Genomic DNA, 56,844 nt, shown 5'->3' on the forward strand with positions numbered 1-56,844 from the left:
GGAGGCGGGCCCGGCCGGGCCGGCGGCTGCCCGCCGCGTTGGCCGCGCTCGCCGCGCTGCTCGCCGTCGGCGCCGGCGTCCTGGTCGACCTGGCCACCCCGGCGCCCCGCCCCGCCGACGCGCCCGCGGACGCGTTCAGCGCCGAGCGGGCGTACCAGCAGGTCAAGGTCATCGCGGCGCGGCCGCACGTGGCCGGCAGCCCCGCCAACGACCAGGTCCGGGAGCACGTCGTGGGCGTGCTGCGCGGGCTCGGTCTGGAAACCGAGGTGCAGGACACCGTCGCCCCGGAGGCCGGGCAGCTCAGCGGAGCGGCCGGCGGCGCCACCCTGGCCCGGGTCCGCAACGTGGTGGCCCGGCTGCCCGGCACCGACCCGACCGGGCGGGTCTTCCTGGTGGCCCACTACGACTCGGTGCAGTCCGGGCCGGGCGGCAACGACGACGCCGCCGGCACCTCGACCGTCCTGGAGGTGGCCCGGGCGCTGGCCGCCGGCCCGCGCCCCCGCAACGACGTGGTCCTGGTGCTCACCGACGCGGAGGAGGCGTGCCTGTGCGGGGCCGCCGGCTTCGCCGCCGACCACCCGCTGGCCGCCGACGGCGGCGTGGTGCTCAACCTGGAGGCCCGCGGCTCCACCGGCCCGGTGATCATGTTCGAGACGTCCCGGAACAACGCGAAGCTCGTGGAGGCCTTCGGCCGGGCCGCCCCGCACCCGGTGGGCACCTCGTTCGCCGTGGAGATCTACCGGGCGCTGCCCAACGACACCGACTTCACCGCCTTCCTCGACCACCGGTTCGTCGGGCTGAACTCGGCGTACATCGACGGGGGCGCGGTCTACCACACCCCGCTCGACGTGCCCGAGGCGATGAACCGGGGCAGCCTCCAGATGCACGGCGACAACGCCCTCGGCCTGGCCCGCGAGTTCGGCCGGACCGACCTGCGCGACCTGCGCTCCGGCCACGACGACACCTACTTCCCGGTGCCCGGCGGGCTGGTCCGCTACCCCGGCTGGCTGACCCTGCCGCTGGCGGTGGCCGCCCTGCTCGCGGTCGGCGCGCTGGGCGTTCTGCTGCGCCGGCGCGGCCGCGCCACCACCGGGCGGCTCGCGGCCGGCGCCGGGCTGGCCCTCGTGCCGGTCGTCGCCGCCCCGCTGGGCGCTTGGCTGCTCTGGACCGCGGTCACCACCGTCCGCCCCGGCTACGCCGAGCTGCTCGACCCGTACCGCCCGGTCTGGTACCGGCTCGCCGTCGTGGCGCTCGCCGCCGCGATCCTGTTCACCTGGTACGCGCTGACCCGCCGCTGGGCCGGCCCGGCCGCCCTGGCCTTCGGCGGCCTGGTCTGGCTGGCCCTGTTCGGGGTGCTCCTCGCCGTGCTGGTGCCCGGTGGCGCGTACCTGACCACCGTTCCCGCCCTGGCCGGCGCGCTCGCCGGCCTCGCGGCGCTGGCCACCCGCCGGGACGGCCCCTGGCCGGTGGTCGCCGTGACCCTGGCCGGCGCGGTGGCCGTGGTGATCCTGCTGCCCACCATCGTGCTGCTCTTCCCGGCGCTGGGCATGGGCATGGGCGGCGTGGCGGCGCTCGTCGCGGTGCTGCTCGGCCTGGCCGCGCTGCCGGTCGTGGACCTGCTGCACCCGCAGGCCGGCGGCCAGCGCGGCCTGCTCGCGCTCCGGGCCCGCCGGCTCGGCGCGCTGCCCGCGGGCGCCGCCGCGCTCGCCGCCGTGGTGCTCGCCGGGGTCGGCCTGGCGGTGGACCGCTTCGACGCCGCGCACCCCGTGCCGACCCACCTCATGTACGCCCTCGACGCCGGCACCGGCAAGGCGCAGTGGCTCAGTCACGAGGATGACCCCCAGCCGTGGACCGACGGGTACGTGGACCGCGCCGTTTCCGTGGCCGACGACTTCCCGGGGCTCGGTGACGCGGAGCTGCGGAGCGGAGCGGCCCAGGCGGCGAACCTGCCCGCCCCGAAGCTGGAGACGCTCTCCGACACCCGCTCCGGCGACCAGCGGGTGCTGCGCGTCCGGGTGCTGCCGCAGCGGCCGGTCCGGCTGCTCTCCCTGCACGTGGACACGTCCACGGCCGAGGTGCGGTCGGCGACCGTGGCCGGGCGGGACGTGCCGGTCAAGGCGCGCGACGGCCGGTGGGGCTTCGGCGTCGTCTTCCACGCCCCGCCGCCGGAGGGTGTCGAGGTCACCCTGACTCTGGTGCCGAAGGCGGGACAGGTGAACCTGCGCGCCATGGACGCCAGCGACGGGCTGGGCGGGCTGCCCGGGTTCCGGGCCCGGCCCGCGGACGTCGGCGTGGTCGGCTCGCACAGCTCGGAGATGCTGGCGGTGGCCCGGACCTATCCGCTGTAGCCGGCGCCCGTCAGCCGGGGCGCCCCCGCAGCAGGGGACGGGCGAAACGGCCACCCATCGTGTCCCCGGCCACCACGCCGGCCAGCACCAGCACGACGAAGGTGGTGACCAGCACCGGCGGCCAGCCACCCACCAACGGCATGGCGACCACCAGGATCACTAGCCAGAACACCCGGTGCAACGGGAACGTGCCGACGATCCGGTAGGTGAACAGCGTGCGCCCCACGAGGAAGAGCGCGGGCCCGCCGAGGATCAGCGCGATCCACCGCGCCGGGGTGTCACCGGTGGGCCGCTCGACGACCAGGTCGAACGCGGCGGCGGTGCAGACCACGCCGGCCAGCATGACCAGGTGGGTGTACGGCGCCAGCCGGGTCGCCCGCCGGAGCAGCCCCGGCGCGGTGGTCCGCACGATGGATCCGGCCCTCAGGACGTAGATCTGCCAGAGCAGCAGCATCGAGGCGAAGGCGGTCAGGAAGGCGGCCGAACGGGCCAGGGTGAACTCGGACCTGCTGATCTCCAGGGTCGGCACCAGGATGACGTCACCGAGAGCCAGGATGATGAACTGCTGGTAGCGCTCACCCAGGTGGTCGGTCGTCTTCTCGTACTGGGCGAACGGCACCCGGCCGAGACCGGGCGTCGGGTAGCGCGCCGCGGCCGAGACGTAGTCGATCGTCACGGCGACGGCCCAGAGCGCCCACGACCACCCGTGCGGCAGCAGCGCCCCACCGATCCAGAAGAAGCTGGAGACCACGAACCAGAAGAGGAAGCGGGCCGCCCGCTGCTCGGCCATGTGCCGGTGCTGGTGCAGCACGGTCACCAGCACCACCCCACGCACCAGGTGCGGGGTCACGTAGCCGATCGCGAAGACCAGCGCGTGCGAGTCGGTGGCCAGCGCCGCCGCCGTCACCACGGCGCCGAGCATGGTCACCATCAGGATGGCCTGGATCGGTCGCTGGTCCGGATCGTAGAAGTCGGTGGTGGTCGACGTGATCGACCAGGTCCACCAGATCGCCATCAGCATGATCACGACCGGCGCGACGCCGTTCCACGAGGCGCGGTCCGCGATCAGCATCGAGACCAGCGCGAGCGCCGCCACGAAGACGACGTCGAAGAGCAGTTCCAGCAGGGTGGCGCGGGTCGACCCGTTCGGCGGGCGTACCAGCTCGCTGCGGCCCCCGGTCGTCATGCCCGGCCTCCCGCCGTCCGTCGACCTGGCTCTAGCTCAGGAACTCCAGGAGCTGCTGTGTGGTCTGCCCGGGGGCCTCTTCCGGAATGAAGTGCCCGACCGGGACGGGCCCGCCCCGCACGTCGTCCGACCATTCCCTCCAGATCCCGAGCGGGTCGTCGTAGAGCTTCGCGACCTGACCCCGTTGACTCCAGAGAAACAGCACCGGGCACTTGATCTTCCGGATTCCGCGGTCCGCCTCGTCCTGCTCGTAGTCCACCGTCGCGGCCGCGCGGAACTCCTCGCAGATCGCGTGGACCGTGGCGGGGTCGGTGAACTGCTTGACGTACGCGGCCCGCACCTCGGCGGGGAACGCATCCTTCACCTCTGGCCAGGTGTCGAGCATGAAATCGACGAGCACGGCGGGCGCCGCGTCGATGAACCGCTCGGGCACCGGCGCCGGCGCGGCCAGGAAGGACCAGACCCAGTAGGAGAGGCTGAACGTCTTGTCGGCACGGTTGTAGACATCGCCGATGGGAACGACGTCCATGACGGCCAGCCGAGTGACGACGTCGGGTGCATCGAGCGCAAGACGGTAGGCGCACCGGGCACCGCGATCGTGGCCGACGAGGCGGAACTGCTCATGGCCCAGACTCCGCATGACCTCGATCTGGTCGCGGGCGACGGCTCGCATGCTGTACGGCTCGTGATCGGCGCTGCTCGGCGGTTTGCCGCTGTCGCCCCAGCCCCGCATGTCGGTGACGACCACCGTGTAGTTCTCGGCAAGCTGCGGCGCTACGCGATGCCACATGAGGTGCGTCTCGGGAATGCCGTGCAGGAGCAGAACGGGAGGCCCGTTTCCGCCACGGCGTCCGTGGATCGTCGCACCGGACGTGCGGATGTCGAATTCTTCGAACCCGTCGAACACGGCCGGAACCCCCGCAACTCGTCAGGACCGCCGGCCGCGCCGTCACGCTGGACGATCTCCTCCGCGCAGCTTCCCTGGCCGCGGTACGACGGTATCAGCGGGAAAGGGCGGAATCGTACAGAATTGCGCTCGGGATCTTGACCGATACGTCGATCATCTGCTTATGTCGACGGCATGACTAGGTCCTCCGCGTCGATGCGCGAACCCACCTACTTCATCCTGGCCGCGTTGCAGGACGAGCCCTTGCACGGCTACGCGATCGTCAAGCGGGCGCTGGAGTTGTCCGACGGGCGGGTACGCCTCACGACGGGCACCCTCTACGCCGCTCTGGACCGGCTCACCGGTGAAGAGATGGTGCGGGTGGCCGAGGAAGCGGTGGTCAACGGCCGTGCCCGCCGTACCTACGAGCTGACTCAGCGAGGTATGTCCGCGTTGACTGCGGAGGCGGAGCGGATGGCTGCGGCGGCGAGCGTCGTTCGTAACCGTTCCGTCCGCCCGATGACTGCGGGTTGGGTGGTGCCGGCATGACCGAGCTGGAGCGCCGCTACAGGTGGCTGTTGCGGGCCTACCCCCGCGCCTACCGGCAGTATCGCGCCGACGAGATGCTCGAAACCCTGCTCGCCGCGGCTGACAACCCGCGGCGGCCGAGCCTTCGAGAAGCGGTGGCGCTCGTGGTCGGAGGGCTACGCGCCCGCACCGGTGTCGACCGTCTCGGCTCTCGATCGGCGCTGGGACACTCCGCGCTGCGGCTGTCCGCGCTGTCCCTGCTCGTGTACGGCCTGACGCAGCGGGCCGGAGGCCCGATCGGGCTCTTGGTGACGATGCTGTCGGAGCGCCCGTACAACCCCGGCGCATGGTGGTTCATCGTCATTCCGGCGCTGCTGACCATCGCGCTCTTCGCTGCGGCGTGGGGTAGCTACCGGCTGGCATTCGCTACGGCGATCTTGACCGTGGCCGCGCAACATTTGTCGGCAAATGGGTGGGACCTATCGTTCTGGTTCTCGTCGGTTTATGACCTCCAGGACGCGATGCTTCCCGAGTTCTGGCCAGCGCCGCTGGCTTCGCTGGCGTTGCTGCGACTGCTCCGCGCACCCCGGACGCCCGTGGCCCGACCGTGGGCCTGGCCCGGCCTCGGGGCACTGGCAGTCGTCGCTTTGGCGCCGAGCCCGATCAACGGCTGGTTGCACGTACCACTGATGTCCCTGTGCGCGTTCGCCGCACTGGCCGTCATCACCGCGCCGGTCGATGCACGGATGCCCATCGTCGCCTCGGTGCTTCTCCTGGCGCCGGCCTTGGCGCAAGCCACCTATCTGCTCGGTTCCAAACAATCGGGGTGGGAAATAGAAGTCTCCATCACCGCGATCCTTATTCTCGCGGCGGTCATGGTGATCACGCTTGCCGCCGGCACAATCGCAGGCCGCCGCCAAGCCCGCATGTAGACCCGGAACTCACTTCCAACGGAAGTGGACGAAGAGACGGCCGAAGTTCTTCGAGTCCTTCTCGACGCGGTGGTAGAGCTGCTTGACGTCCTTCTGGTCGAGGAAGCGCAGCACCTTCTTCTTGAGCTGGCCGGAGCCCTTCCCAGGGATGATCTCCACGAGGGTGGCCTTCTTGGCCACCGCCTCGTCCATGATCCCGCGCAGGGCCCGGTCGATGTCGTGACCCCTGTTGTAGATGTCGTGGAGGTCGAGCTTCAGCTTCACCAGCCCATCGTAGGTACGCCGAAGGGCAGCCCCGTAGGGCTGCCCTTCGAGGTCAACCGTCAGCGGCCGCCGACCTTGCCCTCCACCCGGCGCAGGGCCGTGGTGTAGTCGGCGTTGGTCGAGTACATGGCCGCCGCGATGCGCAGGTGCCGCAGCGCGTCGACGGGGCGGTTCATCCGCTCCAGCGTCCGGCCCAGCACGTGGTGCGCGTAGTGGTCGCTCGGATCCCGGTCGACCAGCTCGCGCAGCTGCTCCTCGGCCCGGTTGAGCTGGGCCGACTGGAAGTACGCGCGGGCCAGCAGCTGCCGGACCGAGGAGTTGCCGGGCTCGGCCTCGACGATCGGTTCGAGCAGCCGGGCCGCTCCGGTCGGGTCACCCGCTTCGAAGAACATGGTCGCCCGCCGGTACTCCGCCAGAAGATCCACTCGATCCACCTCCTCGTGTCGCGCCAGCCCTTTCTCCGACGCTGGCACAACACCAGCCGTACCGCGAGTGTTCCTTCGGGGCGGATCGTGCTCAGGAGGTCGGGTCGTACCGGTCCCCGACCAGCTCCCAGGCCCGGACACCGCCGACGATTCCGGCCGTGTTCGGGACGACCACGACGTCGTCGCCCATCCGGGCCAGTTGGTCCGGCCGGATGAGCCGGGAGTTGCCGCCGCCCAGGTAGAGCCGGTCCCAGCGGAAGACCGGCCGCAGGCCGTCCACCACCTGGCGGATCCGCCGGGACCAGAACGCGTCGCCGAGGCGCCGCCGTTCCGGCTCCCCGACGTACGTGTCGTAGGTGGTGTTCCAGCGCACCGGCGCGTGCGACAGCTCCAGGTGCGGGGCGAGCACCCCGCCGTCGAAGAGCGCGCTGCCCAGCCCGGTGCCGAGGGTCAGCACCAGCTCGCAGCCGGCCCCGGCGACGACGCCCGCGCCGTGTACCTCGGCGTCGTTGAGCACCAGCGCCGGCACGCCGAACGCCTCGGCCAGGGTGCTGCGGGCGTCGTACCCGGACCATTCGGCGACCAGGTCGGGGTCGATGCGGCTGCGCGGGCCGGAGCGGGTCACGTAGTGCGGGGTGGCCACGACCACGCCGTGCCGGATCATGCCGGGCATCCCGACGGTGAGCCGGTCGGCCGGGGGCAGCCGGCCGCCGAGGTCCAGCAGCGTCTTGACGAACAGGGCGGGCGGCAGCGGGTACGGCGTGGGGACGCGCAGCGGCCGGGCGCGCATGGTCCCCGCCGCGTCCAGCACGGAGGCCTTGATCCCACCGCCCCCGCAGTCGATCGCCAGAGTGGTCACCACGGCTGTGAGTCTCCCTCACCCCGGTCGGGCCCCGAGCCCGGGTCATCCGATTCGGCGCGCCGGTAGGCTCGATCTCCTCATGAGCGCCACGTTGATCGCCAAGGACCTCACCGCCGGGCACGGCGACCGTCTCCTCTTCACCGACCTGGACCTGGTAGTCGCCCCCGGCGACGTGGTCGGGCTGGTCGGGGTGAACGGCGCCGGCAAGTCCACGCTGCTGCGTACCCTCGCCGGGCTCCAGCCGCTCGAGCAGGGGTCGGTGGTGTCGAGCCCGCCCACCGCCACGGTGGGCTACCTGCCGCAGGAGCCGGAGCGCCGGCCGGGTGAGACGGTCCGCGGCTTCCTGGCCCGGCGCACCGGGGTGGCCGCGGCGCAGGCGGCGCTGGACGCGGCCACCGAGGCGCTGACCGCCGGAGCGCCGGGCGCGGACGACGAGTACGCCACCGCGTTGGAGCGCTGGCTCGACCTGGGCGGGGCCGACCTCGACGAGCGGGCCGAGCAGGTCGCCGCCGAGCTGGGGCTCCGCGTCGACCTGGACCACCCGATGACCGGGCTCTCCGGCGGCCAGGCGGCCCGAGCGGGACTGGCCTCGCTGCTGCTCAGCCGCTACGACGTCTTCCTGCTCGACGAGCCCACCAACGACCTCGACCTGGCCGGACTGGACCGGTTGGAACGCTTCGTCACCGGGCTGCGCGCCGGCACCGTGGTCGTCAGCCACGACCGGGAATTCCTCACCCGGACGGTCACCAGGGTGATGGAACTGGACCTGCACCAGGGCCAGGTCAACCACTTCGGCGGCGGCTACGCGGCCTACCTGGAGGAGCGCGAGGTGGCCCGCCGGCACGCCCGCGAGGAGTACGAGGAGTACGCCGGCACCCGGGCGCAGCTGGAGGCGCGGGCCCGGACACAGCGGTCCTGGATGGAGAAGGGCGTGAAGAACGCCCGCCGCAAGGCCACCGACAACGACAAGATCGGCCGCAAGTTCCGCTCCGAGTCCAGTGAGAAGCAGGCCGCCAAGGCCCGGCAGACCGAGCGGCTGATCGAGCGCCTGGACGTGGTCGACGAGCCGCGCAAGGAGTGGGAGCTGCGGATGGAGATCGCCGCCGCGCCCCGCGCCGGCGCCGTCGTGGCCGCGCTCCGGGGCGCCCGGGTACGCCGGGGCGACTTCACCCTCGGCCCGGTGGACCTCCAGATCGACTGGGCCGACCGGGTGGCGATCACCGGGGCGAACGGCTCCGGCAAGAGCACTCTGCTGGCCGCGCTGCTCGGGCGGCTGCCGCTGGACGAGGGGCACGCCGCGCTCGGCCCGGGCGTGGTGGTGGGCGAGGTGGACCAGGCCCGGGGGCTCTTCCTCGGCGACCAGCCCCTGCTGGACGCGTTCGGCGCCGCCGTACCCGAGCTGAGCCCGGCGGACGTGCGGACGCTGCTGGCCAAGTTCGGCCTGCGGGCCGACCACGTGCTGCGGCCGGCGGCCACCCTCTCCCCCGGTGAGCGCACCCGGGCCGCGCTGGCCCTGCTCCAGGGGCGCGGGGTGAACCTGCTGGTGCTCGACGAGCCGACCAACCACTTGGACCTGGCGGCGATCGAGCAGCTCGAATCGGCCCTGGCCGGCTATCCGGGAACGCTGCTGCTGGTGACCCACGACCGGCGGATGCTGGACGCGGTGAGCGTCAACCGGCGGCTGCGGGTGGCGGACGGGCGGATCGCCGAAGATTGATCCGTGCCGACCCGGTCGCGCGGGGTGAGAATGACTCCATGCTCAAGTGGGAGTACGCGCTGCTGGTCCGCCGGCGGCAGGCCGCCACCACCGACATCGGGTGGGAGGTCGTCTTCATCTGGTACGGCCCGGACGGCTCCATGATCGACGTCACGCCGTACGGCGACACCGCGCTGGCCCACCTGAACCGGGCCGGTGACCAGGGCTGGGAACTGGTCGCGATGAGCGAGGACCCATCGCTGCCCGGCAACAACGAGTTGCACCGCTACCACCTGAAACGGCCGAAGGCGCCCGCGCCGCAGCCGCGCCAGCGGATGCGCGGCTCCCGCACCGCCCGCCGCACCATCGCCGGCTGACCGGCCCCTGCCCCTGCCCTTGATCAACTCCAGCTCGCCGAGGTGGCGCCGTCGCTGGGTGCCGGATGCCGCCAGCTCGGCGGGCTGGAGCCGATCGACTCCCACGGCGACGCGGTCCTCCGGCTGGCGGGGGCGAGATCCGGGCAGGTGAGGCATATCGGGCGGGGATGCGGGTATCGCGCCGCCCGGAGGTGGACGCATGGTGGCGATGGCGCAATCCGCGCTCTCGGGCGAGCGGCTGCGGGAGGTCGACGGTTTCCTCGCCGAGGCGTGGGCCGATCAGGCCCGGCACGACGAGCGGCTGCGCGGGCTGACCGTGGAGGTGCGCTTCGACCGGGGAGTGGCCCACCTGGACGGCGCGGTCGCCGACCCGGCCCAGCTGCGCCTGGTCCGGGACCTGGTGGGCCGGCTCGACGGCGTGCTGGGCGTCTGGTGCCGGGTGAGCGTCGCCGGCCGGGCGCCGGTCGTGGTGGACCTGGGCTGCGGGGCGACCAAGCAGTGGCCGGGCAACCTGGGGCTCGACATCTATCCGGCGCCCGGGGTGAACGCGGTGGCCGACCTGTCCGGCTCGCTACCGCTGGCCGACGACTCGGTGGACGTGCTCTTCGCGGTGCACATCCTGGAGCACCTGATCGACTTCCTGCCGCTGCTCGACGAGTGCCACCGGGCGCTGCGCCCGGGCGGGGTGCTGCACGTGATGAGCCCCTGGTGGCGGCACGTCAACGCGGTGGCCGACCCGACCCACGTGCGCCTGCTCGACGTGCAGACCTTCAAGGGCATCTGCGGTCAGCGCCCACCCGGCACCCCGCGCTGGTACCCGCTGCACGTGGGCTGCGACGGGGCCTCCATCTTCGCCGACCTCACCCCGTTGCCCCCCGACGCGCCACCCCCGCCCCGCTCCCACCTGGCCCGCTTCTTCGACTGACCCGGTCAGGGGGCGGATTCGCGTAGGGCCAGGCGGTGGGGGGCCACCAGTTCGCGGGGTGGGGCCTCCGGGTCGCCGGTCAGGCGGCCGGCCAGGAGTTCGACCGCCAGGCGGGCGATGCGCTCCTTGTCGGGGGCCACGGTGCTCAACGTCGGGATGGAGAAGCGCCCGTCCTCGATGTCGTCGAAGCCGGCCACCGCGACGTCGTCGGGCACCCGCAGGCCGGACTCGTGCAGGGCGCGCAGCGCACCGAGGGCCAGGGTGTCGTTGAAGCAGAAGACGGCGTCGGGGCGTACCCCGCTGGAGAGCAGGTGCCGCATGGCGGCCGCGCCGTCCGCGCGGTGCCAGGCCGGCGCGGGCGCCACAAGGCGCTCGTCGTACGCGATGCCGGCCTCGGCCAGCGCGGCGGTGTAGCCGGTGAGGCGGAGCCGCGCGCTGGCGCCCTCGGGGGTGCGCTGCGAGCCGATGGCGGCGATCCGGCGGCGGCCGAGCCCGACCAGGTGGGCGGTGATCTCCCGGGCGGCGGCCACGTTGTCGACCACGACGTGGTCGGCGGGGCCGTGGTCGACCCGCTCGCCGAGCAGCACCATGGGCATGCCGTCGAGGCCGGCGAGGTCGTCGGCGGTGAGCGCGAGCGGGCTGAAGATCAGGCCGTCGATCATGTGGTCGCCGATGCCGCTGGCCGCCTTGCGTTCCTGCTCCGGGCCGCCGCCGGTCTGGTCGATCAGCACCGTCCAGCCGTGCTCGGCGGCGGCGGTGACGACGTGCCGGGCCAGCTCGGCGAAGTAGGGGATGTCCAGCTCGGGCACGGCCAGGGCGATCACGCCGGTGCGGCCCTTGCGCAGGTTGCGGGCCGAGAGGTTGGGGCGGTAGTTGAGTTCGACGATGGCCGCCTCGACCCGGGCCCGGGTGTCGGCGCGGACGTGCTGGTAGCCGTTGACGACGTTGGAGACGGTCTTCACCGACACGCCGGCCCGTTCCGCGACGTCCTTGAGCCTGTGCCGCACTGCGCTTCCTCCCGGGTGACTGCTGGGGCGCACTCTACCGCGTCACGACGACGTAACGATCGCTTTACAGCGTTGCTTACAACGTTGTACAAACCAGGGACACCGGTGACCGAGGTCACCGGGTGGAGCACCGAGGAAAGGGTGGCACCCGTGCCGAACGCGCAGCTCACGATCGACCCGACCTTCACCATCGGCGCGGCCGACCGTCGCCTCTTCGGTTCGTTCGTCGAGCACATGGGGCGCTGCGTCTACGGCGGTGTCTACGAACCCGGCCACCCGGAGGCCGACCCGCGCGGCTTCCGGCGCGACGTGCTGGACCTGACCCGCGAGCTGGGTGTGTCGGTGGTCCGCTACCCGGGCGGCAACTTCGTCTCCGGCTACCGCTGGGAGGACGGGGTGGGCCCGGTCGGCGACCGCCCGCGCCGGCTCGACCTGGCCTGGAAGACCATCGAGACCAACGCGTTCGGCCTGGACGAGTTCATGACCTGGGCGGCCGAGGCCGGCGTCGAGCCGATGATGGCGGTCAACCTCGGCACCCGCGGCGTCCAGGAGGCCTGCGACCTGCTGGATTACGCCAACCACCCGGGCGGCACCCAGCTGTCCGACCTGCGGCGCAAGCACGGCGCCGAGGACCCGTACGGGGTCCGGCTCTGGTGCCTCGGCAACGAGATGGACGGGCCGTGGCAGGTCGGCCACAAGACGGCCGACGAGTACGGCCGGCTCGCCGCCGAGACGGCCCGCGCCATGAAGATGATCGACCCCTCGATCAGCCTGGTCGCCTGCGGCAGCTCCAACCGCAGGATGCCGACCTTCGCCGCGTGGGAGGCGACGGTCCTGGAGCACACCTACGAGCACGTCGACTACATCTCGGCCCACACCTACTACGACCCGTCCGACGGTGACCGGGCCAGCATCCTGGCCTCCGCCGTCGACATGGACAACTTCATCCGCGAGGTGGTCGCCACCGCCGACCACGTGGCCGCCAGGCAGCGGCACAAGCGCAAGCTGAAGATCTCCTTCGACGAGTGGAACGTCTGGTACGAGTCGCGCCTCCAGGCCGACCTGGACCGGCGCGGCTGGGTCGAGGCGCCGGCCCTCATCGAGGACGACTTCACCGCGGTCGATGCCGTGGTGGTCGGCGACCTGCTGATCACCCTGCTCCGGCACGCCGACCGGGTCGGGGTCGCCTGCCAGGCGCAGCTCGCCAACGTGATCGCCCCGATCCGCACCCGCAACGGCGGGCCGGCCTGGCGGCAGAGCATCTTCCACCCGTTCGCCCTGACCGCCCGGCACGCCCGGGGCACGGTGCTGCGCACCGAGCCGGTCGGCCCCACGTACGAGACGAGCCGGTACGGCGAGGTGCCGGTGCTGGACACCGTCGCCGTGCACGACGAGGAGACCGGCGAGCTGGCCGTCTTCGCCGTCAACCGGGGTCCGAACGACCTCCCCCTCGATCTGGACCTGCGCGGGCTGCCCGGCCTGCGCGCCGTGGAACACATCACCCTCGCGGCCGGCGCCGACCCGGCCGCCACGAACACCGAGGCGGAGCCCGACCGGGTGACGCCTCGGGAGGTCACCACCCCCACCCTCGACGGCGGCCGGTGCTCCGTGGCGCTGCCCGCCTGCTCCTGGAACCTGCTGCGCTTCGCGCCTCAGGCGTGACCAGGCAATACTTCAACCCGTCCCCCAAGGAGTAAGCATGATCCAGAACGAGATGAGCCGGCGCCGGCTGCTCGGCCTCGGTGTCGGGCTCGGCGCGGCGGCCACGCTGACGCTGGCCGGCTGCGGCGGCGGCAGCAGCACGAAGGGGTCCACGGCGGCCGGCAACGGCGGCAAGGACTACACCGGCCCGAAGGTCGACCTGAAGCTCTGGAACGGCTTCACCGGCGGTGACGGCGACATCTTCAAGAAGCTGGTCGAGCAGTTCAACAGCGAGCACCAGAACATCGCCGTGAGCGTCATCACCTACGAGTGGCAGGACTACTACAGCAAGCTGCCCGGCGCGGTCACCAGCGGCAACGGCCCGGACATCGCGGTCATGCACATGGACCAGCTCGCCACCTTCGCCGCCCGTGGCGTGATCACCGAGCTGGACGACGTGGCCAAGGCCCTGGAGCTGAGCGAGGGCGACTTCGCCCCGACGGTGTGGAAGGGCGGCATCTACCACGACAAGCGGTACGGCATCCCGCTGGACATGCACCCGATGGGCTTCTACTACAACAAGGCCGTCATGCAGAAGGGCGGCCTGGACCCGAACAAGCCGCCGACGACCAAGGACGAGTTCACGGCGGCGCTGACCGAGCTGAAGAAGGCCGGCGTGCAGGGCTTCTGGGTCAGCCCGTTCCAGTTCACCGGCGGCATGACCTTCTACAGCCTGCTGCACCAGTGGGGCGGGACGCTCTTCGACGCCGAGGTGGCGAAGGCGACCTTCAACGCGGACCCGGCCGTGGAGGCGTGCACCTGGCTGGTCGACATGATCAAGCAGGGCTTCTCCCCCGCCAACGTCGGCCAGGACGCCGACTACCTGGCGCTCAAGAGCGGCAAGAACGCCTTCAACTTCAACGGAATCTGGCAGATCAACGACCTGAAGAAGAGCGCACAGGTGCAGTGGGGCGTCGCCCCGTTGCCGCAGATCGGCAGCCAGAAGGCCACCTGGGCGAACTCGCACAACTTCACGATCGTCAAGCAGCGCAGCGCCGACAACAACAAGGTCTCCGGCGCGAAGGTCTTCATCAACTGGCTCAGCCAGCACTCGCTCGACTGGGCCAAGGGTGGCCAGATCCCGGCCCGCAAGGAGGTCCGGGAGGGTGCCGAGTTCAAGGCCCTGCCGGAGATCAGCGCGCTCGCGCCGGAGCTGGAGTACGCCGCCTTCCCGCCGGCCTCGCCGGGCCTCGGTGAGGTCATGACCACCTTCTACAACGCGTTCAACGAGGCGGCGCTCGGCAAGAAGTCGCCGAAGCAGGCGCTGGACGACGGTGTGGCCAAGGCGAACAAGCAGCTCGAGGACAACCGCAAGAAGTACGGGAGCTGATCCGCCGTGGCGGACGTGATCGAGGTCGGGGCGGCGCGTGGTGACGCGCCGCCCCCGGCGGGCCGCAACCGCCGTCGGGGCGCGACGGAACGGGGGCACCGGGCGACGCCTTACCTCTTCCTCGCGCCGTATCTGGTTCTCTTCCTGGTCTTCGGGCTGGCGCCGATCCTGTTCGGGATCTGGATCAGCCTGCACCAGTGGGACCTCCAGCTGCCGAACCGGCCGTTCATCGGGCTGGAGAACTACCGCGACCTGTTCTCCAGCGACTCGGCCGACTACGCGGACTGGTGGTCCAGCGTCCGGGCGACCGCGATCTTCACCGTGCTGTCGGTGCCGCTGCTCGTGGTCGTCCCGCTGGGCCTGGCCCTCCTGCTGAACGAGAAGTTCCCCGGCCGGACGTTCTTCCGGGCCGCGTTCTTCGCCCCGTACGTGCTCGGCGTCGCGGTGATCGGCCTGCTCTGGCGCTTCCTGCTGGACGCGAACCTCGGCCTGATCAACCGGCTGCTCGGCGCGGTCGGGCTGCCCGCGGACACCCCGTGGGTGACGGACGTGCCGTGGGCCTGGGTCTCCCTGGTCGGCGTGACGGTCTGGTGGACCTGCGGCTTCAACGCGGTGATCTACCTGGCCGGGCTCCAGGACATCCCGGCCGAGCTGTACGAGGCGGCGCGGGTCGACGGCGCGACGGCCTGGGACCGGTTCCGCCACGTCACTCTTCCCGGGCTGCGCCCGGTGCTGCTCTTCGTGCTCACCACGACGATCCTCGCGTCGGCGAACGTCTTCGGGCAGTCCTTCCTGATCACCCAGGGGGCGCCCGGCGAGCAGACCCGGACCGTGGTCTGGCGGATCGTCGACGAGGGGCTGCGCAACTACGACGTCGGCCAGGCGTCCGCGATGAGCGTGCTCTTCGCGCTGCTGCTGGCGGTGGTCAGCATCGTCAACTTCCGGCTGTTCCGCTACCGGGAAGACTGAGGGGACGACCATGACGAACGTGCGTCGGGTGGCCCGCTACGGCGCGCTGCTCCTGATCACCGCGGTGTTCGTGACCCCGCTGGTCTGGATGCTCCTCACCTCGCTGAAGACGTACGAGGACGCGCAGCAGGACCCGCCGAGCTGGCTGCCGCACCCGTTCTCCACGTACGGCTTCGACCAGATCCTCGGCAACACCGCCAACCCGGTGCTGCGCTGGTTCCTCAACAGCATGCTCGCGGCCAGCCTGCACACGCTGCTGGTGCTGGTCACCGCGTCGATGGCCGCGTACGCCCTGGCCCGGCTGCGGTTCCGGGGGCGGAAGGTGAGCTTCGCGCTGATCGTCGGGACGCTGTTCCTGCCGCCCACCTCGTTGATCATTCCGAACTTCGTGATCGCCGACCGGCTGGGCTGGATCGACACCCTGACGGTGATCGTCGTGCCGGGCGCGGCGAGCGCGTTCGGGGTCTTCTTCCTGCGCCAGTTCTTCCTCTCCATCCCGGCCGAGCTGGAGGAGGCGGCGGTGCTGGACGGGGCGAACCACTGGCAGGTCTTCTCCCAGGTGCTCCTGCCGCTGTCGAAGCCGGCGCTGGCCACCCTGGCGGTGTTGTCGTTCCTGACCAACTGGAACGACTTCCTGTGGCCGGTCTACGTGCTGTTCAGCCCGGAGCGGCTGACCCTGCCGGCCGGCCTGGGCCTGCTCCAGGGCGCCTACGTGACCGACTACCCGGTGATCATGGCGGGGGCGGTGCTGGCCAGCGTGCCGGTGCTGATCCTCTTCGTGCTCGCCCAGCGGCACATCATCCAGGGCGTGTCGCGCAGCGGTCTGAAGGGATGACCGACCGGCGGATTCGGCGACGCGGCGCGGCGGCCCTGGCCGCCGCGCTGCTCGTCGCCGGTTGCGGCAGCGGAGAAACCCCGTCGAGTACGCCGGAGGACGCGCACGTGTACACCAACCCGGTCATCCGGAGCGACGCCCCCGACCCGCAGGCGATCCGGGTCAGCGACACCTGGTACCTGTTCCACACCAACTCCGGTGGCCGGAACGTCCCGGTGCTCACCTCGCCCGACCTGGTCGCGTGGACCGAGGCCGGTGACGCCCTGCCGGACCTGCCGGCCTGGGCCGACGCCGGGAAGACCTGGGCGCCGGAGGTCATCCAGCTCGCCCCGGACCGGTTCGCCCTCTATTACACGGTGGCCGACCGGGCCTCCGGCCGGCAGTGCCTCGGCCGGGCGGTGGCGGCCACCCCGCTCGGGCCGTACCGGGACGACGCGGACGGGCCGCTGGTCTGCCAGGCCGAGCTGGGCGGCTCGATCGACGCCAGCCCGTACCGGGACACGGACGGGAGCCTCTGGCTGCTCTGGAAGAACGACGGCAACGCCGTCGGGGTGGACACCTGGCTCTGGTCGCAGCGCCTCTCGCCGGACGGGCTGCGGCTGGTGGGCACGCCGACGAAGCTGCTCAAGCAGACCGAGCCCTGGGAGGGCACGCTGATCGAGGGGCCGTTCTTCCACCGGCACGACGGGAAGCTGCTGCTCTTCTTCGCCGCGAACGCCTACGACAAGGACACCTACGCCGAGGGCTACGCGGTCTGCGAGAGCCCCACCGGGCCGTGCGTGAAGGCCGCGGAGAACCCGATCCTGACGTCGAACGCGGTCGCCTCCGGCCCGGGGCACGCGTCGATGATCGAGAAGGACGGCCGCACCTGGCTGCTGTACCACGCCTGGCCGCCCGGCCAGGAGGGCAGCACCGACCCGGGCCGCCAGGTCTGGCTCGACGAGGTGGTCTGGACCGACGGCCGGCCCGTGGTGAAGGGCCCGACGGCGGAACCCCAGCCCCGCCCCTGAGCTGAAGGAGGGGCCCCTTCTTAACAGACGTCTGTTAAAGGGGCCCCTCCTTGCGCGGGGTCAGCGGGTGGCGGGCGCCGGTTCGTCCGTGGCCGCCTCGCGGCGGGCCAGGCGGTTCTTCCGGTGGCCGTAGCCGAAGTAGATGAGCCCGCCGAGCAGCATCCAGGCGAGGAACCGGAGCCAGGTCTCCACCGACAGGTTCAACATCAGGTAGAGGCAGGCCAGCGCGGACACGATCGGCAGCACCGGCGAGAACGGCACCTTGAACGGCCGCTCCAGCTCCGGGCGCCGCCGGCGCAGGATCGGCACCGCGATCGAGACCAGCACGAACGCGCAGAGCGCGCCGATGCTGACCAGGTCGGCCAGCGCGGAGAGCGGCAGGAAGCCGGCGAGCAGGGCCACGCCGACCGTCATGATCGCCGAGATCCGGTACGGGGTGCCCCAGCGCGGGTGGATCTTGGCGATGGACGGCGGGATGAGCCCGTCCCGACCGATGGCGAAGCCGATCCGGCCCATGGCCACCAGGTCGACCAGGATCACGCTGGTCAGGCCGGCGACGGCGGCGATGGAGACCAGGATGGCGGCCCAGCCGGCGCCGACCGCCTCGAAGGCCGAGGCGATCGGGGCGCCCTCGTCGATGTCGGTGTAGCGCACCATGCCGACCAGCACGAGCGAGACGCCGATGTACAGCACGGTGGAGATGCCCAGCGTGCCGAGCAGGCCCAGCGGCAGGTCGCGGCGCGGCTTGCGGGTCTCCTCGCCGAGATTCGCCACGGCCTCGAAACCGGTGTACGCGAAGAACACCACGGCGGCGGCGGTCAGCACCCCGGCGAAGCCGAAGATCGACGGTTCCAGCCCGAAGACGGCCTGGGTGACCGGCTGCCGGATGCCGTCCTCGCCGCCCCCGGCCGGCTCGGTGGTCGGGACGAACGGGCTGAGGTTGGCGGCCTTCACGAAGAACGCCCCGGCGACCACGATGAACACGCAGATGGCGACCTTGACCAGGACCAGCAGGTTGGTCACCCGGGCGGACTCGCGGATGCCGACGATGCCGATCGCGCCGAGGATCAGCACGATGGCGATCGCGCCGAGGTTGACCACGCTGCCCTCCTCGGCGAACCAGGCGCTGGGCAGGTTCAGGAGTTCGGCGAGGTAGCCGGACCAGCCGCGGGCCACCACCGCCGAGCCGAGCGCGAACTCCAGCAGCAGGTCCCAGCCGATGATCCAGGCGACGATCTCGCCCATGGTCGCGTACGCGTAGGTGTAGGCGCTGCCGGCGGTCGGCACGCTGGACGCCAGCTCGGCGTAACAGAGGGCGGCGAGCAGCGCGACCACGCCGGCGATCGCGAACGAGATCACCACGCCGGGGCCGGCGTGGTTCTTCGCCTCGATTCCGGTCAGCGTGAAGATGCCGGTGCCGATGACGATGCCGATCCCGAAGCCCATGAGGTCGATCGCGCCGAGACGACGGCGCAGTCCAGGGCGGCCGTCCTCGCCGTCGGCCTCGCCCTGGGCGAGCACGTCCCGGATCGGTTTGGTCCGCAGGACGGACATTGATCACCTCCCACCGTGCGACCACCACGGTGGCGGTCCGTGACCGGGCAAGCTACCCAGGCCCTCCGCCCGCTAATCCGGGTGCGGGAGGTGTCGGACAGGTCACGGATCGCGCTGTGGCCGGGCTCACCCTCGGACGTTCGGCCCCACCTGCGCATCGATCCGTCCGGAGGTCTTGCGCCGCATCCGGATTGATGAAAGTTTTCTACCGGGGACAGATACAGTGCGGCGAATCTTGCCGGATGCGCCGCCCGTCCGCCGCCACCCGACACGCCCCCGTGAGCCCCAACGAAGGGACCGCACCGCATGAAGGCAACTCGGCTCGGAGCCGCCGGGCTGGCCCTGGCGCTGCTCGGCGCGCTCGTCGCCGGCACCCCCGCGAGCGCCGCGGAGAGCAACACGGCGACCGAATCCACCGCCACCACCTGCGTCACCGACCCGGCCGTCCCGAAGCGGCAGTTCCGGGCCATGTGGATCGCCTCGGTGACGAACATCGACTGGCCCAGTAAGGCCTCCTGGACCGCGCCGGACCAGGTCGCCAAGCAGAAGGCCGAATACCTGGCCTGGCTCGACCTGGCCCAGAAGCTGCACCACAACGCCGTCGTGGTCCAGGTCCGCCCGACCGCCGACGCGTTCTGGCCCTCGCCGGTCGAGCCCTGGTCCGAGTACCTGACCGGAGTCCGCGGCCAGGACCCGGGCTGGGACCCGCTGGCCTTCCTCGTCGAGGAGTCGCACAAGCGGAACCTGGAGTTCCACGCCTGGATGAACCCGTACCGGGTCTCCATGCCGGCCCCCGGCGGCGCGGGCGCCGACATCTCGAAGCTCGCCCCCAACCACCCGGTGCGCCAGCACCCGGACTGGGTGTTCGCCTACCCGCCGGCCGGGGTCGCCGGCAGCCGGCTCTACTACAACCCCGGCATTCCTGAGGTCCGCGAGTTCGTGCAGACCGCGATGATGGACGCCGTCAAGCGGTACGACATCGACGGCGTGCACTTCGACGACTACTTCTACCCGTACCCGAGTGGCACGTACCAGTACCCGGACGACGCCACCTTCGCCCAGTACAACCGGGGCTTCACCGACAAGGCCGACTGGCGGCGGGACAACATCAACCTGCTGATCCAGGAGATGAACGCCAAGATCAAGTCGGCCAAGTCCTGGGTGAAGTTCGGCGTGAGCCCCTTCGGCATCTGGCGCAACAAGTCGGCCGACCCGAACGGCTCGGACACCACCGGCTCGCAGTCGTACGACATCATCTCCGCCGACACGCGCAAGTGGGTCAAGGAGGAGTGGATCGACTACATCGTGCCGCAGCTCTACTGGTACATCGGCCAGTACCCGGCGGCCGACTACGCCCGGCTCGTGCCGTGGTGGGCCGAGACCGTGCGGGGCACCAACGTCCAGCTCTACATCGGACAGGCCGACTACAAGAGCGGTGAGCCGGCGTACGGCTCGTTCTGGATGAACCCGCAGGAGCTGTCGAACCACCTGACGCTCAACCGGTCGTACCCGGAGGTGCTCGGCAACGTGCACTTCTCCGCCGTCCAGGTGCGGGCGAACCGGCTCGGCGCCACCGACATCTACGCGGCCGAGCACTACTCCCGGCCCGCGCTGGTGCCGACCATGTCGCAGCTCCCGTCCAAGCCGCTGCTCTTCCCGGTCGTGACCGGCGCCGAGCGGCGGGCCGACGGGGTGCGCCTGAGCTGGCGGCAGCCGGCCGACGGCAAGGGCCCGTTCGGTAAGGCCACCGGTTATGCCATCTACCGGTTCGACGGTGTCGGCCTGGCCGGCCGCTGCGACTTCGCCGACGCGTCCCACCTGGTCGCCACCGTCCGCGCGGACGGCGAGGTGCAGTCCTGGGTGGACACCACGGCGGCGTCCGGCGCGCGCTACACCTACTACGTGACCGCGCTGGACCGGGTCTGGAACGAGAGCCCGGCGAGCCCGCCGCGCTTCGTGCGCTGACCCGCCACGACAAGGGACGCCCGGGGCTCGCTCCCCGGGCGTCCCGGCGTCTTCAGGCGGCCTTGCGCAGCCGCACCTCCAACCCGATCAGCCCGTCCCGGTCCACCTCAGCGCCGCCGAAGGCGCTCTCGGCGGCAAGCCGGGCGAAGGCGCCGGCCGTGACCGCCCGCCGCCGCAGCATCCGCAGGGCCGAGCGGGTCCAGAAGGCGTCCAGCCCGCCCAGCCCCATCCGGGCCACCTCCCGCTCGATGTCCGCCGGTGTGGCGTCGGCGCGCAGGTCGTGGATCACCGCCCGGCCACCCGGCCGGAGCACCCGGTGCAGCTCGTCCAGCGCCCGCACCGGGCGGACGAAGTTCTTGAACGCGGCCTGGCAGACCACCAGGTCGAACGAGTCCGCCGGGAACGGCAGCTCGTGCACGTCGCCCTGGCGGAAGGCCACCTCGACCCCAGCGCGCCGGGCCGACTCCCCCGCCAGCTCCACGAACGTGTGGCTGACGTCCAGCCCGGTGATCCGGTACGGCCCCAGCCGGGCCAGCTCGATCGCCAGGTAGCCGGGGCCGGGCGCCACCTCCAGCACCGCCGCCCCGGCGGGCAGCCCCTCGGCCAGCCGGGCGGCCTGCCGCCGGTACTCGGCCAGTTGCGCGGCGGAGCCGCGGTTTCGCGCGTACCAGCGGGCGGTCCTGCCCTCCATCTCGGGCAGCAGCTTGCGCTTGGGCGCGCGCAGGTCCTTCGTACTCATCTCTTCCTCCGGTCTCGGGTCGTGCGGGCACGAACCGACCCGGGGACGGAAGCCCGGTTATCGTTGCGGTTGCCACCTTGCGGCCGGGTTGCCGTTCCCGCGGTCTCGGTTCGCAGTCAGGGCCCCGGCGGTGGTGTTACCGCACCCCCGCCGGGGTCCGCTCTCAGTGCGGCTCGGTCCCCCTCTCCGCCAGGTCTCTGTGCGGCTCGGTCCCTCTCTCTGCCAGGTCCGCCAGGTCTCTGTGCGGCTCGGTCCCTCTCTCCGCCAGGTCGGCCCACTCGGGCGGCACCGCGCCGGTCTCGTGCCAGGCCCGCCACTCGGCCAGACCCGGCAGCGCGCCGGTGGTCAGCTCGTCGAGCAGGCCGCGCACCCAGGTCGCCTCGGCCTCCCGGACGGCCAGGTCGTACTCGGCCTCGATGAGGAAGATCCGGGGCACCTCGCGGGCGTGCCCGGCCAGCGCCGCCCGCTGCGCGGCGAGCTGGCCCTCCAGCCGGTCGAGGCGCTCCCGCAGCAGCTCCAGGGCCTCGTCGGGCCCGAGGACGCCGAGCACCGACAGGCCGGCCTCGAACCGGGGCTGCTCCCGCTCCGGGACGGCGACCAGCTCGCGGGTCCAGTCGACGAGTTCGGCGCGCCCGGCCTCGGTGATCCGGTAGACGGTGCGCTCCGGGCGCCGCCCCTGCCGGCCGCTCTCCACCGCCGCGATGAGGCCGTGCCGCTCCAGGTTCGCCACCACCGTGTAGAGCGAGCCCCACTTGATCGGCATGTCCTGGTCCTTGCCGCGGGCGCGCAGCACGGCGGCGATCTCGTAGGGGTGGCGGGCGCGCTCGACCAGCGCCGCGAGCACGGCGAGGGCCATCAGGTTCCCGACCGGGCGTCGCTTCGGCACCGCCGCCTCCTCGCCACCGATTACTCGTAGACGAGTATACGACCGGCGACCCCCGACGCGAGGCATTCGTCTGTTTCGACGCATGTCACCAACACGTCGCCCGCGGCATCGCGCGCGGTTCCGCCATCGATCGACAATCGTCGACATCTGGCCCCACATCCCCGGGGAGGTAACCGTGTCCCGACGTCTCACCACCCTGCTCGCCGCCGGCACGATCGCCCTGCTCACCGCCGTCGGCGTGGCCACCCCCGCCGCCGCCGCGGTGAGCCGCGAGCAGAAGCTCGCCGTGCTCTCCAGCTGGACGCAGACCAGCGCCAGCAGCTACGCCGCCTGGAACTCTGCCCGAGTGAACCGGGCGCCCTGGACCGAGTACGCCTTCGACTGGTCGACCGACTACTGCTCATCGAGCCCGGACAACCCGCTCGGCTTCAGCTTCAGCCTCTCCTGCTACCGGCACGACTTCGGCTACCGCAACCACAAGGCGATGGGGGTGTTCCCGGCCAACAAGTCCCGGCTCGACAGCGCCTTCTACGCCGACCTGAAGCGGGTCTGCGCCACCTACAACACCGTGGTGCGACCGGCCTGCTACAGCCTGGCCTGGACCTACTACCAGGCGGTGAGCGTCTTCGGCTCGGTCGCCGCCGTCCAACAGGCCGACCTCGACCGCGCCGCGCGGATGAAGGCCGACGCCGAACGCGCGGCCGCCCGGCACTGACCCCTCGTCGATCCGGAGGTTCGCGTCGCCGGAGGCCCGGATCGCGACGCGAACCTCCTGGTCAACTCGCCGTGGAGCGGCGCGGCGCGGGGGCCGTGAAGCGAGGCGAGTCGGGGGTGGTCAGGTCGGGATGTTCCAGGTCGAGGGCCAGGGTGGCCGCCTCCTCCAGGCGGAGGGCGGCGCCGCTGGCCCAGGCGGCGTCGAACGCGGCGTCACCGAGCACCCGCCGCAGGTCCACCTGCCGGGCCAGCCAGTAGGGGCCGTAGATCCCCGGGGTGGCACGCAGGCTCGCCCGGGTGGCCTGGGCCGCACCGAACAGCCGGGCCGCCGTCACCGGCTCACCGCCCAACGCGCAGCGCACCGCGACCGCGTTCAAGGTGTCGCAGGCCCGGCCCAGGTAGCCGTGGTTCATCCGCGAGCGGAGCGCCACGAGCAGGTGCTCGTGCGCGGCGACCAGGTCACCCCGGGCCAGCGCGACCAGGCCGAGCAGCATGTCCACCGAGCGGCGGCCCCGCTCGACCGGGCGGGCCGCCTCCACCGGGCGGGCCGCGCCGAGCACCTCGGCCGCCTCCTCCAGCGCCCCCCGGCGCCACAGCAGCTCGGCGAGGTTGTAGACGGCGAGCAGCGCGTCGGAGACCACGTCCTGGGCGTACGCCCAGTCGATGACCTCCCGGCAGATCCGTTCCGCCTCGACGAACTGTCCCATGTCGACCAGCGGCGCGGCCCGTCCCGCCAGCACCCGGGCGAGCAACCCCAGATCACCGGCCTGCCGGGCGGCCGCCTCGGCCCGCTGCGAGTAACGCAGCTCCTCGGCGAACTCGCCGTCCGCCCCGGCGTGCAACGAGTGCATGTGGTACGCCGCCGCCAGCTCCGCCTCCGGGATCGACTCCCCCGTCTCGGCGATCCGGCCGTAGAGCCGGAACAGCCAGAGCCGCCCCTCCCGGGCCAGCCCCCGCTCCCGCCACCACTGGTCCAGCCCGCCGGCCAGCCGCAGGCCCGAACGGGCGCTGCCACCGGTGGCGCACCAGCGCAGCGCGGCCCGCAGCTCACCGGCGAGCGGGTCGAGCGCGTACAGGGAGAGGGTGACCGGGCGGCCGTCCGGGCCGAGGTGGGCGCGTTCCAGGGCGTGCCGGGACCAGGCGACGTGCCGGTCCCGGGCGGCCTGCTCCTCGCCGGCCTCGAACAGCCGCCGGGCCGCGTACGCCCGGATCGGGTCCAGCATCCGGTAGGTGCTGCCCGAGGCGCGCGGCTCGGCCAGCACCATCGACTTGTCCACGAGCACCGACAGCGGGTCCAGCGGGTCGTCGTCGAGCAGCCACTGCACGGTCGGCAGGTCCACCGGGCCGGCGAAGACGGCCAGCCACCGCAGCAGCCGGGCCGAGCGCGCCCCCAACGTCCGGTACGACCAGGTGACCGTGGCCTGCATGGTCAGGTGCCGCTCGTTCGCCGAGCGCTGCACCGCGCGGCTGGCCGGGGTGGCCGGGGTGGCCCCCTTCGCGGCGGCCACCAGGTCGACGGTGTCCTGCTGGTTGCCGGTCCAGCCGGGCTCCACCACGGGCGGCTCCGGCTCGTCCCGCCCGGCGTCCAGCGTGCCCAGCATGTCGTCGAGGCGCTCGGCGAGCTGCCCGGCCGACAGCACCCGCAGCCGCGCGGCGGCCAGCTCGATGGCGAGCGGCAGCCCGTCCAGGCGCCGGACCACCCGGCGCAGGTCGGCCTGCTCGGCGGGCTCCGGCGCCCGGCCGCCCCGGGCCGCCGCCGTGCGGTCCAGCAGCAGGGCCACGGCGTCGCTCGCCCCGCCGTCCGGGCCCGGGTCCACCGACAGCGGCGGGATCCGCCACACCACCTCACCGGGTACGCCGAACGACTCCCGGCTGGTGGCCAGCACCCGCACGCCCCGGCCACCGGCCAGCAGCCGGGAGATCGCCTCGGCCGAGGCGGCCGGCTGGGCGTCGCAGGTGTCCAGCACGACCAGCATCCGCCGGGCCGCCGCGTACTCGACCAGGGTGTCCACCATGGGGCGGCCGGGCTCCGGGCGGAGCCCGAGCACGGCCGCGATCTCGAACGCGACCAGCCCCGGGTCGGTCACCGCGGCCACGTCGACGAACCACACCCCGTCCGGGTACGCCTCGACCACCCCGGAGGCCAGCTCCACGGCCAGCCGGGTCTTGCCGGCCCCGCCCGCCCCCAGCACGGTCACCAGCCGGTACGCCTCGACCAGCCGCCGCAGCTCGGCCCGCTCGGCCTGCCGGCCCACGAACGAGGTGACCTGGGTGGGCAGGTTGTGCGCCACCGCGTCGGCGGTACGCGGCCGCGGGAAGCTCCGCTCCAGGCCGGGCGCGACGAGCTGGAACAGCCGCTCCCGGTCGTCGAAGCCGCGCAGCCGGTGCAGCCCGAGGTCCAACAGGGACGCCCCGTCGGGCAGCGGGTCGGCGTGCCGGGCCGTCGCCGCCGAGCAGAGCACCTGTCCACCGTGGGCGGCGGCAGCCACCCGGGCGGCCCGGTGCACCTCGGGGCTGGCGTACTCGCCGTCGCGGGGTTCGGCGTAGCCGGTGTGCAGCCCCATCCGGACCCGGGGCGCGGCCTCCGGAGTGGGCCAGTCGTGGTCGCCCAGCGCGCGTTGCCCGGTGAGGCAGGCGTGCACCGCCGCCCCCGCGTCCGGGAAGGCGAGGAAGAACGAGTCGCCCTCGGTCAGCAGCTCGGCGCCGTCGGTGCCGGCCAGCGTGTGGCGCAGCAACCGGCGGTGTTCCCGCAGAACCGGGCGGTAGCCCGGACCGAGCAGCTGGGCCAGTCGCGTGGAGCCCTCGATGTCGGTGAAGACGAAGGTCACCCAGCCGCTCGGGAGGTGGATCCGTGGCGACATGCGTGGAACCTCCGCCCCGTGACGTCGGCTTCATGCTGCCCTATGGTCACGCGGTCACGCATCGTGAGAACGGCCGGGGCGATTCCGACCCAAGGTGCCAAAGGATCACACGGGCGGCAGGCCGGATCGACCGGCGGGCCGAGGGCGGACGGTCGGTCAGCAGCCGCAGGCGCCGCCGCAGCAGCCACCGCCGGCCGGGGCGGAGGCCCCGCCGACCGGTCCGGATCCACCCCGGCCGGTGACCGCCACCGCGGAAAGCAGCTTCACCGTGTCGGCGTGTCCCTGCGGGCAGGAGGCCGGCTGACCGGCGTCGGCCATCGGGCGGTTGACCTCGAAGGTGTCGCCGCAGGCGCGGCAGCGGAACTCGTAGCGGGGCATGCCACCAGGGTACGGCCGGACCTGACGCCTCGGCAGTCATGGGTGATACTCGACGGGTGGTGGACGGCGAGCAGCGATCGACGGTTCGGCCCCTGCGACCGGCCGCGCCGCCCGACGGCGGCGGCGGCCCCGTCCCCCGCCCCCGCCGCGACGCCGCACCCGGCCCGGCGGTCGCCCCCGGGACCGAGCCGACCGACCCGAAGCCGGGTCCGGTCGACTCGACGGTGGTCGACAAGGCAGAGCCTGGCGACCCGGAGGCGAAGCCGGTCGGCAAGGCGGCGGGCGACCCGAAGCCGGGACCGGACGGCCCGAAGGCGAAGCCGGTCGACGCGGAGACGAAGCCGGACGGCGCGAAGGCGAAGCCGGACGACCCGGAGGCCGGTCCGGCGGGTGAGCCGGCGGCTGGCCGGCGGCGGCGGGTGCCGTTCGCGCACGCCGTCCGGATGCCGCCGCCCCGGCAGCTCGCCGCCGGCGCGGCCCGGGCCACCCGCGCCTGGTCGCGCCGTCCCAGCGGGCGCACGACTCTGCCCGGCCTCTTCCTGCTCGCCCTGGTCGCGGCGACCGCCACGGCCGGCGCGGTGCTGGTGCCCACGGCGGTCCGCAAGCCGCAGCCGGTGGCCGTCGACGCCACCACGAACGCGCCGGTCCAGGGCGTGCCCCAGGCCGGCGTGGTGCCCGGGGCGACGGGCGTGCCGGTCGGTCCCGGCGCGACCGGGCTGCCGGGCACCGTCGGCCCGACCGGCACGGCCGTCCCCGGCGGCACACCGACCGGTCCGGTGGGCCCGCCGCTCCCCGGCCGCCCGGCCGACGCGCTGGCCGGCTGGGCGCAGCAGGTCAGCGCGACCACCCGCATCCCACCGGTCGCCGTGCAGGCGTACGGCTACGCCGAGCTGGTGCTCGCCCAGACCAACCGCAGCTGCCAGTTGAGCTGGACCACGCTGGCCGCGATCGGCTACGTCGAGTCCCGCCACGGGGCGGCCAACAAGGCCACCCTCCGGCCGGACGGGGTCGCCGCACCGGAGATCGTCGGCGCCCCGCTCGACGGGCAGGGCGGCCGCTCCCGGATCCTCGACACCGACCGGGGGCAGCTCGACCACGACCCGGTCTACGACAAGGCGCTCGGCCCCATGCAGTTCATCCCCAGCACCTGGCAGGAGATCGGCGCGGACGCCGACAACGACGGCGTCAAGAACCCGCACGACATCGACGACGCGGCCCTGGCCGCCGGCCGTTACCTGTGCAAGGGCGGCCGGAACATGACCATCCCGGGCGACTGGTGGGGCGCGATCCTCTCCTACAACGATGTGCGCCGCTACGCCCAGGATGTCTTCAACAAGGCCGACGAGTACGGACGGCTGAGCGGTACGTGACGTGACCGGTTGCATACATTCGCGGACCAGACCCTTCCCCCGGGCTGCTGTTGACGGCAAGCTAGACGGGTGATGGTGCGCGAGTGGGACCCTCGGACCGCGTCGTCCGCCGAGATCGCGTCGCTCCTGGACACGCTGAACGCGGTGCTGGCGACCGACCTGCCGCAGGATCCGCCCTGGCGGGAGAGTTCCATGCGGGAATACCTCTCCGAGGTGATGCCCGGTGAGCGACGGATCTCCTGGGTCTACCAGGCCGATCCGGCGCCCGACGGCACGCCCGGGGCGATCCTGGGCCACGTGCATGTGCTGCTGCTCGGCGGCATCGGCGTGCTGGAGGTGCTGGTGCACCCGGCGCTGCGGCGCAGCGGGCTCGGCCGTGAGCTGGTGCGGGTGGCCGCCCGCCGGGTCTGGGACGAGGGCTTCCAGTCGATCGGCGTGGAGGTGGTCGGCGACACCCCGGCGGTGGCCTTCTACGAGGCGCTCGGCTTCACCAGGGAATACGTCGAGACCCGCAGCGTGCTCGACCTGGGCGCGGTGGAGTGGCCGGTGCTGGCCGAGATGGCCACCGAGGTGGGCGCCGGCTACCACGTCGAGTTCTGCCCGGGCGGGCCGCCGGACGACCTCATCGAGGCGTACGCGCGGGCCAAGGCCGAGGTGCGCGACGTGGACGACGGCGAGCTGCGGCCCAGCTCCTACGACCCCCAGCGGCTGCGGGACAGCCTCGACACGCTGCACCGGCGGGGCATGAAGCCCTACATCGTGCTGGCCCTGCACGAGCAGACCGGCGAGGTGGCCGGGCTCACCGAGGTGGTGGTGCCGGCGCAGCACCCCACCCGGGCCGACCAGTACGACACGATCGTGGTCCGCGACCACCGGGGCTACGGCATCGACCGCGCCATCAAGGCCCGGATGCTGCTGGAGCTGCGTTCCGCCGAGCCGGAGCTGGCCGAGGTGCAGACCTGGAACGCGCAGGCCAACGAGGCGATGCTGAAGGTCAACGCGGAGCTGGGCTACCGCCCCGACCGGGACTGGTGCGAATACAGCGTGGACGTGGCCGAGCTGGTGCACCGGCTCGACAGCCAGCGCTGACGGATATTCATCAAACGGCTGCCCGGGGGATGGACGGCGGACCGGAACGGCCCTTAACGTGCGTTAGTTCCTGTCCACCCATCGTGGAGGCTCCATGCGCCCGCGCCGCACCTTAGCCGCGCTCGCGACCACCGCCGCCGTCTCCGTCACGGCCATCGGGATCGCACCCCCCGCGGCCAGCGCCGCGCCCACCGACCTGTTCATCTCCGAGTACGTCGAGGGCTCGTCCAACAACAAGGCCGTCGAGCTCTACAACGGCACCGGCGCGCCGATCGACCTGGCCGCCGCCGGCTACCAGCTCCAGCTCTTCTTCAACGGCGCCCCCACGTCGACCAACGTGCCGCTGACCGGCACGGTCGCCACCGGCGACGTCTTCGTCTTCGCCGCCTCGACGGCCGCACCGGCGATCCTCGCCCAGGCCGACCAGACCTACGGCGGCTCGCTCTACAACGGCGACGACGCGATCGTGCTGCGCAAGGGCACCACGGTGGTCGACTCGATCGGCCAGGTCGGCGTCGACCCGGGCAGCGAGTGGGGCACCGGGCTCACCAGCACCGCCGACAACACGCTGCGCCGGCTCCCCACGGTGAGCACCGGCGACATCGACCCGTCCAACGCGTTCGACCCGGCCGTGCAGTGGGAGGGCTTCGCCACCGACACCGTCGACGGGCTGGGCAGCCACCGCATCGACGACGGCGGCCCGGTCGACCGGGCGCCCACGCTGACCTGCGGCGGCACGCTGACCGTGGAGGCGGGCGCCACGGCGACCCGCCAGGTCACCGCCACCGACGCCGACGACACCGTCACCGACCTCGCGGTCACCGCGGTCGACCCGGCGCCGGCGAGCGGCTCGATCAGCCGTACCGCGTTCACGCCGGCCGCCGCGGCCGGCGGCACGGCCACGGCCACGCTGACCGCCACCGGCCTCCCGGCCGGCGCCTACTCGGTCACCGTGACCTCGACGGACGCCGAGGGCGGCACCGCGACCTGCACGCTGACCGTGCAGGCCACCGCCGTGCTGTCGGTGGGCGAGGTGCAGGGCCGCACCGGTGACGACGAGGACGGCCGCGCCGACCGGTCGCCGCTCGCTCCGGCCAGCGGCAACGGCACCAGCTCCCTGCTCTACGACGTCCGCGGCGTCATCACCCAGAAGTCGCTGACCCGCACCTCCGCCGGGGCCGACCAGTGGGGCTTCTACCTGCAGAGCCGCACCGGCACCGAGGACGGCGACGCGCTCACCTCGGACGGCATCTTTGTCTTCATGGGCTCGTTCACCACGCTGATCGGCGGCTACGCCCCGACCGTCGGCGACGAGGTGGTGCTGCGCGGGCGGGTCTCCGAGTATTTCAACCAGACCCAGCTCTCCAGCGCCTCCCTCGTGCGCAAGCTCGACTCGGGGCTGGACGTGGACACCGCCGTACGGGTCACGGACGCCCGGCCGCCGGCCGGCGCGGCCGCCGCCGGCCTGTTCTGGGAGCGGCACGAGGGCGAGCGGATGCGGGTCCGTTCCGGCAGCGGGGTCTCCGCCCCGCGGCACATCTTCGCGTCCACCCTGGACTCGGAGATCTACGTGCTGGACCGCGAGGACCCCATCATGAAGCGGTCCGACCCGTACGCCCGCCGGGTGTTCCGGGATGCGCACCCGCTGGACGACATCCCGGGCACGCTCTTCGACAACGGCAACAACCAGCGGATCCTGCTGGGCGCCGGCGGCGTGAAGGCGACCGCCGGGGAGTCGACCGCGCTGCTGCCCGAGGCGCGCACCTACGACACGCTGACCGAGGACGCCTACGGTGCCGTCTCGTACGCGTTCAGCAAGTACAGCGTGCAGCCCGAACAGCTCACGCTGACCGGCGGCGCGGACCCGGCGGAGAACAACCCGCCGCGGCCGGCCGACCGGGGCAGCGAGGTCGCGGTGGCCACCTACAACGTGGAGAACCTGTACGACTACCGGGACGACCCGTTCGACGGCTGCGACTTCGCCGGCAACCCGGGCTGCACCGGGGTCAACCCGCCGTTCGACTACGTGCCGGCCAGCGAGGCGGCCTACACCGAGAAGTTGGGCGTGCAGGCGCGGCAGATCACCGGCGCCCTGCACAGCCCGGACCTGGTGCTCGTGCAGGAGGCCGAGGACCAGGACATCTGCGCGGTGGCCGACGGCAAGCTGGTCTGCGGCGACACGAACAACGCCGACGGCGCGCCGGACACCATCCAGGAGTTGGCGCTGGCCATCGCGGCCAACGGCGGCCCCGCCTACGCGGCGGCGTACGACCGCACGGGCGCGGACGCCCGGGGCATCGCCTCGGCGTTCCTCTACCGCACCGACCGGCTGACGCTCGCCCAGGCGAGCGCCACCGACCCGCTGCTGGGCTCGGCGCCGACCGTCCAGTACCGCTCGGCGGCCCTGCCGTCGAACGCCGACGTGCAGAACCCGAAGGGGTTCAACGCCGTGCTGCCGGCCGACGTCGACCGCACGACCGGCGTGGACGGCAGCAACGTCTACACCCGGGCCGTCCAGCTGGCCAGGTTCACCGTGGCGGCGGCGCCCGGCTCGGCGGAGCACTTCACGCTCTGGGCGGCCACCAACCACTTCTCGTCCGGCCCGGACAGCCGGGTCGGGCAGCGGCGGGAGCAGGCCGCGTACGGTGCGGCGCTGGTGCAGGCCGTCGAGGCGGCCGACCCGAACGCGCGGGTGATCTACGGCGGTGACCTCAACGTCTTCCCCCGCCCCGACGACCCGATCGCCACGGGGGCGAACCCGACCCCGTCGGACCAGCTCGCCCCGCTGTACCAGGCCGGCCTGCACAACCTCTGGGACGACCTGGTGGCGGACGTGCCCGCGTCGGCGTACTCGTACACCTTCGACGGGCAGGCCCAGACGCTGGACAACCTCTTCGTCAACGGCCCGCTGCACGAGGACCTCGTCCAGGTCCGCACGGCCCACATCAACGCCGACTACCCCACCGACGCCGAGGGCCTGGGTGACCGGGGGGCCAGCGACCACGACCCCCAGGTGGCCCGGTTCCGCTCCCGCGCGTCGCTGCGCGTCTCCGACGCGGCGGTGGTGGAGGGCGACAAGGGCGCCAGCACCATGACCTTCACGGTGACCGTCTCCCGCCCGCTCTCGGCGGCGGCCCTGATCTGCGCCACCACCTACGGCACCACGGCGCAGGCCGGGTCGGACTACGACCCGTACGTGGGCTGCAAGACCCTGGCCGCCGGCCAGAGGTCGCTGACCTTCCCGGTGACCGTCCGCGGTGACCGGAAGCGCGAGGCGGACGAGCAGCTCAAGCTGTACGTGGCGGGCGTGCCGGGGCTCCGGCTCGCCGACGTGACCGGCGTCGGCACCATCCGCAACGACGACTGACGGCGGTATCGCGAAGCGGCCCGTCGCCCGGCTCACCAGCCGGGCGGCGGGCCGTTGCGGTAGCCGCACCGCTGCCGGTCGGGCGGCGGGGGCATGCCCCGGTACTTGGCCACCCGCACCTCCCACTGGCTCCGCCGGCGGAGGTCGTCGCGGTCCCGCATCGGGCTGAGCACCCGGCCGAACTCGTCGACCACGGCGAGCCGGAACCCGGCCACGCCGATGATCCGGCGCAGCATGGCGATGCTCGGGGTCAGGGTGCCGGCCTCGATCCGCCCGATGGTCGTGGAATGCACGCGGGCGACCCGGGCGAGTTCCCGCTGGCTCACGTCGGCCCGGCGGCGGACCGCGCGGACGATTCCCGACGCGGGCCACGGGATTTTGAAGGGCTCGGTGAGCATCGTGGGCGGCTCGACAGGTTCATCGGTCGTGACCGCCGGTTCGTCAGGGGTGGCCGGGGCGCTCATGGACCCAGGCTCTTTCCACGCGCCTGAACGCGGCAACCCCGACCGGCCCGGCTGTGGACAGCCGAGGCGCCTGTGGACAGGTCGCGCCTCGCCGGCGGTCTGTCCCGTCCCCTGCCGGTACGCATGCTCATTCGCGTGGCCGCGCGAGGCGGTCGGGGTCGCGCAGGCTCGGTACGCACAGTGACAATGGCGCGCGGCGGCGCCGAGCGAACCGGCCAGGATACGGGCACCGGCCGATCCCTCCGTGCGACAACCCGGGAACGAAATCCGCCTCCGGAGCGTGTACCGGACATGGGAAGCCACCTCTCGGCCCCGCCCGGTCCGCCGGACGTGCTGCCGCGCGACCGTGACACGTCCCGGCACCTGCCGTTCGAGCAGTTCTACCGGGACCACGTGGACCGGATCCACCGCGCGCTCGCGCTGGCCGTCGGGGACACCGCGGTGGCCCGGGAGGCGACCGACGAGGCGATGGTTCGGGCGTACGCCCGGTGGGACCGGGTGCGCCGGCTGGACAACCCGGGCGGCTGGGTCTTCCGGGTCGGGCTGAACTGGGCCACCTCGTGGTGGCGGAAGGTGCGCCGGGAACGGCCGCCGGCCGAGGACTGGCACCCGGCGACGGCGGCGCCGGACCCGGCCGGGCTTGCCGCCCGGTCGGCCCTGGAGCGGCTGCCCGTCGGCCGGCGCACCGTGGTCGTCTGCCGCGTGCTGCTGGACCTCTCCACCGCCGAGACCGCCGCCGTGCTGGACCTGACCGAGGGCACCGTCCGCAGCCGCCTCTCCCGTGGGCTGGCCGAGCTGCGGGCCGCGCTGGCCGAGGAGGAGTGACCGTGGACGTCGTACCCGAGGACCTGGCCGAGCTGGTCCACCGCGCCGCTCGCGAGACCGCGCCGTACCCCGCGGATCTGGCGGCGCTGCGCCAGCGGGCCCGGGTCCGCCGGCGCCGGCGGACCGCGACGGCCGTGGCGGGCCTGGTGGTCCTGGTCGCGCTCACCGGCGGCGCCGTGCCGCTGCTCGTGGGCGAGCACCGGCCGGCCGCACCCCTGGCCGCGCCGTCCCCGTCGCCGGCCGTTCCCGGCGCGCCGTCGCCCACCGTCTCCGGCTCGCCGCCGCCGGCCTCCAGGCCGGCGCAGCGGCTGCTGCTCAGCGGCGATGGCGGCACCGTGGGACCGCACCGGGCCACCCCGGAGATCGGCCTTCTCCCCGGCGTCGCGGACGAGCTGCGCGGCGACGGCTCGGTGGTACGGCACCGGGTGCCCGCCGGCTGGGAGGAGACCGTGGCACTGCCCGACGGACGGCTGGTCGGCCTCAAGCTCACCGACCTCATGCCCGGCGTACGGCGGACGGACGGCCCGGGCGTGGCCGGCCTCTCCATCAAGCTCGTGGTGCTCACCGCCGACGGACGCGCCGAGGTCAGCCGGGAGGTCCGGGTCAGGGGCCAGGCCCTCGGACTGGCCGGCGCCGACGCACGGTACGCCTACCTGGTCCGGGACGGGGTGGGCCTGGTGTCCCACGAGCTGGCCACCGGCCGAGAGAAGACCCTGATCCGGGTGCCGAGGAAGGTCGACGGCGAGCTGCCGTTCCGCGAGGCCGACGTGGCGGCCGGCCGCGTGGTGTCGGTGACCGGGCCAGCCGACATGACCCGCTGCCAGCTCGACGTACGCCGGCTGGCCGGTGGGAGCCGGATGTCGCGGCTGACGGTGGCCGGCGAGTGTGCCCCGTCGGTCCGGCTCTCCCCGGACGGCAGCCTCGTCGCGGTCCCCTACCGCCGCCCGAACGGCCGGAACCTCGATTACCGGCTGGCGATCCTGGACACGGCTACCGGTCAGCGCCGGGCCGACCAGCCACTCGGAACGGCCAGCCCGACCTACGGCCTGACGGGCGGCGGGACCTGGGGCGCCGCCTGGGTCGACGACACCACCGTGCGTGTGGTGTGGGCGCAGCTACCGGACCCGCCCCGGAAGGTCTACCGCGTGGCGGAGCTGGCCCGGGTGGTGACCGTCAGCGTTCAGTAGCGCTGGCGGAGCAGCTGGGCCGCCTCGATCGCCCAGTAGGTGAGGATGATCTGCGCGCCGGCCCGGCGGATCGAGGTGAGCGTCTCCAGGATCGTCCGCTCGCGGTCGATCCAGCCGTTCGCGGCGGCCGCCTCGACCATCGCGTACTCGCCTGAGACCTGGTAGGCGGCGACCGGGACGTCGACCGCGGCCCGGACGGCCGCCACCACGTCGAGGTAGGGCAGGGCCGGCTTGACCATCACCATGTCGGCGCCCTCGGCGACGTCCAGCTCGACCTCGCGCAGCGACTCCCGCAGGTTCGCCGGGTCCTGCTGGTAGGTGCGCCGGTCCCCGTCGAGCGCCGACTCGACGGCGTCCCGGAACGGGCCGTAGAAGGCGGAGGCGTACTTGACGGCGTACGCGAGCACCGACACGTCCTGGTGCCCGGCGGCGTCCAGGGCCCGGCGGACCACGCCAACCTGGCCGTCCATCATCCCGGACGGCCCGACCACGTGGACCCCGGCGTCGGCCTGGGCGACCGCCATCCGGGCGTACTCGGTGAGGGTGGCGTCGTTGTCCACGGCGCCGTCGGGGGTGAGCAGGCCGCAGTGCCCGTGCGAGGTGAACTCGTCCAGGCAGAGGTCGCTCATCACCACGGTGGCGTCACCGACCTCGGCGATCACGTCCCGGATGGCCACGTTGAGGATGCCGTCCGGATCGATGCCGCCCGACCCGGTCTCGTCCCGTGTCGCCGGCACCCCGAAGAGCATGATCCCGCCGACCCCGGCCTGGACCGCCTCGACGGCGGCCTTGCGCAGCGAGTCCCGGGAGTGCTGGAGCACCCCCGGGAGCGACGCCACGGCACGCGGCTCGGTCAGCCCCTCCTTGACGAACATCGGCACGACCAGCTCGGCCGGGTCGACGCGGGTCTCGGAGACCAGCCGCCGCACGGCCGCGTTGCGGCGCAACCTGCGGGGCCGGATCTCGGGGTACAACATGAGGGGCCTCCTGTCAGCGGAACCGCAGGGCGGTCGGGCCCTGCACCTTCGAGCCGCGGCGCTGCTTGGCCGGCATGGCGGCGAGCTTCTCGCGCAGCTCGACGGCGTAGGCGGCGAGCGCCTCCACCAGGTCGGGCACCGAGGCGTGCGGCGGCTGCACGTCGACCCGCAGGCCGAACTCCGTCGCGGTCTCCGCCGTCTTGGGCCCGATAACGGCAACAACGGTACGCGCGTGCGGCTTCCCGGCGATGCCGACCAGGTTCCGGACGGTCGAGGACGAGGTGAAGAGCACCGCGTCGAACCCGCCCGACTTGATAGCGTCGCGGATCTCGGCGGGCGGCGGCGCGGCCCGCACGGTCCGGTACGCGGTCACGTCGTCGACCTCCCACCCCCGCTCGGTGAGCCCGGCGGCCAGGGTCTCGGTGGCGATGTCGGCGCGCGGCAGCAGCACCCGGCCGACCGGGTCGAGGATCTCGTCGTGCGGCGAGAACTCGGCCAGCAGGCCCTCGGAGGACTGCTCCCCGGAGGGGATCAGCTCCGGCTGGATGCCGAAGGCGCGGACCGCCTCGGCGGTGGCCTCACCGATGCAGGCGATCTTGACGCCGCCGAAGTGGCGGGCATCCAGGCCGTGCTCGGCGAACTTCTCCCAGACCGCCCGGACCGCGTTCACCGAGGTGAAGATCACCCAGGCGTACCGGCCGTCGACCAGGCCCTTGACGGCCCGCTCCATCTGGGCCGGGGTGCGCGGCGGCTCGACCGCGATGGTCGGCACCTCGCACGGGATCGCCCCGTACGCGCGCAGCCGCGCGCTCATGGCGCCGGCCTGCTCCTTGGTGCGGGGGACGAGCACCTTCCAGCCGTACAGCGGCCGGTTCTCCCACCAGCTCAGCTTGTCCCGCTCGGTGACGCCCGCGCCGACGGTGAGCACGACCCGGCCGGTGAAGCCGAGCGCCGCCGCGACGAAGGAGTCGACGGTCGACGTGGTGGTGTACTGCGTCTCGCCGGTGCCGTCGCCGGTCACCGCGACGGCGGTGGTGCCCTCCACCCCGGCGGCCAGCAGGCCGTCCCGGATGGCGGCCAGGTCACCGGCGTCCACAGCGACGGCCAGGGAGCCCCGGGCCACGGCGGCGGCCAGCGCGTCGAAGTCCAGCGTGGTGACGTCCTCGACGTCGGCGGCGGTGCGCACGCCGGCCAGCGGCACACCGGCGTAGGTGGCCACACCCTCGGCCTGACCGACGCCCGGCACCACCTCGAAGTGCGCGGCGGTGCGCGCCACCGCCTGCACCTCCTTGACCACCGAGTCGTGGCCGAACGGGTCACCGGCGACCAGGTGCACGGCGTTCTGGCCGGACCGGGCCGCCGAGATCAGCACCTTCGCCACGTCCCCCGGCACACCCTCGGCGGGGCTGAACTCGGCATCGGGCCTGGCCTGGGCGCGGACGTGCTCCAGCAGCGACTCGGGGACTCCCCGGTCGTACACCACCTGGTCGGCGTCGACCAGGGCGTCCAGCGCCCGGCGGGTCAGCAGGCCCGGGTCGCCGGGACCGGCCCCGACGAACGCGATCCGGCCTACGGGCTTACGGGTGCGGGTCATTCTGTGCTCCCAAATTGCTGGGTCCCCGGGCCGGTGTGTCCTTCTTGGCCGAGGATCGAGTCGGCGCCGAGTTCGAGGAGTTCGGCGGCGAGTGCCTTACCGATCTCCGCCGCGTCGGCGGGCGTTCCGGTGCGGGACAGCCGGAGGTCACGGGTGCCGTCCGGGCTGATCACCGCCCCGCGCAGGTAGATCTCCTCACCGGCGTCACCCTCGGCGAGTTCGCCGTAGGCGGCGACGGGTGCGCTGCACCCGGCCTCCAGGGTGGCCAGCAGTGCCCGCTCCGCGACGACCGCGGCACGGGACGGTGCGTGGTCGAGCACGCCGAGCAGCTCGACCAGGTCCTGATCGTCGATCCGGCACTCCACGGCCAGCGCGCCCTGGGCGGGCGCGGGCAGCATGAGCATCGGGTCGAGCGTCTCGGTGATCACGTCGGCGCGGCCGAGCCGGGTGAGCCCGGCCCGGGCCAGCACGACGGCGTCGAGGTCGGCGTCCGGGCCGAGCACCCGGCCGAGCCGGGTGTCGACGTTGCCCCGGATCGGGGTGACCTCCAGTTGCAGGCCCAGGGCGTGCAACTGGGCCATGCGGCGCAGCGCGCCGGTGCCGACCCGCGCGCCGGGCGGCAGCTCGGCGAGGGTGCGGCCGTCCCGGGCGATCAACGCGTCCCGCGGGTCCTGCCGGGGCGGCACGGCGGCGATGTGCAGGCCGGGCGCCGCCGCGGTGGGCAGGTCCTTGTACGAGTGGACGGCGAAGTCGATCTCCCGGGCGGTCAGCGCGTCCCGCAGCGCGGAGACGAAGACGCCGACGCCGAGCCGGTGCACCGGGGCCGTGGAGCGGTCCCCGGCGGTCACCACCTCGACCAGTTCGACCGGGCGGCCGGTGGCCGCGGTGAGCGCCTCGGCGACGTGGCCGGACTGGGCCATCGCCAGGGCGCTGCCCCGGGTGCCGAGGCGCAGGGGGGCGGTCATCGCGCACCTCCGGTGGGCGGGGTGGTGTCGGCCGGCATGACGATCTCCGCCTCCACCACGTCGGGAACGGTGTCGACCGGGGAGGTCTGGGGCACCTGAAGGTCGAACAGCTCGCGCAGCAGGGCGGCGTACTGGTCGCCGCCCGGCTCGGCCGCGAGCTGGCGGACCCGGACGGTGGGCTGGTGCAGCAGCCGCTGCACCACCCGGTGCACGGTGCGGGCGACCTCGGCGCGCTGGTCGTCGGTGAGGTCCGGGCGGCGCTGGGCCAGCCGGCGCAGCTCGGCGGTGACCACGTCGTCGGCGCGCCCGCGCAGGGCCGCCACGGTGGGGGCCACGTCGGCGCCGCGCAGCCAGCTCAGGAACGCCTCGACCTCACCGGCCACGATGCGGGCCACCTCGGCGGCGTCGGCGGCGGCCGGGCCGTCGGCGAGGATCCCCGCCATCCGGTCGATGTCGATCACCTCGACGCCGGGCAGCGCGGCGACGCCCTCCTCGACGTCGCGCGGGACGGCCAGGTCGAGCAGGACCAGCGGGCCGCGGGCGGCGTCCCGGCGGGCCTGCGCCCGGGTCACCACGTCGCGGGTGAGGACCGGCTCGGTGGCCGCGGTGGCGGCCACCACGATGTCCACTGTGGGGAGGGCCTCGACCAGCCCGGTCATCGGCACGGCGGTCGCGCCGTAGGACTCGGCCAGCCGGACGGCCCGCTCGGCGCCCCGGTTGGTGACGGTGAGCGGGCCGGCGCCCAGCCGGGAGAGGGTGGCCACGCCCAGCGAGCCCATCGCCCCCGCACCGACCACCATGGCGGGCCGGCCGGTCAGGTCGCCGTCGAGCAGGCCGGCGGCCAGGTCGAGGGCGGCGGTGACCACGCTCTGCCCGGCCCGGTCGATGTTGGTCTCGGCGTGCGCCCGCTTGCCCACGCGCAGCGCCTGCTGCATGAGCTCGTGCAGCAGCCGGCCGGCGGAGTCGGCGCCGCTGGCCGAGTGGTAGGCGTCGCGGAGCTGGCCGAGGATCTGCGCCTCCCCGACCACCATCGAGTCCAGCCCGGTGGCCACCCGGAAGACGTGGTCGACGGCGGCGGCGTCGTAGTGCACGTAGAGGTGGGTGGCGAGCGCCGCCGGCGTGGCGCCGGCCTGCTCGGCCAGGACCGCGCAGATGTCACCGAGGCCGCCGTGGAAGCCGGTGACGGCCGCGTACACCTCGACGCGGTTGCAGGTGGAGACCAGGACGGCCTCGGCGACGTACGGCTGGGCGATCAGGCGGTCCAGGGTGCGGGTGAGGTCCGCGGGCGGGACCGCCAGCTGCTCCAGCGTGGCGACCGGGGCGGTGCGGTAGGACGCGCCGACGACGAGCAGTTTCACGTGCCGATCGCCTCCTGGGTGTCGGTGGCCGCGAGCCCGCCGGGGAGCGCGGTCAGCGACGCCTTGCGGTGTTCGTGGAAGGACAGGATCTGCAGCTCGATCGCGAGGTCGACCTTGCGCACGTCGACTCCCTCCGGAACCGAGAGTACGCAGGGTGCGAAGTTGAGGATGCTCGTCACGCCGACCGCGACGAGCTGATCGGCGACCGCCTGCGCGGCCGGCGCGGGGGTGGCGATCACGCCGATCGAGATCGACTCCTCGACGGCGACCCGCGCCAGTTCGTCGACGTGCCGGACGACCAGCCCGTTGATCTCCTCACCGACCCGGGAGGCGTCGGCGTCGAAGAGCGCGGCGATCCGGAAGCCGCGGCTGGCGAAGCCGTCGTAGCCGGCCAGGGCGTGACCGAGGTTACCCACGCCGACCAGCGCGACCGAGCGGCACTGGGTGAGGCCGAGCACCGACTCGATCTGCTCGATCAGCAGCGTGACGTCGTAGCCGACGCCCCGGGTGCCGTACGAGCCGAGGTGCGAGAGGTCCTTGCGGAGCTTCGCCGAGTTGACCCCGGCGGCGTTGGCCAGCCCCTCGCTGGAGACCGTCTCGTGGCCGGTGTCGGCGAGCGCGTGCAGCGCGCGGAGGTATTCCGGAAGCCGCGCGACGGTGGCCTCGGGCAGGTCCGGGAGCGCCGGTACGGCACCGGCGCGGCCGGGCGCGCCTGGGTGACGGTGCTGACTCATGAGACTCCGTGCGGTGCGATCCTCGACCAGCGACGGTGACCGGTCGTTCCGGGACGCCCGCTGGCGACCGATGTTGCCGGCTGTGCTAGCAGGGCGCGTCGGAACTACAGAGTAGGCGCTTGTGAAGAGGTGCACAAATCGCGATCTTGCTAGCTCGCGATGCGCCTCCACCTGCCACTCCATTCCCACAAGATCGATAGACGGAGCTCCCTCGGCACCGCGTGGCGATTATTGCTCAATCCCGACTTCTCTGACCAATCGCGCGCGCCCGGTAGCGCTGTGTCATCGTCGGGGAGAGGCGCGTCTCACGTCCGGCGACCTCGGCACCGGCCGCGGAGGTAGGGAGAACCCCACCCCGGAGAGGCCCGCGCACGGGATGGGTCGGGCCGCCCCGGGCCCATAGCCTCGAAACATGACCGCCGTACCGCTGGGCGTCGCGCCCACCCCCACCACACCCGTCCGGGGCCTCGTCCGCCAACTCCTGAGCGACTCCGGCTACGTGCTCTTCAGCCTCCCGCTGGCGCTGGTCGGCTTCGTGCTCGCCGTGGCGGGGGTCTCGCTCACCGCCGGGCTGCTGGTCACCACGCTCGGCCTGCCGGTCCTCGCCGGCACCCTGTACGTGGCCCGGGGGCTGGCCGACCTGGAGCGGCTGCGCCTGCCCGCCGTGCTCCGCAAGCCCCGGGTCCGCCCGATCTACCTGGCGCCCCAGCGGGGTTCCGGCTACTGGCGGCGGGTCCTGACCCCGATGCGCGACCCGCAGTCCTGGCTCGACCTGCTGCACGCCTTCGTGCGGCTGGTGGTGACCCTGCCCACCTTCGTGGTGGTGGTGGTCTGGTGGGCGCTGGCCCTGACCGGCACGCTCTACGGCGCGTACGACTGGGCCATCCCGCGCGGCCCCGGCGACCAGGACCTCAGCCAGCTCCTCGGGATGGGCGACGGAGCCGGGGCACGGATCGCCCTGAACACCGCGATCGGGGTGTTCGCCCTGTTCACCCTGCCCCTGGTGGCCCGGGCCTGCGCCAAGATCCAGGGCGGCCTGGCCTACTCGCTGCTGACCGGGGTGGCCGAGATGCGGCAGCGGATCACCACGCTGGAGGAGCAGAAGCGGGCCGCCGTGTCCGCCGAGGCGTCCGCCCTGCGCCGGCTGGAGCGGGACATCCACGACGGCCCGCAGCAGCGCCTGGTCCGCCTCGCCATGGACCTCAGCCGGGCCCGCCAGCAGCTCGCCGCCGACCCGGAGGCGGCCCGGCGGACCCTCGACGAGGCGGTCACCCAGACCCGGGACACCCTCGACGAGCTGCGCGCCCTGTCCCGGGGCATCGCCCCGCCGATCCTGGTCGACCGGGGCCTGCCCAGCGCCCTGGCCGCGCTGGCCGCCCGCGCCCTGGTCCCCACCGAACTGGTGGTCGACGACGAGCTGGGCACCGCCGGCGGGCGGCTCGACCCGGCGCTGGAGAGCACCGCCTACTTCGTGGTGGCCGAGGCGCTGACGAACGTCGCGAAGCACAGCCGGGCGGACGGCTGCCGGGTCGAGGTGATCCGGAAGGTCGGCCGGCTGGAGATCACCGTGGCCGACGACGGGATCGGCGGCGCCCACCTGGCCAAGGGGCACGGGCTGAGCGGCATCGCCGACCGGGTCCGGGCCGCCGGCGGGACCCTGGAGGTGGCCAGCCCGAGCGGCGGACCGACCCGGATCCACGCGGAACTTCCCCGGTGACAGCGGACGCCCGTGATTCGGCCTCCGCGCCGTCCGGCGGCGCTCCGGACCGGATGAGGGCCGCACTGTGGGTCCTGGACGTGGTAGACACCGGACCCATGCGGGTGGTGATCGCGGACGACGCCGTACTGCTCCGGGAGGGGCTGGTGCGGCTGCTGACCGAGTCGGGGCACGAGGTGGTGGCCGCCGTCGGTGACGGGGATGCCCTGGTCGAGGCGGTGGTGGCGCACCGGCCGGACGTCTCGGTGGTGGACGTGCGGATGCCGCCGTCGCACACCGACGAGGGGCTGCGGGCCGCCGTGGAGGCGCGCCGGCGGGTGCCGCGTACGGCGGTGCTGGTGCTCTCCCAGTACGTCGAGGTGTCGTACGCCGACGACCTGCTGGCGACCACGGGCGGCGGGGCCGGCGGGGGCGGGATCGGCTACCTGCTCAAGGACCGGGTGGCCGCGATCGACGAGTTCCTGGACGCGCTGGCCCGGGTGGCCGCCGGCGGCACGGTGCTGGACCCGGAGGTGATCAGCCAGCTCCTGGTGCGGCGCCGCCGCAACGACCCGCTGGCCGAGCTGACCCCCCGCGAACGGGAGGTGCTGGCCCTGATGGCCGAGGGCCGCTCGAACACCGCCATCGCCCGCGCGCTCGTGGTCAGCGACGGCGCCGTCGAGAAGCACGTCCGCAACATCTTCACCAAGCTGGACCTGCCTCCGGACGCCACCAACCACCACCGCCGGGTTCTCGCGGTCCTCACCCACCTCCGCGCCTGAGGCGGGCGGCGCCGGTCAGCACGCCCGGGCGAGGGTGACCGCCTCGGTGAGCGTGTCGGCCACCGGGTGGCCGGAGGTGCGCAGGCGGGCCGGGTCGGACAGGCCGCCGGTGTAGAGGACGCAGCGGGCGCCCACGGAGAGCGCGGCGTCGGCGTCGTCGAGGGAGTCGCCGATGAGCACGACGTGCCGGCCGTCGAGGCCCAGCTCGGCGAGGTGCTTCTCCAGCCATTCCGCCTTCGGGCCGCCGCCGATCGCGGCCCGCAGCCCGTCCACCCGGGTGAAGTGCGGGGTCAGCCCGTACGTGTGCACGGTGGGGACCAGCTCGTCGTGGAACCACATGGACAGCAGCGACTGGCTGCCCGGCCAGGCGGCGATCGCGGCGGTCGCGTCGGCGGCCAGCGCGCAGCTCGTCAACCCGGCCCGGTACGCCTCGTGGAAGACCCGGTCGAGCCGGCCGAACGCCTCGTCGTCGATGGCCTGGCCGAGCATCTCCGCGTAGTAGTCGGCGATCGGGCGGCGGAACCGGACGCGGTGCTCGTCGGCGGTGACCGCCGGGCCCCCGGCGCTGGCGAAGGCGACGTTGGTGGCCCGCACCACCAGGTCGAGGTCGTCGAGGAGGGTTCCGTTCCAGTCCCACACCAGGTGGCGGCGCGCAGCGGTCATCGCTGCACTGTAAGGGGCAGGTCAGAGCTGCGGGGTGGTCAGGTCCCGCAGCAGCCGCTCCTCCTCGACCCGCCAGTAGCCGTGCTCCTTGCCGTCGAGCAGCACCACCGGCAGCCGTTCGCCGTAGTCGCGCTCCAGTTCGAGGTCGCCCGTCACGTCCTTCTCCTCCCAGCGGTCCCCGGTCACCGCCACCACCCGGTCGAGCGCCGCCTTCGCGTCCTCGCAGAGGTGGCAGCCGGGCCGGGTGATGAGGGTGAGCCGGGCGTCACTGGACATCGGGAACCTCCGTGCGGATCTCGGTCGGCGGCGCGGGCGCGGGCACCCGGTGCGCCGCCGGGCGGAGCTCGGTCTTGCGTACCTTGCCGATCGCCGAGTGGGGCAGGTCGTCGACGAACTCGACGGCGGTCGGGCACTTGAACCGGGCCAGGTTACGCGCGCAGTGCCGGAGCAGCTCCTCCGCCGTCACCGTCGAGCCGGCCGCCCGCACCACGTACGCCCCGACAGTCTCGCCGGTCCGCGGGTGCGGCACCCCCAGGACGGCCGACTCGGCCACACCGGGATGCGCCTGGAGCACCTGCTCCACCTCGTGCGGGTAGACGTTGAAGCCGTTGACGAGGATCAGCTCGCCGAGCCGGTCGACGAGGAACAGGTCGCCGTCGCCGTCGGCGTACGCCACGTCGCCGGTGGGCCACCAGCCGGCCGGGTCCGGGCCGCCCCGCCCGTCGGGCCAGTAGCCGTCGAACAGGTTGGCGCCGCGCACCACGATCTGCCCCGGGTCGGTGCCGGTCGGGTCGTCGGAGAGGTCCAGCTCGTCGTCGTCCTCCTCGACCGTGGGAACCCCGTCGCGCCACAGCTCGGCGCCGTCGGCCCCGATCAGGCGCAGCCCGACGCCGGGCAGCGGGCGGCCGATGGAGCCCGGCTTCGGCTCGCCGCCGACCAGGGTGGAGGTGAGCACCGGGGCGGTCTCGGTGAGCCCGTACCCGACGTGCACCGGGTGCCCGGTCACCTCGGTGAAGCGGCCCCCGACGGCCGGCGGCAGCGGCGCCGCCCCGCACACGGCGACCCGCACCGAGTCCAGCGCCGCGGGCCGGTCACCCGCCGCGTCGGCCCAGGCCAGGAACATCGACGGTACGCCCACCAGCACGCTGACCCGGTGCCGGGCGATCTCGTCGAGCGCCCCGGTCGGGCCCGGCTCGTCGACCAGCACCCCGGTCGCACCGTGGTGCACGACGGCCCCGAGCCCGGAGTTCAGCCCGTACGCGTGGAACAGCGGCAGGGCGAGCAGCACGGCGTCGTCGGGCCCCACGACCGGCGGGTCGATCCGGTCGACCTGGGCGTGGTTGGCGGCCAGGGCCCGGTGCGACAGCATGGCGCCCTTGGGGCGGCCCTCGGTGCCGGAGGTGTAGAGCAGGACGGCGAGGTCGTCGCCGCCCCGGGCCGGGAACCCGGCCGCCCCGTCACCGTCGGTGACCGGCGGGGTGGTGTGGACCGCGCGGAGCGCGGGCAGGTCGCCGGCGGACACCCGGCCGGCCACCTCGGCCGCGGCGACCAGCACGGCGGCCCCGGAGTCGGTGAGCACGTGCCGCAGCTCCCGGGCGGTGAAGCCCGGGTTGACCGGCACCGCCACGAGGCCGGCCCGGAGCACGGCCAGGTAGGTGACCACGAAGTCCGGGGTGTTGCCGAAGGCGATCGCCACCCGGGCGGGTCGGCCGCCCGGGGCGGACGGCGGCGCCTCCGCGGCCAGCGCGCGGGCGGTCGCGGTGACCGAGGTGTCCAGGGCCGACCAGGTCAGCGTCCGGTCGCGCCAGTGCAGCGCGGGACGGTCACCGTGGGCGGCGGCCGCCCGGCGGAGCCGGTCGGCGAGGTTCGGCGCGGAGCTGTCGGCTGGGTCCTGCACGGTGGCTGAGTCTGGCACAGCGGCGTCCCCCCGGCCATGCCCGAACGCCGGGCCGCGCCCCGTTGCGGCGCGCCCGTTCGCCGGACACGCCGGACCGGCGTCTCCTGCACGGGACTGTCCACCCCGGCATGCGGGATTCCCGAATGTGGGACCGGGCCCTCCACCGGTCGGCGGACGCGGTCCCCCGGGCAGCCGGAACCGGCCCGGCCGGGCCGCCGCCACGACACGCCGAGGACGCAAGAAAGTTGGCTCCGACCAGGACTTTCCACTCCGGACCAGGTGACGGCGCGAAAGTCAACCACACACGACGGACAAGGCGTCCGCCAATTGTGCGACGGGACCGGAAATACTTCCGCTCTGTGTAACGGACTTGCCACGCGCGGGTGACGTTGGCCCTATCATCACTCGGGTCGGCTCACCCCATTTGCCGTGAGTCGACACCCCTCAGCCCGAGGAGGCCCCCGTGCCTGTGAGCGCATTGGACCAGCACCTCAAGCGGACGTGCCGCCCGTCGGCCCGTCCCGGAACCGCCGCGCCCGGCCGGGGCGTACCCGGTCCCGCCGCGACGCCGCGGCGCCCGGTGCGGCCCTGCCCCGCCTGGATCGGGGAGGCGCGGTGACCACCTTCGGTTACGCGGACCGGCCGGCCGGGGTGACCGGCCCCGCCCAGCGAACACCCATGAACGAGCGCCTGGAGCCCGCTCCACGGGCCGCCGCCGACGGAACACGCGGCCTCGCGGTCCGCGGTGAGGGGCGGCGCGTCCGCAACCGCACACACCACAACGAGGCGCCGGCGCGCCCGGCGGTGCCCGGCGGCAACGCGAAACCCGCCGCGGGCCGGCTCGGCGCCCCGTCCCGGCCGACCATGCCGGCCCAGGGCCGGCGGGGCGAGGCCGCGGCGAACAGCGAGCCCTCGGCCGCCGAGACCGCCGTGCTGCCCGCGGTGGCCGCCGGCGACACGGCCGTGCTGCCGGCCGTTCCGGCCGCCGTCGTCCCGGCCACCGGCTTCCCGAGCCGCCCCGACCCGTCCGACCCGGCCACCGAGGTCTGGGCGCTGGTCGAGCGGGCGCAGGCCGGCGAGGCCGAGGCGTTCGGCCTGATCTACGACCGCTACGTCGACACGGTGTTCCGGTTCGTCTACTTCCGGGTCGGCAACCGCCAGCTCGCCGAGGACCTGACCTCGGACACGTTCCTCCGGGCGCTCAAGCGCATCGGCAGCTTCACCTGGCAGGGCCGCGATCTGGGCGCCTGGCTGGTCACCATCGCCCGCAACCTCGTCGCCGACCACTTCAAGTCCGGCCGCTACCGGCTGGAGGTGACCACCGGCGACGTGCTCGACGCCGACCGGGAGGACCGGGGGCCCGAGGGCAGCCCGGAGGCCGCGGTGGTCGAGCACATCACCAACGTCGCCCTGCTCACCGCCGTGAAGCAGCTCAACCCGGAGCAGCAGGAGTGCATCGTGCTCCGCTTCCTCCAGGGCTTCTCCGTGGCCGAGACGGCCCGCGCCATGGGCAAGAACGAGGGCGCCATCAAGGCCCTCCAGTACCGGGCGGTCCGAGCCCTGGCCCGGCTGCTGCCCGACGGCTTCCAGCCCTGACCCGACCCGCCTCACCCGCCCGGCGACCCACCCGGGCGCGGGCGAACGTACCCTCCGCAGCTCGTGACCGCGATCACTCTTGGTGATTTCGCCACCGACCGGGCCGTAACCGGCGACCGTCGCGAACCGTTTCTCCGGGTGCGACCAGTGGTTGTCCCGGCGTCCCCCGGGCCACCCGGTCCGGCGGGTCAGGTCGGCCGTCCCGGTCGACCCTCGGCCTCACGCTGCCACCGGTCGCTGGTGACGACGACGGCCAACGCGGCCGTGACCAGCGAGAGGGGGTGCCTGCGGTGGACAGCGACCTCTTCTCCCGTCGGCGTGCCGAGCGCTTCGCGCAGCTCCTCGACGAGGCCAACGGCGGCCGGCGGCACCACGTCCGTTCCCGGGCCGACGACGAACTCACCGCGCTCGTCGCGGTGAGCCGGCGACTCACCGCCGACCGGCCCGACGTCGAGGTGGATGCCGAATTCCGCACCGGGCTGCGGGCGATGCTCGTCGCCACCGTCGAGCGCGAGGGCGTCGGCGCCGCGGCGAAGACCGCCACCGGCGTCCGCGGCTCGCTGCTGCCGGCCATGACCGGGCGACGGGCCCGGGCCCGGGGCGCGATCCTGGTCGGCGTGGCCGCCGGCGCGATCGCCCTCTCCGGCATCTCCGCCGCCAGCGAGAACGCCCTGCCCGGCGACGCCCTCTACGGCATGAAGCGCTCGACCGAGCGCGCCCAGCTCGCCCTGGCCAGCTCCGACATCAGCCGGGGGCAGCTCTTCCTCGACTTCGCCCGCACCCGGCTCGACGAGGCCGCCACGGTCCGCGACGACCGGCTGGGCTTCAGCGCCGTGCTCGACGACATGGACGCCGACACCCGCCAGGGCGTACGCCTGCTGACCACGGTGGCCGCGCAGCGCTCCGACCCGGCCGCGCTGGACGCCGTCGACACGTTCCTCGGCGGCCAGCGCCGGGTGGTCAGCGGGCTGCTCGACCGGTCCGACCACGCCGACCGGGACCGCACCCGCCGCTCGCTCGCCCTGCTCGACGCGGCCGGCCAGCGCGCCGACGCGCTCCGCGAGGCGATCGCCTGCGGGCTGCCGGCCCCGGCGGCCAGCGACGCGCTCGGGCCCGCCCCGGCCGCCTGCCCCGGCGACCGCTGACCGCGGCCCGGACAGCCGTCCACGCCACACTTCTCCCGCCGGACACCCGTCCGTCACATCCCGCCGGATAGGCTCGGAAGTGGCGTACGCGGTCGTCGAGGGGAGGTCGTCGTGACCCGGAGCCGGAAGGTGACGGTCAGCACCGACGTCCACGGCCACACCGCCGGCTGGGCGGAGACACCCGAGGCGCCCCCGACCACCGCCACGCCCGACCCGACGGCCGCCGCGTTCTTCGACGTGGACAACACGATGATGCAGGGTGCGTCGATCTACTGGTTCGCCCGCGGCCTGGCCGCTCGCAAGTACTTCACCACCGGGGACCTGGCCCGGTTCGCCTGGCAGCAGGCCAAGTTCCGGCTGTTCGCCACCGAGCACGCCGGGGACATGTCACAGGCCAAGGAGGCGGCGCTCGCCTTCATCCAGGGCTGGCGGGTGGACGACGTCGAACGCCTCGCCGAGGAGATCTTCGACGAGCTGATGGCCCCGCGCATCTGGGCCGGCACCCGCAAGCTGGCCCAGCGCCACCTCGACGCGGGCGAGCGGGTCTGGCTGGTCAGCGCCGCCCCGGTGGAGATCGGCCGGGTCATCGCCACCCGGCTCGGCCTGACCGGGGCGATCGGCACGGTGGCCGAGGTGGTCGACGGCGCCTACACCGGCCGGCTGGTCGGTGAGCTGATGCACGGGCCGGCCAAGGCCGAGGCGATCACCCAGCTGGCCGCGGTGGAGGGGCTGGAGCTGGGCCGCTGCGCGGCCTACAGCGACTCCGCCAACGACCTGCCGATGCTCTCCACCGTGGGGCGCCCGGTGGCGGTCAACCCGGATCCGGCGCTGCTCCGGCGGGCCCGCGAGCGGGGCTGGGACGTCCGGGACTTCCGCACCGGGCGGCGGGCCGTGAAGATCGCGGTGCCGTCCACGGCCGCCGCGGGGGTGCTCGCCGGCGCGGTCACCGCCGGGCTGGCCCTGCACCGCCGCCGCCAGCGCGTCGACTGACGCGCTGCCCGCGGCTCAGGGACCGAACGGGTCCGGCCGGCGTTCGAGCAGCCGGTGCAGGGTCTGCTGGATGGTCTCCCGCACCTGGTCGGCGAGGTTGAACACGACCAGTGGGTCGTCGGCCGAGTCGCGCAGGTGCGCGGTGGGGATCGGCGGGCAGAACTCGATCAGCCACTTGCTCGGCAGCGGCACCATGCCCAGCGGCCCCAGCCAGGGGAAGGTCGGCGTCACCGGGAAGTAGGGCAGCTTCAGCAGCCGGGCCAGCGGCTTGAGGTCGGCGAGCATCGGATAGATCTCCTCGCCGCCGACGATCGCCACCGGCACGATCGGCGTGCCGGTGCGCAGCGCCGCCGAGACGAAACCGCCCCGCCCGAAGCGCTGGAGCTTGTAGCGGTCGGCGTAGAGCTTGCCGACGCCCTTGAAGCCCTCCGGGAAGACGCCGACCAGCTCGCCGTTGCCGAGCAGCCGCTCCGCGTCCGGGTTGCAGGCCACCGTGCCACCGGTCTTGCGGGCGATCTCGGAGACCACCGGCATCCGGAAGACCAGGTCGGCGCCGAGCAGCCGCAGGTAGCGGCGCGCCGGGTGCCGGTCGTGCAGCGCGGTGGCGAGCACCAGCGCGTCCAGCGCCACCGTGCCGGAGTGGTTGCCGACCACCAGGCCGGCCCCCTCGGTGGGCACGTGCTCGACGCCGCTCACCTCGGTGCGGAACCAGTCGCGGTAGAGCAGCCGGACCAGCGGGTGGAACACGGCGTCGGTCAGGTCGGGGTCGAAGCCGAACTCGTCCACCTCGTAGTCGCCGGCCAGCCGCCGTCGCAGGAAGGCGAGCCCCTTGGCGACCTTCCGGTCCCAGTGGTCCCCCGGCCGGTCCGCCACCGCCGGTCCGGGCGGGGTCAGGTCCCCCGCCCCGTGTTCCGCCGGCCCGTCCGCCGGCTTCCCGGCGACGGCCTTCCTGGCGACGGCCTTCTTGGCCATGGCCTTCTTCGCGACGGGCTTGTTCGGGACGGCGTCGCCCGTCCTGGGGGCCGGCGCGGGCTCGTCCGTGGAGGTGTCCGGCTCGTCGGAGGCCGCCCGCGCGGCCTTCATCGTCGGCTCGGCGGCGGCCGGCGCGGCCCGCCGGTGCCCGTTGCGCCGCGCCGGCTCCGCGTCCGGCCCGGGCACGGTCAGCGGTACGTCGTAGCGCGCGTCGCCCCGCTCCTCGCCCGCGCTCACGGGCGCTCCCGCACGGCCGCCCGGACCTGCCGGATGCCCTCCAGCACCAACTGCTCGGCCGTGGCGAGCTGGTCGCGGGTCACCACCACCCCGCCGTGGTGGGCGCGGATGAAGTCGTCGAAGGCGGCCGCGGTCGAGCGGGGTGTGAAGCCGTACTCGCGCTCCAGTCTCGTGGTGTCCACCACCCGACCGTGCACGAAGAGGTCGACCTGGTCCAGCCCGTAGCGGCCGAAGCCCATGCTGCGGGCGATCGCGGCCACCCCGGCGAGACCCGGCTCCAGCACCGGCATGGCGACCCGTCCGGCCCGGCGGATGGCCTGGGACAGCGAGAGCACCCCCGGCCCGGCGACGTTGTAGGTGCCGGCGTGGTCCTCGGCGACCGACCGGTGCAGCACCTCCAGGGCGTCGTCGAAGTGGACGAACTGCAGCCGCGGGTCCCGGCCGAAGACGGTGGGCACCACCGGCTGGGCGAAGTATCGGGTGAGCGTCGTGTCGGCCGTCGAGCCGATGAACGGCGCGAAGCGCAGCACGGTCGCGGTGACGTCGGGCCGGCGGCGGCGGAACCCGCGGACGTACCCCTCGATGTCGAGGATGTCGCGGCCGAAACCGCCGCGCGGCACCTCACGCGGCTCGGTCTCCTCGGTGAAGACGGCCGGGTCCCGGAACGACACCCCGTACGCGGCGGTCGACGAGCGGACCACGAGCTTGCGCAGCCGCGGCGCCCGCTGGCAGGCGGCGAGGAGCTGCATGGTGCCGATGACGTTCTGTTCCTTCATGGCCGCCCGGCCGCCCTGCTGGGGGTCTGGGGCGGTGACCAGCGCCAGGTGCACCACGGCGTCGACGTCGAGGTCGACCAGGAGGCCGCCGAGCGAGTCGAGGTCGAGGCGGACCCGCTCGACGCCGGACAGCAGGTCGGCCAGCTCGGGATTGGGGCTGGCCGGGTCGACCCCGATGACGCGGTCGATGCGCGGGTCGGCGGCGAGCCGGGCGGCGACGTGCGCGCCGAGGTAGCGGCCGACCCCGGTCACGACAACGACCCCCGGAGCACCTGGGGTGCCACCGGGGGTCATGCCGTGCGCCTTGCCCGGCAGGCGGGATCGAGCCGGGATGTCCGCGGCCTGATCACCTGAGCCTCCGGGGGTCGACAGATGGCAAGTGGTGCCGGGTGCCGGGCCGAAGCCCGGCCCGGGTCACTTGCCGAGACGGCGACGCTGGACGCGGGTCTTGCGCAGCAGCTTGCGGTGCTTCTTCTTAGCCATGCGCTTGCGGCGCTTCTTGACCACCGAGCCCATACGACAGCCTTTCGATGCAACGTGCGGGGCGGACCGGCAGACACCAAGGGGGTGGTGTCGGTGACCGCTTGCGGACAACGGACCGGACCAGCGTGGTGGGCAGGGCACACCAGGATGCGGTCACGGTCGGGGTCCAGGGTAGCCGGAGTGCGTCAGCAGGACCAACGCGGCCCCGTCGATGCCCGTTACGTCGCACTCGCCGGCCTGGCCGGCGACGTGTCAGGCGGTCTCCTGGAAGGCGCCCCGGAGGTATTCGTGCACGGCGTGCTCGGGCACCCGGAACGACCGGCCGACCCGCACGGCGGTCAGCTCACCGCTGTGCACGAGACGGTAGACCGTCATCTTCGACACCCGCATGACCGTCGCCACCTCGGCGACGGTCAGGAACCTGACATCCGACAGTCGAGCGTCGGACTGCGACCCGGCCATGGCTCACCGACCCATTCCCATGCCCGGCGCGTGCCGCCGGACAGGTTGCTCCCGCCACGACGAGCGACGCGCGTGTTACCAGTACGGTAGCGGGACGGCTGTGACCGGCGCGATCCCTTCCTTCCTTTGATCATGGACGGGTCGCCTTTCTCCGCCGGTTGAGCTGGTGTTTTTCGCCCGGACGGGTGGAGCGTCCCGTTCACTCCGCGCGCAGGGCCACGACCGGATCGAGCCGGCCGGCGCGCTGGGCGGGCACCACCCCGAAGACGATGCCGACGGCCGCCGACACCCCGAAGGCGAGCGCCAGCGACCACCAGGTGATGGCCGCCGGGATCGGTGAGACCGCGTCCACCAGCAGCGCGGTGCCGACCCCGAGCGCCATTCCGGTCAGCCCGCCGATCGACGTGAGCAGCACGGCCTCCAGCAGGAACTGCACGCCGATGTCCCGGGGCCGCGCGCCGACCGCCTTGCGCAGGCCGATCTCGCGGGTCCGCTCGCGCACCGAGACCAGCATGATGTTGGAGACGCCGACGCCGCCGACCAGCAGCGAGATGCCGGCGATGGCGGCCAGCACCCCGGTGAGCACGCCGAGGATGTCGCCGAGCACGCCGAGGATCTGCTGCTGGGTGACCGCGCTGAACTCGGTGTCCGGGTGCCGGCGGGACAGCTCGGCGACGATCCGATCGCCGAGCTGGTCGATCCGCTCCCGGTCGGGCGCCTTGACGGCGATGCCGTCGATCCGCTGGGTGCCCCAGAGCCGCTGCGCGGCGGTCACCGGGATGTGCACCTCGTCGTCCCGGTCCACGCCGAGACTCTGGCCCAGCGGGGTGAAGACGCCGATCACCCGGAACCGGACCCCGGCCAGGGTGACCTGCTGGCCGAGCGGGTCCCGGTCGGGGAAGAGCGCGCGGGCCACGGACGCGCCGAGCACCGCCACCCGGCGGCTGGTGTCCACGTCCGCGCCGGTCAGGTAGCGGCCGCGGGCCAGCGAGCGGGTGAAGACCGCCGGCGTGGTCTCCAACACACCCTGGACGGTGGTGAAGTCGGACCGGGTGCCGGCCCGGGCGGTCGCGCCGGAGGCGATGGTGACGGCCACGCGCCCGGGGTCGCCGACCACCCGGGAGACGGCGTCCACGTCCTTGAGGTCCAGCGGCGAGACCACCGGCGCGGTGCCGACGTCGAGCTTGCCGGGCACCACGAGGAGCAAGTTCGAGCCGAGCCCCTCCACCTGCTGTTCGACCTTCTGCTTGGTGCCCGTGCCGATGGCCACCAGGAGCACCACCGAGGCGACCCCGATGATCACGCCGAGCATGGTGAGCGCGCTGCGCATGCGGTTGGCCCGCAGCGCGTCCAGCGCCACCCGCCAGGCCTCGGCCACCCTCACCCGGCACCCCCGGGCCCGCTCCGGCCACCGGTCCCACCAGCACGCGGAAGGCGTCCGGTGGCTCCGGTGGCGCCACCGGAGCCACCGGACGGGTGCCCCGGGCCGCTTCCGGACGCGGACCGGGGCTCCGCGCTGGGAGCGGCGTCCAGTGTCTCAGGTCGACCGTCGCCGCCCGACAGCGGTCGATCATGAACGGTGTCGGAGCGGATCAGCCCGTCCCGGACGGCGACCCGCCGGCGGGCCCGGGCCGCCACCTCCGGGTCGTGGGTCACCATCACGAGGGCCACACCGGACTCGGCGTTGAGCCGCTCCAGCAGCTCCAGCACCGCCTCGCCGGTGGCGCTGTCCAGGTTGCCGGTGGGCTCGTCGGCGAGCAGCACCGCCGGGTCGGTGACCAGGGCGCGGGCGATGGCCACCCGCTGCTGCTCGCCGCCGGAGAGCTGGTTGGGGCGGTGGCCCAGCCGGTGCCCCAGCCCGACCCGGCCGAGCATCGCGGCCGCGCGTTCCCGCCGCTGCCGCGCCCCGACGCCCCGGTAGACCAGGGGCAGCGCCACGTTGTCCACGGCGGACGTCCGGGGCAGCAGGTGGAACGCCTGGAACACGAAGCCGATGGTCTCGTTGCGCAGTGTCGCCAGCTCCGGCGCGGTCAGCGTGGCCACGTCCCGCCCACCGATCACCAGCCGGCCGCCGGTCGGCCGGTCCAGCCCGCCGAGCAGGTGCATGAGCGTCGACTTGCCCGAGCCGGACGGCCCGATCACGGCCACGTACTCGCCCTGCCCGATGGTGAGCGACACCCCGCGCAGCGCGGCCACCGACACCCCGTCCAGCTCGTACGTGCGGGACACGTCGACCGCCTCGATCGCGGCGACGGTCACCGGAGTTCCTGGCCGTCGTGGACCTGGTCGGCGCCGCGCACCACGATCCGGTCGCCGGCGCGCACCCCGCTGACGATCTGCACCAGGTCCTGCCCCTGCACGCCCACGGTCACCGGCACCCGGTCGGCCTTCCCGTCCCGCAGCAGCCAGATCGAGTCCCGCCCGTCGGCGGAGAAGACCGCCGAGGCGGGCACGGCCACCGCGTCGGCCGCCTCGCGGACGCGGAGGTGGACCACGGCGTTCATGCCGGGGCGGGGCGCCGGGGCGGCCTCCCCCTCGCCGAGCCGTCCGGCGCCGAGGCCGAGGCGCACCCGGTAGGTGACCCCGCCCCGGGCCGAACTGGTCGGCAGCACGTCCACCGAGCGGACCGTGGCGTCGTACGTCGCGCCGGTCACCGCGTCCAGCTCGACCGAGGCGGCCAGCCCGGCCCGGACCAGCAGCACGTCGGTCTCGTCCACCTCGGCGAGCAGGCCCAGCTGCCCGGTGTCCACCACGGTCAGCACCGGCGTGCCGGCGGTCACCCGGCCACCGGCCGGCACCGCGTCGTCCACCCCGGCGGGCGGGCCGCCCTGCCCGGCCGCGCCGAGGGCCGACGGGTCGAGACCTGGCACTCCGCCTCCGGCCGCGCCGAGCAGCCCGCTGAGGTCGGTGGGGGTGGCCGCCCGGGTCCCGCCCGGCTGGACCACCCCGGCGACCGGGGCGCGCAGGGTCAGCGCGTCGACCGTCGCCTTCGCCAGGTCGTACGCCTGCTGGGCCTGGAGGCGCTGCGCGGTCGACAGCGCGCCGACGGCGCTGTTCAGCCCGGCGACGCCGCGCTGCACGGCGTTGACCGCCCGGTCGGCGGCGCGGGCGGCCGACGCGTACTGCTGCTGCGCCGACTCGACCTGGAGCAGCAGCGCGGACCGCAACTGGGGATCCCCGACCTTCCCGGCCGCCTTGCGGGCGGCGGCGAACGCCTCATCGGCGGCCCGGTCGGTGTTCCGCCGGCTCCCACCGAGGTCGCCGGCGCCGACTCCCTGTCCGGCCCGCTTCGCGGCGCGCAGCGCCACGCGGGCCTGCGTCAACCGGGCCCGCGCGGACGGCGAGTCGAGCACGGCGAGCACCTGCCCGCGGGCGACCCGCTGTCCGGGCTGGACGCGCAGGCTGGCCAGGGTGCCGTCGGCCGGGGCGGTGAGGGTGGCGGCGGCCCGGGCGGTCACCGTGGCCGGCGCGTCGATCACCTCGGCCACCGGGGAGCGGCCCACCTCGGCCACGGTGACCGCGGGCGGGTCGTCGCCGCACGAGGCGGCGGTGGTGCCGGTCAGTGCGACGACGGCGAGCAGGGCGACGAGGAGGCGCGGGCGGCGGGCCGCGGGCAGCCGCGGCGAGGGGGTGCGGGCCACCCGGCCCATGCTACGACCCGTCGACCAGCGTCGACGTCTCAGCCGACGGCCGCGCGGACGTAGGCGACGCAGTCGTCGTGCAGCCCCGGCCAGGGGTCGCCGAACACCTCGTCGGCGGCCTCGGCCACCGACCGCCGGTCGTGCACCACGGCCCGGAAGAAGGCCAGCACCCGCTGCTCCCCGTACCGGTCGACCAGGTGGCGCACCGCCAGGTAGCCGGTGCCGTAGGCGCCGCCCACCCGGTCGTCGGCCGCGTTGTCGGCCGGGGCGAGCGCGTCGAGCCGGCCGTTCCACCCGCCGCGGACGAGCTTGCGCACCTCCGCCAGGCCCTCGTAGCGGTCCACCGGCTGGCCGTCCGCGCCCGCGTACTCGGCCAGGCCCTCCACGAGCCACCAGCTCGACCGGTCCGCGTAGCCCCGGTCCGGCAGCGACGCAGCATGGGTCAGCTCGTGCCGGAGCAGGTCGTCGACGCCCGTCGGGGTGAGGCTCTGCGCGTTCAGCACGACGTCGTGGTGCCCGCCGCCGACGCCGACCGCGTAGCCGGCGGTCCACTTCGGCCGCCCGCCGCCGTACCAGCGCTGCCACTCGGCCCGACCCGCGTAGTAGACGAGATAGCGGTCGGGCGGCGCGCCGGCCACCGCGTACAGGTCGGCGACCTTCGCGGCCGCCTCGGCCTGGGCCAGCAGGCCGGGCAGCTTGGCCCGCAGCGCCGGGGTGGTGGCGACCACGGCCCGCTTCCCGGCCGCCACGGCCAGGTCGCTGACCTCCCAGGGCCGCGCGCCGGCCGGGGCCGCCCGGGACTCCTCGACCGCGGTCAGCCGGGGTTCCGCGTCGCCCGTCACCCGCCACCGGGTGCCCAGCTGGACGCTGCTCGGCGTGCAGCCCGGCACCACGAAGCAGTAGCCGACGGTCACCGCCAGCCGCCACTCCCCCGGCCGCCGCTCGACCGCCGCCGGCACCCCGTCGGCCGCCGGCCGCCACGCGGTGACCCGGAGCGCGCGCAGCGCGGCGTACCGCCGGGTGAGCGCCGGTCGGGCGGCGGGCTCGGCGACGGCGAGGAAACCGGCGCGGTCACCGTCGAGCAGCGCGGCGGCCTGCCGGTCGAGCTGGGCCGCCATCCGCTCGCGGAGACGCCGCTCGGCCGGCGCGCCCCGGTCGTCCCGCTCCGCCGCCGGCCGTCCGGCCGCGCCGGGCAC

General features: G+C 73.8%; 51 protein-coding genes (1 of these 51 only partly in view). 23 read left to right on the forward strand and 28 right to left on the reverse strand.

Going from position 1 to position 56,844, the window contains the following annotated elements; genetic code table 11:
* Positions 1-2,348, forward strand: a 2,348-nt coding sequence (locus ABZS80_RS08180) for a M28 family peptidase (protein ID WP_355055077.1), incomplete at its 5' end; no start/stop codon positions are given.
* A 10-nt stretch (positions 2,349-2,358) separates the two neighbouring features.
* On the opposite strand, the gene ABZS80_RS08185 is transcribed toward ABZS80_RS08180, so the two are convergent.
* A complete protein-coding gene (locus ABZS80_RS08185) occupies positions 2,359-3,534 on the reverse strand; it encodes a low temperature requirement protein A (RefSeq protein WP_355055078.1) in 1,176 nt (391 codons plus the stop codon).
* A 31-nt stretch (positions 3,535-3,565) separates the two neighbouring features.
* Positions 3,566-4,441 carry an alpha/beta hydrolase gene (locus tag ABZS80_RS08190; protein ID WP_355055079.1) on the reverse strand — a complete coding sequence of 292 codons (876 nt, stop codon included), beginning with the start codon at positions 4,439-4,441 and terminating at the stop codon, positions 3,566-3,568.
* Between the two features lie 195 nt (positions 4,442-4,636).
* On the opposite strand from ABZS80_RS08190, the gene ABZS80_RS08195 reads away from it, so the two are divergent.
* Together ABZS80_RS08195 and ABZS80_RS08200 are read left to right on the forward strand one after the other, a co-directional pair.
* Complete coding sequence (locus ABZS80_RS08195) at positions 4,637-4,969, forward strand: PadR family transcriptional regulator (protein ID WP_355055080.1); 333 nt, start codon at positions 4,637-4,639, stop codon at positions 4,967-4,969.
* Positions 4,966-5,880: a hypothetical protein gene (locus ABZS80_RS08200; RefSeq protein ID WP_355055081.1), complete on the forward strand. Its 915-nt coding sequence runs from the start codon at positions 4,966-4,968 to the stop codon at positions 5,878-5,880. The genes ABZS80_RS08195 and ABZS80_RS08200 overlap by 4 nt, the downstream gene beginning before the upstream one ends.
* 9 nt (positions 5,881-5,889) lie before the next feature.
* On the opposite strand, the gene ABZS80_RS08205 is transcribed toward ABZS80_RS08200, so the two are convergent.
* From ABZS80_RS08205 to ABZS80_RS08215, 3 genes are all read right to left on the reverse strand, one after another.
* Positions 5,890-6,144, reverse strand: a complete 255-nt coding sequence (locus ABZS80_RS08205) for a Smr/MutS family protein (protein ID WP_046564396.1) — start codon at positions 6,142-6,144, stop codon at positions 5,890-5,892.
* Positions 6,145-6,203: 59 nt separating this feature from the next.
* Positions 6,204-6,569 carry a tetratricopeptide repeat protein gene (locus ABZS80_RS08210; RefSeq protein WP_151465422.1) on the reverse strand — a complete coding sequence of 122 codons (366 nt, stop codon included), beginning with the start codon at positions 6,567-6,569 and terminating at the stop codon, positions 6,204-6,206.
* Positions 6,570-6,660: 91 nt separating this feature from the next.
* Positions 6,661-7,431 (reverse strand): ROK family protein, encoded by a 771-nt coding sequence (locus ABZS80_RS08215; protein ID WP_355055082.1) that lies wholly within the window; start codon positions 7,429-7,431, stop codon positions 6,661-6,663.
* A 79-nt stretch (positions 7,432-7,510) separates the two neighbouring features.
* Between ABZS80_RS08215 and ABZS80_RS08220 the strand changes: the two genes are divergently transcribed.
* From ABZS80_RS08220 to ABZS80_RS08230, 3 genes are all read left to right on the forward strand, one after another.
* Positions 7,511-9,148, forward strand: coding sequence for an ABC-F family ATP-binding cassette domain-containing protein (locus ABZS80_RS08220; protein ID WP_355055083.1), 1,638 nt, complete (start codon positions 7,511-7,513; stop codon positions 9,146-9,148).
* A 38-nt stretch (positions 9,149-9,186) separates the two neighbouring features.
* On the forward strand, positions 9,187-9,504 hold the full coding sequence (locus tag ABZS80_RS08225; protein ID WP_262282959.1) for a hypothetical protein: 318 nt from the start codon (positions 9,187-9,189) through the stop codon (positions 9,502-9,504).
* 199 nt (positions 9,505-9,703) lie between these two features.
* On the forward strand, positions 9,704-10,429 hold the full coding sequence (locus ABZS80_RS08230) for a methyltransferase domain-containing protein (RefSeq protein ID WP_355055084.1): 726 nt from the start codon (positions 9,704-9,706) through the stop codon (positions 10,427-10,429).
* 5 nt (positions 10,430-10,434) lie between these two features.
* Here the strand turns inward: ABZS80_RS08230 and ABZS80_RS08235 are convergent, their stop codons facing one another.
* Positions 10,435-11,436 carry a LacI family DNA-binding transcriptional regulator gene (locus tag ABZS80_RS08235; protein WP_355055085.1) on the reverse strand — a complete coding sequence of 334 codons (1,002 nt, stop codon included), beginning with the start codon at positions 11,434-11,436 and terminating at the stop codon, positions 10,435-10,437.
* Positions 11,437-11,586: 150 nt separating this feature from the next.
* Here ABZS80_RS08235 and ABZS80_RS08240 point away from each other — a divergent pair, with 150 nt between their 5' ends.
* The 5 genes from ABZS80_RS08240 to ABZS80_RS08260 are packed head-to-tail and all read left to right on the forward strand — an operon-like array spanning position 11,587 to position 17,281.
* Positions 11,587-13,098, forward strand: coding sequence for an alpha-N-arabinofuranosidase (locus ABZS80_RS08240; RefSeq protein WP_355055419.1), 1,512 nt, complete (start codon positions 11,587-11,589; stop codon positions 13,096-13,098).
* A gap of 37 nt (positions 13,099-13,135) precedes the next feature.
* Positions 13,136-14,467, forward strand: a complete 1,332-nt coding sequence (locus tag ABZS80_RS08245; RefSeq protein ID WP_355055086.1) for an ABC transporter substrate-binding protein — start codon at positions 13,136-13,138, stop codon at positions 14,465-14,467.
* A 6-nt stretch (positions 14,468-14,473) separates the two neighbouring features.
* Positions 14,474-15,436 (forward strand): sugar ABC transporter permease, encoded by a 963-nt coding sequence (locus ABZS80_RS08250; RefSeq protein ID WP_151464556.1) that lies wholly within the window; start codon positions 14,474-14,476, stop codon positions 15,434-15,436.
* A 10-nt stretch (positions 15,437-15,446) separates the two neighbouring features.
* A complete protein-coding gene (locus ABZS80_RS08255; RefSeq protein ID WP_151464557.1) occupies positions 15,447-16,271 on the forward strand; it encodes a carbohydrate ABC transporter permease in 825 nt (274 codons plus the stop codon).
* On the forward strand, positions 16,268-17,281 hold the full coding sequence (locus ABZS80_RS08260; RefSeq protein WP_355055087.1) for a glycoside hydrolase family 43 protein: 1,014 nt from the start codon (positions 16,268-16,270) through the stop codon (positions 17,279-17,281). Before ABZS80_RS08255 ends, ABZS80_RS08260 begins: the two co-directional genes overlap by 4 nt.
* Positions 17,282-17,341: 60 nt before the next feature.
* On the opposite strand, the gene ABZS80_RS08265 is transcribed toward ABZS80_RS08260, so the two are convergent.
* Positions 17,342-18,835, reverse strand: coding sequence for an amino acid permease (locus ABZS80_RS08265; protein ID WP_355055088.1), 1,494 nt, complete (start codon positions 18,833-18,835; stop codon positions 17,342-17,344).
* Positions 18,836-19,141: 306 nt separating this feature from the next.
* Between ABZS80_RS08265 and ABZS80_RS08270 the strand changes: the two genes are divergently transcribed.
* Entirely contained in the window at positions 19,142-20,800 is a 1,659-nt protein-coding gene (locus ABZS80_RS08270; RefSeq protein ID WP_355055089.1) for a family 10 glycosylhydrolase, read from the forward strand.
* A gap of 52 nt (positions 20,801-20,852) precedes the next feature.
* Here ABZS80_RS08270 and ABZS80_RS08275 read toward each other — a convergent pair whose 3' ends face one another.
* Together ABZS80_RS08275 and ABZS80_RS08280 are read right to left on the reverse strand one after the other, a co-directional pair.
* Complete coding sequence (locus ABZS80_RS08275; RefSeq protein WP_355055090.1) at positions 20,853-21,539, reverse strand: class I SAM-dependent methyltransferase; 687 nt, start codon at positions 21,537-21,539, stop codon at positions 20,853-20,855.
* A gap of 163 nt (positions 21,540-21,702) precedes the next feature.
* Positions 21,703-22,425: a PadR family transcriptional regulator gene (locus ABZS80_RS08280; protein WP_355055091.1), complete on the reverse strand. Its 723-nt coding sequence runs from the start codon at positions 22,423-22,425 to the stop codon at positions 21,703-21,705.
* A gap of 175 nt (positions 22,426-22,600) precedes the next feature.
* Between ABZS80_RS08280 and ABZS80_RS08285 the strand changes: the two genes are divergently transcribed.
* Positions 22,601-23,140: a phospholipase gene (locus tag ABZS80_RS08285; protein WP_151464562.1), complete on the forward strand. Its 540-nt coding sequence runs from the start codon at positions 22,601-22,603 to the stop codon at positions 23,138-23,140.
* A 61-nt stretch (positions 23,141-23,201) separates the two neighbouring features.
* Here ABZS80_RS08285 and ABZS80_RS08290 read toward each other — a convergent pair whose 3' ends face one another.
* Together ABZS80_RS08290 and ABZS80_RS08295 are read right to left on the reverse strand one after the other, a co-directional pair.
* The gene (locus tag ABZS80_RS08290; RefSeq protein WP_355055092.1) at positions 23,202-26,000 is read right to left on the reverse strand and encodes an adenylate/guanylate cyclase domain-containing protein; all 2,799 of its coding nucleotides are present in this window, start codon (positions 25,998-26,000) and stop codon (positions 23,202-23,204) included.
* A gap of 156 nt (positions 26,001-26,156) precedes the next feature.
* Positions 26,157-26,378 (reverse strand): zinc ribbon domain-containing protein, encoded by a 222-nt coding sequence (locus ABZS80_RS08295; protein ID WP_151464564.1) that lies wholly within the window; start codon positions 26,376-26,378, stop codon positions 26,157-26,159.
* Positions 26,379-26,416: 38 nt separating this feature from the next.
* Between ABZS80_RS08295 and ABZS80_RS08300 the strand changes: the two genes are divergently transcribed.
* The 3 genes from ABZS80_RS08300 to ABZS80_RS08310 all read left to right on the forward strand — a co-directional run bounded on the left by ABZS80_RS08300 (position 26,417) and on the right by ABZS80_RS08310 (position 32,204).
* The gene (locus ABZS80_RS08300; protein ID WP_355055093.1) at positions 26,417-27,748 is read left to right on the forward strand and encodes a lytic murein transglycosylase; all 1,332 of its coding nucleotides are present in this window, start codon (positions 26,417-26,419) and stop codon (positions 27,746-27,748) included.
* A 72-nt stretch (positions 27,749-27,820) separates the two neighbouring features.
* Complete coding sequence (locus tag ABZS80_RS08305) at positions 27,821-28,837, forward strand: GNAT family N-acetyltransferase (protein ID WP_355055420.1); 1,017 nt, start codon at positions 27,821-27,823, stop codon at positions 28,835-28,837.
* A 94-nt stretch (positions 28,838-28,931) separates the two neighbouring features.
* Complete coding sequence (locus ABZS80_RS08310; protein WP_355055094.1) at positions 28,932-32,204, forward strand: lamin tail domain-containing protein; 3,273 nt, start codon at positions 28,932-28,934, stop codon at positions 32,202-32,204.
* 32 nt (positions 32,205-32,236) lie between these two features.
* Here the strand turns inward: ABZS80_RS08310 and ABZS80_RS08315 are convergent, their stop codons facing one another.
* Positions 32,237-32,668, reverse strand: a complete 432-nt coding sequence (locus ABZS80_RS08315; protein WP_355055095.1) for a helix-turn-helix transcriptional regulator — start codon at positions 32,666-32,668, stop codon at positions 32,237-32,239.
* Positions 32,669-32,959: 291 nt separating this feature from the next.
* Here ABZS80_RS08315 and ABZS80_RS08320 point away from each other — a divergent pair, with 291 nt between their 5' ends.
* Together ABZS80_RS08320 and ABZS80_RS08325 are read left to right on the forward strand one after the other, a co-directional pair.
* Entirely contained in the window at positions 32,960-33,493 is a 534-nt protein-coding gene (locus tag ABZS80_RS08320; protein WP_355055096.1) for a sigma factor-like helix-turn-helix DNA-binding protein, read from the forward strand.
* A gap of 2 nt (positions 33,494-33,495) precedes the next feature.
* Positions 33,496-34,680, forward strand: a complete 1,185-nt coding sequence (locus ABZS80_RS08325; protein WP_355055097.1) for a hypothetical protein — start codon at positions 33,496-33,498, stop codon at positions 34,678-34,680.
* Here the strand turns inward: ABZS80_RS08325 and hemB are convergent.
* The 5 genes from hemB to ABZS80_RS08350 are packed head-to-tail and all read right to left on the reverse strand — an operon-like array spanning position 34,674 to position 40,308.
* Complete coding sequence (gene hemB, locus ABZS80_RS08330; RefSeq protein WP_355055098.1) at positions 34,674-35,657, reverse strand: porphobilinogen synthase; 984 nt, start codon at positions 35,655-35,657, stop codon at positions 34,674-34,676. The genes ABZS80_RS08325 and hemB overlap by 7 nt on opposite strands.
* Positions 35,658-35,670: 13 nt before the next feature.
* Positions 35,671-37,251: a uroporphyrinogen-III synthase gene (locus ABZS80_RS08335; protein WP_151460850.1), complete on the reverse strand. Its 1,581-nt coding sequence runs from the start codon at positions 37,249-37,251 to the stop codon at positions 35,671-35,673.
* Entirely contained in the window at positions 37,248-38,216 is a 969-nt protein-coding gene (gene hemC, locus ABZS80_RS08340) for a hydroxymethylbilane synthase (RefSeq protein ID WP_355055099.1), read from the reverse strand. Before hemC ends, ABZS80_RS08335 begins: the two co-directional genes overlap by 4 nt.
* Positions 38,213-39,574 (reverse strand): glutamyl-tRNA reductase, encoded by a 1,362-nt coding sequence (locus ABZS80_RS08345; RefSeq protein WP_355055100.1) that lies wholly within the window; start codon positions 39,572-39,574, stop codon positions 38,213-38,215. The genes hemC and ABZS80_RS08345 overlap by 4 nt, the downstream gene beginning before the upstream one ends.
* On the reverse strand, positions 39,571-40,308 hold the full coding sequence (locus ABZS80_RS08350; RefSeq protein ID WP_355055101.1) for a redox-sensing transcriptional repressor Rex: 738 nt from the start codon (positions 40,306-40,308) through the stop codon (positions 39,571-39,573). Before ABZS80_RS08350 ends, ABZS80_RS08345 begins: the two co-directional genes overlap by 4 nt.
* 412 nt (positions 40,309-40,720) lie before the next feature.
* Here ABZS80_RS08350 and ABZS80_RS08355 point away from each other — a divergent pair, with 412 nt between their 5' ends.
* Together ABZS80_RS08355 and ABZS80_RS08360 are read left to right on the forward strand one after the other, a co-directional pair.
* Positions 40,721-42,025 carry a sensor domain-containing protein gene (locus ABZS80_RS08355; RefSeq protein WP_355055102.1) on the forward strand — a complete coding sequence of 435 codons (1,305 nt, stop codon included), beginning with the start codon at positions 40,721-40,723 and terminating at the stop codon, positions 42,023-42,025.
* Positions 42,026-42,123: 98 nt separating this feature from the next.
* Positions 42,124-42,786: a response regulator transcription factor gene (locus ABZS80_RS08360; protein ID WP_355055421.1), complete on the forward strand. Its 663-nt coding sequence runs from the start codon at positions 42,124-42,126 to the stop codon at positions 42,784-42,786.
* A gap of 15 nt (positions 42,787-42,801) precedes the next feature.
* On the opposite strand, the gene ABZS80_RS08365 is transcribed toward ABZS80_RS08360, so the two are convergent.
* From ABZS80_RS08365 to ABZS80_RS08375, 3 genes are read right to left on the reverse strand one after another with little or no spacing between them, the layout of a single operon-like run.
* Positions 42,802-43,449, reverse strand: a complete 648-nt coding sequence (locus ABZS80_RS08365) for an HAD hydrolase-like protein (protein WP_355055103.1) — start codon at positions 43,447-43,449, stop codon at positions 42,802-42,804.
* Positions 43,450-43,470: 21 nt separating this feature from the next.
* Complete coding sequence (locus ABZS80_RS08370; RefSeq protein WP_355055104.1) at positions 43,471-43,725, reverse strand: glutaredoxin family protein; 255 nt, start codon at positions 43,723-43,725, stop codon at positions 43,471-43,473.
* Positions 43,715-45,346 (reverse strand): AMP-binding protein, encoded by a 1,632-nt coding sequence (locus ABZS80_RS08375; RefSeq protein WP_355055105.1) that lies wholly within the window; start codon positions 45,344-45,346, stop codon positions 43,715-43,717. Before ABZS80_RS08375 ends, ABZS80_RS08370 begins: the two co-directional genes overlap by 11 nt.
* A 615-nt stretch (positions 45,347-45,961) precedes the next feature.
* On the opposite strand from ABZS80_RS08375, the gene ABZS80_RS08380 reads away from it, so the two are divergent.
* The 3 genes from ABZS80_RS08380 (at position 45,962) to ABZS80_RS08390 (ending at position 49,077) form a co-directional block, all read left to right on the forward strand.
* A complete protein-coding gene (locus tag ABZS80_RS08380) occupies positions 45,962-46,942 on the forward strand; it encodes an ECF subfamily RNA polymerase sigma factor, BldN family (protein ID WP_151460859.1) in 981 nt (326 codons plus the stop codon).
* A 290-nt stretch (positions 46,943-47,232) separates the two neighbouring features.
* On the forward strand, positions 47,233-48,087 hold the full coding sequence (locus ABZS80_RS08385) for a DUF5667 domain-containing protein (RefSeq protein WP_355055106.1): 855 nt from the start codon (positions 47,233-47,235) through the stop codon (positions 48,085-48,087).
* 111 nt (positions 48,088-48,198) lie between these two features.
* Complete coding sequence (locus ABZS80_RS08390) at positions 48,199-49,077, forward strand: HAD-IB family hydrolase (protein WP_355055107.1); 879 nt, start codon at positions 48,199-48,201, stop codon at positions 49,075-49,077.
* 15 nt (positions 49,078-49,092) lie between these two features.
* Here ABZS80_RS08390 and ABZS80_RS08395 read toward each other — a convergent pair whose 3' ends face one another.
* From ABZS80_RS08395 to ABZS80_RS08430, 8 genes are all read right to left on the reverse strand, one after another.
* Positions 49,093-50,049: a lysophospholipid acyltransferase family protein gene (locus ABZS80_RS08395; RefSeq protein WP_355055422.1), complete on the reverse strand. Its 957-nt coding sequence runs from the start codon at positions 50,047-50,049 to the stop codon at positions 49,093-49,095.
* Positions 50,050-50,282: 233 nt separating this feature from the next.
* Complete coding sequence (locus ABZS80_RS08400; RefSeq protein WP_151460862.1) at positions 50,283-51,356, reverse strand: NAD-dependent epimerase/dehydratase family protein; 1,074 nt, start codon at positions 51,354-51,356, stop codon at positions 50,283-50,285.
* 120 nt (positions 51,357-51,476) lie between these two features.
* Positions 51,477-51,578: an AURKAIP1/COX24 domain-containing protein gene (locus tag ABZS80_RS08405; protein ID WP_007465623.1), complete on the reverse strand. Its 102-nt coding sequence runs from the start codon at positions 51,576-51,578 to the stop codon at positions 51,477-51,479.
* A 219-nt stretch (positions 51,579-51,797) separates the two neighbouring features.
* On the reverse strand, positions 51,798-52,007 hold the full coding sequence (locus ABZS80_RS08410; RefSeq protein WP_046564428.1) for a helix-turn-helix domain-containing protein: 210 nt from the start codon (positions 52,005-52,007) through the stop codon (positions 51,798-51,800).
* Between the two features lie 199 nt (positions 52,008-52,206).
* Positions 52,207-53,391 (reverse strand): ABC transporter permease, encoded by a 1,185-nt coding sequence (locus tag ABZS80_RS08415; protein WP_355055108.1) that lies wholly within the window; start codon positions 53,389-53,391, stop codon positions 52,207-52,209.
* Positions 53,388-54,266 carry an ABC transporter ATP-binding protein gene (locus tag ABZS80_RS08420; RefSeq protein WP_355055109.1) on the reverse strand — a complete coding sequence of 293 codons (879 nt, stop codon included), beginning with the start codon at positions 54,264-54,266 and terminating at the stop codon, positions 53,388-53,390. Before ABZS80_RS08420 ends, ABZS80_RS08415 begins: the two co-directional genes overlap by 4 nt.
* Complete coding sequence (locus ABZS80_RS08425) at positions 54,263-55,657, reverse strand: HlyD family efflux transporter periplasmic adaptor subunit (RefSeq protein ID WP_355055110.1); 1,395 nt, start codon at positions 55,655-55,657, stop codon at positions 54,263-54,265. The genes ABZS80_RS08420 and ABZS80_RS08425 overlap by 4 nt, the downstream gene beginning before the upstream one ends.
* A 29-nt stretch (positions 55,658-55,686) precedes the next feature.
* Positions 55,687-56,844, reverse strand: partial view of a hypothetical protein gene (locus ABZS80_RS08430; protein WP_355055111.1) — the 3' portion only. Its footprint extends 345 nt past the window's final position; the window shows 1,158 of its 1,503 coding nt (coding positions 346-1,503); its start codon lies beyond the right edge, outside the window; it ends in the stop codon at positions 55,687-55,689.

Source organism: Micromonospora sp. NPDC005305 (assembly GCF_040607315.1).
Taxonomy (GTDB): domain Bacteria; phylum Actinomycetota; class Actinomycetes; order Mycobacteriales; family Micromonosporaceae; genus Micromonospora.

Coding starts and splice junctions, on each gene's coding strand:
- ABZS80_RS08255 (WP_151464557.1), top strand. CDS start 15,447: ATGACGAACGTGCGTCGGGTGGCCCGCTACGGCGCGCTGCTCCTGATC.
- ABZS80_RS08315 (WP_355055095.1), bottom strand. CDS start 32,668: ATGAGCGCCCCGGCCACCCCTGACGAACCGGCGGTCACGACCGATGAA.
- ABZS80_RS08310 (WP_355055094.1), top strand. CDS start 28,932: ATGCGCCCGCGCCGCACCTTAGCCGCGCTCGCGACCACCGCCGCCGTC.
- ABZS80_RS08370 (WP_355055104.1), bottom strand. CDS start 43,725: ATGTCCAGTGACGCCCGGCTCACCCTCATCACCCGGCCCGGCTGCCAC.
- ABZS80_RS08260 (WP_355055087.1), top strand. CDS start 16,268: ATGACCGACCGGCGGATTCGGCGACGCGGCGCGGCGGCCCTGGCCGCC.
- ABZS80_RS08365 (WP_355055103.1), bottom strand. CDS start 43,449: ATGACCGCTGCGCGCCGCCACCTGGTGTGGGACTGGAACGGAACCCTC.
- ABZS80_RS08400 (WP_151460862.1), bottom strand. CDS start 51,356: ATGACCCCCGGTGGCACCCCAGGTGCTCCGGGGGTCGTTGTCGTGACC.
- ABZS80_RS08265 (WP_355055088.1), bottom strand. CDS start 18,835: ATGTCCGTCCTGCGGACCAAACCGATCCGGGACGTGCTCGCCCAGGGC.
- ABZS80_RS08405 (WP_007465623.1), bottom strand. CDS start 51,578: ATGGGCTCGGTGGTCAAGAAGCGCCGCAAGCGCATGGCTAAGAAGAAG.
- ABZS80_RS08245 (WP_355055086.1), top strand. CDS start 13,136: ATGATCCAGAACGAGATGAGCCGGCGCCGGCTGCTCGGCCTCGGTGTC.
- hemC (WP_355055099.1), bottom strand. CDS start 38,216: ATGACCGCCCCCCTGCGCCTCGGCACCCGGGGCAGCGCCCTGGCGATG.
- ABZS80_RS08290 (WP_355055092.1), bottom strand. CDS start 26,000: ATGTCGCCACGGATCCACCTCCCGAGCGGCTGGGTGACCTTCGTCTTC.
- ABZS80_RS08220 (WP_355055083.1), top strand. CDS start 7,511: ATGAGCGCCACGTTGATCGCCAAGGACCTCACCGCCGGGCACGGCGAC.
- ABZS80_RS08270 (WP_355055089.1), top strand. CDS start 19,142: ATGAAGGCAACTCGGCTCGGAGCCGCCGGGCTGGCCCTGGCGCTGCTC.
- ABZS80_RS08185 (WP_355055078.1), bottom strand. CDS start 3,534: ATGACGACCGGGGGCCGCAGCGAGCTGGTACGCCCGCCGAACGGGTCG.
- ABZS80_RS08195 (WP_355055080.1), top strand. CDS start 4,637: ATGCGCGAACCCACCTACTTCATCCTGGCCGCGTTGCAGGACGAGCCC.
- ABZS80_RS08300 (WP_355055093.1), top strand. CDS start 26,417: ATGGGTGATACTCGACGGGTGGTGGACGGCGAGCAGCGATCGACGGTT.
- ABZS80_RS08335 (WP_151460850.1), bottom strand. CDS start 37,251: ATGACCCGCACCCGTAAGCCCGTAGGCCGGATCGCGTTCGTCGGGGCC.
- ABZS80_RS08305 (WP_355055420.1), top strand. CDS start 27,821: ATGGTGCGCGAGTGGGACCCTCGGACCGCGTCGTCCGCCGAGATCGCG.
- ABZS80_RS08425 (WP_355055110.1), bottom strand. CDS start 55,657: ATGGGCCGGGTGGCCCGCACCCCCTCGCCGCGGCTGCCCGCGGCCCGC.
- ABZS80_RS08395 (WP_355055422.1), bottom strand. CDS start 50,049: ATGGCCAAGAAGGCCGTCGCCAGGAAGGCCGTCGCCGGGAAGCCGGCG.
- ABZS80_RS08200 (WP_355055081.1), top strand. CDS start 4,966: ATGACCGAGCTGGAGCGCCGCTACAGGTGGCTGTTGCGGGCCTACCCC.
- ABZS80_RS08275 (WP_355055090.1), bottom strand. CDS start 21,539: ATGAGTACGAAGGACCTGCGCGCGCCCAAGCGCAAGCTGCTGCCCGAG.
- hemB (WP_355055098.1), bottom strand. CDS start 35,657: ATGTTGTACCCCGAGATCCGGCCCCGCAGGTTGCGCCGCAACGCGGCC.
- ABZS80_RS08295 (WP_151464564.1), bottom strand. CDS start 26,378: ATGCCCCGCTACGAGTTCCGCTGCCGCGCCTGCGGCGACACCTTCGAG.
- ABZS80_RS08410 (WP_046564428.1), bottom strand. CDS start 52,007: ATGGCCGGGTCGCAGTCCGACGCTCGACTGTCGGATGTCAGGTTCCTG.
- ABZS80_RS08230 (WP_355055084.1), top strand. CDS start 9,704: ATGGTGGCGATGGCGCAATCCGCGCTCTCGGGCGAGCGGCTGCGGGAG.
- ABZS80_RS08360 (WP_355055421.1), top strand. CDS start 42,124: ATGCGGGTGGTGATCGCGGACGACGCCGTACTGCTCCGGGAGGGGCTG.
- ABZS80_RS08355 (WP_355055102.1), top strand. CDS start 40,721: ATGACCGCCGTACCGCTGGGCGTCGCGCCCACCCCCACCACACCCGTC.
- ABZS80_RS08320 (WP_355055096.1), top strand. CDS start 32,960: ATGGGAAGCCACCTCTCGGCCCCGCCCGGTCCGCCGGACGTGCTGCCG.
- ABZS80_RS08350 (WP_355055101.1), bottom strand. CDS start 40,308: ATGAGTCAGCACCGTCACCCAGGCGCGCCCGGCCGCGCCGGTGCCGTA.
- ABZS80_RS08225 (WP_262282959.1), top strand. CDS start 9,187: ATGCTCAAGTGGGAGTACGCGCTGCTGGTCCGCCGGCGGCAGGCCGCC.